The organism is Entomobacter blattae (assembly GCF_014672835.1).
GTDB lineage: Bacteria > Pseudomonadota > Alphaproteobacteria > Acetobacterales > Acetobacteraceae > Entomobacter > Entomobacter blattae.
Genome location: NZ_CP060244.1, coordinates 2452039 through 2506572, shown reverse-complemented (window position 1 = coordinate 2506572; position 54534 = coordinate 2452039). Strand labels below are relative to the sequence as shown.

Annotated in this window: 72 protein-coding genes (1 of these 72 only partly in view); 24 read left to right on the top strand and 48 right to left on the bottom strand. The window is 45.6% G+C overall.

Features of this window, described 5'->3' with window-relative positions; all coding sequences use genetic code 11:
• Positions 1-9 carry the 5' portion of a DMT family transporter gene (locus JGUZn3_RS11400; RefSeq protein ID WP_203413624.1) on the bottom strand. It extends 927 nt beyond the left edge of the window, so 9 of the gene's 936 nt are visible here — the first part of the coding sequence; its start codon is at positions 7-9; its stop codon lies beyond the left edge, outside the window.
• Between the two features lie 290 nt (positions 10-299).
• Between JGUZn3_RS11400 and mfd the strand changes: the two genes are divergently transcribed.
• The 3 genes from mfd (at position 300) to JGUZn3_RS11385 (ending at position 6420) form a co-directional block, all read left to right on the top strand.
• Positions 300-3794 carry a transcription-repair coupling factor gene (mfd, locus tag JGUZn3_RS11395; protein ID WP_203413623.1) on the top strand — a complete coding sequence of 1165 codons (3495 nt, stop codon included), beginning with the start codon at positions 300-302 and terminating at the stop codon, positions 3792-3794.
• Between the two features lie 1445 nt (positions 3795-5239).
• Complete coding sequence (locus tag JGUZn3_RS11390; protein ID WP_203413622.1) at positions 5240-5443, top strand: hypothetical protein; 204 nt, start codon at positions 5240-5242, stop codon at positions 5441-5443.
• Between the two features lie 242 nt (positions 5444-5685).
• On the top strand, positions 5686-6420 hold the full coding sequence (locus JGUZn3_RS11385) for an HNH endonuclease (protein WP_238996820.1): 735 nt from the start codon (positions 5686-5688) through the stop codon (positions 6418-6420).
• 226 nt (positions 6421-6646) lie between these two features.
• On the opposite strand, the gene JGUZn3_RS11380 is transcribed toward JGUZn3_RS11385, so the two are convergent.
• The 14 genes from JGUZn3_RS11380 to JGUZn3_RS11315 all read right to left on the bottom strand — a co-directional run bounded on the left by JGUZn3_RS11380 (position 6647) and on the right by JGUZn3_RS11315 (position 16785).
• A complete protein-coding gene (locus tag JGUZn3_RS11380; RefSeq protein WP_203413621.1) occupies positions 6647-6907 on the bottom strand; it encodes a hypothetical protein in 261 nt (86 codons plus the stop codon).
• Between the two features lie 4 nt (positions 6908-6911).
• Complete coding sequence (locus JGUZn3_RS11375; protein WP_203413620.1) at positions 6912-7340, bottom strand: cell wall hydrolase; 429 nt, start codon at positions 7338-7340, stop codon at positions 6912-6914.
• Positions 7341-7485: 145 nt separating this feature from the next.
• On the bottom strand, positions 7486-7650 hold the full coding sequence (locus tag JGUZn3_RS11370; protein WP_203413354.1) for a hypothetical protein: 165 nt from the start codon (positions 7648-7650) through the stop codon (positions 7486-7488).
• Positions 7651-8070: a hypothetical protein gene (locus JGUZn3_RS11365; RefSeq protein WP_203413355.1), complete on the bottom strand. Its 420-nt coding sequence runs from the start codon at positions 8068-8070 to the stop codon at positions 7651-7653. It lies immediately after the preceding gene.
• Positions 8071-8206: 136 nt separating this feature from the next.
• Positions 8207-8449, bottom strand: coding sequence for a Blp family class II bacteriocin (locus JGUZn3_RS11360; protein ID WP_203413356.1), 243 nt, complete (start codon positions 8447-8449; stop codon positions 8207-8209).
• A gap of 55 nt (positions 8450-8504) precedes the next feature.
• Complete coding sequence (locus JGUZn3_RS11355; protein WP_203413357.1) at positions 8505-8726, bottom strand: hypothetical protein; 222 nt, start codon at positions 8724-8726, stop codon at positions 8505-8507.
• Positions 8727-8940: 214 nt separating this feature from the next.
• Positions 8941-10689 carry a hypothetical protein gene (locus JGUZn3_RS11350; RefSeq protein ID WP_203413358.1) on the bottom strand — a complete coding sequence of 583 codons (1749 nt, stop codon included), beginning with the start codon at positions 10687-10689 and terminating at the stop codon, positions 8941-8943.
• 16 nt (positions 10690-10705) lie between these two features.
• Positions 10706-11668, bottom strand: coding sequence for a phage fiber-tail adaptor protein (locus JGUZn3_RS11345; RefSeq protein ID WP_203413619.1), 963 nt, complete (start codon positions 11666-11668; stop codon positions 10706-10708).
• An 89-nt stretch (positions 11669-11757) separates the two neighbouring features.
• Positions 11758-12873 (bottom strand): hypothetical protein, encoded by a 1116-nt coding sequence (locus JGUZn3_RS11340; RefSeq protein ID WP_203413618.1) that lies wholly within the window; start codon positions 12871-12873, stop codon positions 11758-11760.
• 7 nt (positions 12874-12880) lie between these two features.
• On the bottom strand, positions 12881-13429 hold the full coding sequence (locus JGUZn3_RS11335) for a putative phage tail protein (RefSeq protein WP_203413617.1): 549 nt from the start codon (positions 13427-13429) through the stop codon (positions 12881-12883).
• Positions 13426-14541, bottom strand: a complete 1116-nt coding sequence (locus JGUZn3_RS11330) for a baseplate J/gp47 family protein (protein ID WP_203413616.1) — start codon at positions 14539-14541, stop codon at positions 13426-13428. Before JGUZn3_RS11330 ends, JGUZn3_RS11335 begins: the two co-directional genes overlap by 4 nt.
• Complete coding sequence (locus tag JGUZn3_RS11325; protein ID WP_238996819.1) at positions 14541-15032, bottom strand: phage GP46 family protein; 492 nt, start codon at positions 15030-15032, stop codon at positions 14541-14543. Before JGUZn3_RS11325 ends, JGUZn3_RS11330 begins: the two co-directional genes overlap by 1 nt.
• Positions 15029-15568 (bottom strand): phage baseplate assembly protein V, encoded by a 540-nt coding sequence (locus tag JGUZn3_RS11320; protein ID WP_203413615.1) that lies wholly within the window; start codon positions 15566-15568, stop codon positions 15029-15031. Before JGUZn3_RS11320 ends, JGUZn3_RS11325 begins: the two co-directional genes overlap by 4 nt.
• On the bottom strand, positions 15568-16785 hold the full coding sequence (locus tag JGUZn3_RS11315) for a phage baseplate assembly protein (RefSeq protein ID WP_203413614.1): 1218 nt from the start codon (positions 16783-16785) through the stop codon (positions 15568-15570). The genes JGUZn3_RS11320 and JGUZn3_RS11315 overlap by 1 nt, the downstream gene beginning before the upstream one ends.
• 52 nt (positions 16786-16837) lie before the next feature.
• Between JGUZn3_RS11315 and JGUZn3_RS11310 the strand changes: the two genes are divergently transcribed.
• On the top strand, positions 16838-17092 hold the full coding sequence (locus JGUZn3_RS11310; protein ID WP_203413613.1) for a type II toxin-antitoxin system RelE family toxin: 255 nt from the start codon (positions 16838-16840) through the stop codon (positions 17090-17092).
• Positions 17089-17505: a helix-turn-helix domain-containing protein gene (locus tag JGUZn3_RS11305; RefSeq protein WP_203413612.1), complete on the top strand. Its 417-nt coding sequence runs from the start codon at positions 17089-17091 to the stop codon at positions 17503-17505. The genes JGUZn3_RS11310 and JGUZn3_RS11305 overlap by 4 nt, the downstream gene beginning before the upstream one ends.
• A 2-nt stretch (positions 17506-17507) precedes the next feature.
• On the opposite strand, the gene JGUZn3_RS11300 is transcribed toward JGUZn3_RS11305, so the two are convergent.
• Positions 17508-18776: a DNA circularization protein gene (locus JGUZn3_RS11300; RefSeq protein ID WP_203413611.1), complete on the bottom strand. Its 1269-nt coding sequence runs from the start codon at positions 18774-18776 to the stop codon at positions 17508-17510.
• Between the two features lie 168 nt (positions 18777-18944).
• Between JGUZn3_RS11300 and JGUZn3_RS11295 the strand changes: the two genes are divergently transcribed.
• Positions 18945-20405 (top strand): pesticin C-terminus-like muramidase, encoded by a 1461-nt coding sequence (locus tag JGUZn3_RS11295; RefSeq protein WP_203413610.1) that lies wholly within the window; start codon positions 18945-18947, stop codon positions 20403-20405.
• A gap of 50 nt (positions 20406-20455) precedes the next feature.
• Positions 20456-21205: a hypothetical protein gene (locus tag JGUZn3_RS11290; protein ID WP_203413609.1), complete on the top strand. Its 750-nt coding sequence runs from the start codon at positions 20456-20458 to the stop codon at positions 21203-21205.
• 6 nt (positions 21206-21211) lie between these two features.
• Here JGUZn3_RS11290 and JGUZn3_RS11285 read toward each other — a convergent pair whose 3' ends face one another.
• The 19 genes from JGUZn3_RS11285 to JGUZn3_RS12530 form a co-directional block, all read right to left on the bottom strand.
• Positions 21212-23257, bottom strand: a complete 2046-nt coding sequence (locus JGUZn3_RS11285) for a phage tail tape measure protein (RefSeq protein WP_203413608.1) — start codon at positions 23255-23257, stop codon at positions 21212-21214.
• 123 nt (positions 23258-23380) lie between these two features.
• On the bottom strand, positions 23381-23752 hold the full coding sequence (locus JGUZn3_RS11280) for a phage tail assembly protein (RefSeq protein ID WP_203413607.1): 372 nt from the start codon (positions 23750-23752) through the stop codon (positions 23381-23383).
• 36 nt (positions 23753-23788) lie between these two features.
• Complete coding sequence (locus tag JGUZn3_RS11275; RefSeq protein ID WP_203413606.1) at positions 23789-23977, bottom strand: phage tail assembly protein; 189 nt, start codon at positions 23975-23977, stop codon at positions 23789-23791.
• Positions 23977-24366: a phage tail tube protein gene (locus JGUZn3_RS11270; RefSeq protein ID WP_203413605.1), complete on the bottom strand. Its 390-nt coding sequence runs from the start codon at positions 24364-24366 to the stop codon at positions 23977-23979. The genes JGUZn3_RS11275 and JGUZn3_RS11270 overlap by 1 nt, the downstream gene beginning before the upstream one ends.
• Before the next feature lie 12 nt (positions 24367-24378).
• Positions 24379-25851 carry a phage tail sheath subtilisin-like domain-containing protein gene (locus JGUZn3_RS11265; protein ID WP_203413604.1) on the bottom strand — a complete coding sequence of 491 codons (1473 nt, stop codon included), beginning with the start codon at positions 25849-25851 and terminating at the stop codon, positions 24379-24381.
• Between the two features lie 2 nt (positions 25852-25853).
• A complete protein-coding gene (locus JGUZn3_RS11260) occupies positions 25854-26099 on the bottom strand; it encodes a DUF2635 domain-containing protein (RefSeq protein WP_203413603.1) in 246 nt (81 codons plus the stop codon).
• 12 nt (positions 26100-26111) lie between these two features.
• Complete coding sequence (locus tag JGUZn3_RS11255) at positions 26112-26672, bottom strand: hypothetical protein (RefSeq protein WP_203413602.1); 561 nt, start codon at positions 26670-26672, stop codon at positions 26112-26114.
• Positions 26669-27049, bottom strand: a complete 381-nt coding sequence (locus JGUZn3_RS11250) for a head-tail joining protein (protein WP_203413601.1) — start codon at positions 27047-27049, stop codon at positions 26669-26671. Before JGUZn3_RS11250 ends, JGUZn3_RS11255 begins: the two co-directional genes overlap by 4 nt.
• Entirely contained in the window at positions 27009-27338 is a 330-nt protein-coding gene (locus tag JGUZn3_RS11245) for a hypothetical protein (protein ID WP_203413600.1), read from the bottom strand. Before JGUZn3_RS11245 ends, JGUZn3_RS11250 begins: the two co-directional genes overlap by 41 nt.
• A 5-nt stretch (positions 27339-27343) precedes the next feature.
• Positions 27344-28411: a major capsid protein gene (locus JGUZn3_RS11240; protein WP_203413599.1), complete on the bottom strand. Its 1068-nt coding sequence runs from the start codon at positions 28409-28411 to the stop codon at positions 27344-27346.
• Between the two features lie 70 nt (positions 28412-28481).
• A complete protein-coding gene (locus JGUZn3_RS11235; RefSeq protein WP_203413598.1) occupies positions 28482-28898 on the bottom strand; it encodes a head decoration protein in 417 nt (138 codons plus the stop codon).
• Positions 28899-28925: 27 nt separating this feature from the next.
• Entirely contained in the window at positions 28926-29612 is a 687-nt protein-coding gene (locus JGUZn3_RS11230) for a hypothetical protein (protein WP_203413597.1), read from the bottom strand.
• A 69-nt stretch (positions 29613-29681) separates the two neighbouring features.
• Positions 29682-30434 (bottom strand): S49 family peptidase, encoded by a 753-nt coding sequence (locus JGUZn3_RS11225; protein WP_203413596.1) that lies wholly within the window; start codon positions 30432-30434, stop codon positions 29682-29684.
• Positions 30431-32104: a phage portal protein gene (locus tag JGUZn3_RS11220; RefSeq protein WP_203413595.1), complete on the bottom strand. Its 1674-nt coding sequence runs from the start codon at positions 32102-32104 to the stop codon at positions 30431-30433. The genes JGUZn3_RS11225 and JGUZn3_RS11220 overlap by 4 nt, the downstream gene beginning before the upstream one ends.
• Positions 32101-32367 carry a gpW family head-tail joining protein gene (gene gpW / locus JGUZn3_RS11215; RefSeq protein ID WP_203413594.1) on the bottom strand — a complete coding sequence of 89 codons (267 nt, stop codon included), beginning with the start codon at positions 32365-32367 and terminating at the stop codon, positions 32101-32103. Before gpW ends, JGUZn3_RS11220 begins: the two co-directional genes overlap by 4 nt.
• Positions 32368-32373: 6 nt before the next feature.
• Positions 32374-33060: a hypothetical protein gene (locus JGUZn3_RS11210; RefSeq protein WP_203413593.1), complete on the bottom strand. Its 687-nt coding sequence runs from the start codon at positions 33058-33060 to the stop codon at positions 32374-32376.
• On the bottom strand, positions 33060-35039 hold the full coding sequence (locus JGUZn3_RS11205; RefSeq protein ID WP_238996818.1) for a phage terminase large subunit family protein: 1980 nt from the start codon (positions 35037-35039) through the stop codon (positions 33060-33062). Before JGUZn3_RS11205 ends, JGUZn3_RS11210 begins: the two co-directional genes overlap by 1 nt.
• A complete protein-coding gene (locus tag JGUZn3_RS11200; RefSeq protein WP_203413591.1) occupies positions 34984-35616 on the bottom strand; it encodes a MerR family transcriptional regulator in 633 nt (210 codons plus the stop codon). The genes JGUZn3_RS11205 and JGUZn3_RS11200 overlap by 56 nt, the downstream gene beginning before the upstream one ends.
• A 252-nt stretch (positions 35617-35868) precedes the next feature.
• Positions 35869-36057 carry an HNH endonuclease gene (locus JGUZn3_RS12530; RefSeq protein WP_238996817.1) on the bottom strand — a complete coding sequence of 63 codons (189 nt, stop codon included), beginning with the start codon at positions 36055-36057 and terminating at the stop codon, positions 35869-35871.
• A 165-nt stretch (positions 36058-36222) separates the two neighbouring features.
• On the opposite strand from JGUZn3_RS12530, the gene JGUZn3_RS11190 reads away from it, so the two are divergent.
• Positions 36223-36984 carry an Abi-alpha family protein gene (locus tag JGUZn3_RS11190; RefSeq protein ID WP_203413589.1) on the top strand — a complete coding sequence of 254 codons (762 nt, stop codon included), beginning with the start codon at positions 36223-36225 and terminating at the stop codon, positions 36982-36984.
• Here JGUZn3_RS11190 and JGUZn3_RS11185 read toward each other — a convergent pair.
• From JGUZn3_RS11185 to JGUZn3_RS11175, 3 genes are all read right to left on the bottom strand, one after another.
• Positions 36974-37594, bottom strand: a complete 621-nt coding sequence (locus JGUZn3_RS11185) for a DUF3164 family protein (RefSeq protein ID WP_203413588.1) — start codon at positions 37592-37594, stop codon at positions 36974-36976. The two genes, JGUZn3_RS11190 and JGUZn3_RS11185, sit on opposite strands and share 11 nt — an antisense overlap.
• A gap of 473 nt (positions 37595-38067) precedes the next feature.
• Entirely contained in the window at positions 38068-38259 is a 192-nt protein-coding gene (locus tag JGUZn3_RS11180) for a hypothetical protein (RefSeq protein WP_203413587.1), read from the bottom strand.
• Positions 38260-38266: 7 nt separating this feature from the next.
• Entirely contained in the window at positions 38267-39103 is an 837-nt protein-coding gene (locus JGUZn3_RS11175; RefSeq protein WP_238996816.1) for a tyrosine-type recombinase/integrase, read from the bottom strand.
• A 259-nt stretch (positions 39104-39362) separates the two neighbouring features.
• On the opposite strand from JGUZn3_RS11175, the gene JGUZn3_RS11170 reads away from it, so the two are divergent.
• Positions 39363-39641 (top strand): type II toxin-antitoxin system Phd/YefM family antitoxin, encoded by a 279-nt coding sequence (locus JGUZn3_RS11170; RefSeq protein WP_203413586.1) that lies wholly within the window; start codon positions 39363-39365, stop codon positions 39639-39641.
• Positions 39638-39904, top strand: coding sequence for a Txe/YoeB family addiction module toxin (locus tag JGUZn3_RS11165; protein WP_203413585.1), 267 nt, complete (start codon positions 39638-39640; stop codon positions 39902-39904). Before JGUZn3_RS11170 ends, JGUZn3_RS11165 begins: the two co-directional genes overlap by 4 nt.
• On the opposite strand, the gene JGUZn3_RS11160 is transcribed toward JGUZn3_RS11165, so the two are convergent.
• The 7 genes from JGUZn3_RS11160 to JGUZn3_RS11130 form a co-directional block, all read right to left on the bottom strand.
• A complete protein-coding gene (locus JGUZn3_RS11160; RefSeq protein WP_203413584.1) occupies positions 39905-40369 on the bottom strand; it encodes a hypothetical protein in 465 nt (154 codons plus the stop codon).
• A gap of 53 nt (positions 40370-40422) precedes the next feature.
• A complete protein-coding gene (locus JGUZn3_RS11155; protein WP_203413583.1) occupies positions 40423-40968 on the bottom strand; it encodes a hypothetical protein in 546 nt (181 codons plus the stop codon).
• A 221-nt stretch (positions 40969-41189) separates the two neighbouring features.
• On the bottom strand, positions 41190-41471 hold the full coding sequence (locus tag JGUZn3_RS11150) for a hypothetical protein (RefSeq protein WP_203413582.1): 282 nt from the start codon (positions 41469-41471) through the stop codon (positions 41190-41192).
• Positions 41472-41485: 14 nt separating this feature from the next.
• Complete coding sequence (locus tag JGUZn3_RS11145) at positions 41486-42202, bottom strand: phage antirepressor KilAC domain-containing protein (RefSeq protein ID WP_203413581.1); 717 nt, start codon at positions 42200-42202, stop codon at positions 41486-41488.
• A gap of 507 nt (positions 42203-42709) precedes the next feature.
• On the bottom strand, positions 42710-43744 hold the full coding sequence (locus JGUZn3_RS11140) for a hypothetical protein (RefSeq protein WP_203413580.1): 1035 nt from the start codon (positions 43742-43744) through the stop codon (positions 42710-42712).
• Positions 43741-44244, bottom strand: coding sequence for a hypothetical protein (locus JGUZn3_RS11135; protein WP_203413579.1), 504 nt, complete (start codon positions 44242-44244; stop codon positions 43741-43743). Before JGUZn3_RS11135 ends, JGUZn3_RS11140 begins: the two co-directional genes overlap by 4 nt.
• Positions 44241-44927: a hypothetical protein gene (locus tag JGUZn3_RS11130; RefSeq protein WP_203413578.1), complete on the bottom strand. Its 687-nt coding sequence runs from the start codon at positions 44925-44927 to the stop codon at positions 44241-44243. Before JGUZn3_RS11130 ends, JGUZn3_RS11135 begins: the two co-directional genes overlap by 4 nt.
• Before the next feature lie 156 nt (positions 44928-45083).
• On the opposite strand from JGUZn3_RS11130, the gene JGUZn3_RS11125 reads away from it, so the two are divergent.
• From JGUZn3_RS11125 to JGUZn3_RS11115, 3 genes are all read left to right on the top strand, one after another.
• Complete coding sequence (locus JGUZn3_RS11125; RefSeq protein WP_203413577.1) at positions 45084-45596, top strand: hypothetical protein; 513 nt, start codon at positions 45084-45086, stop codon at positions 45594-45596.
• Between the two features lie 237 nt (positions 45597-45833).
• On the top strand, positions 45834-46343 hold the full coding sequence (locus tag JGUZn3_RS11120; protein ID WP_203413576.1) for a hypothetical protein: 510 nt from the start codon (positions 45834-45836) through the stop codon (positions 46341-46343).
• A 324-nt stretch (positions 46344-46667) separates the two neighbouring features.
• The gene (locus tag JGUZn3_RS11115) at positions 46668-46979 is read left to right on the top strand and encodes a DUF3892 domain-containing protein (protein ID WP_203413575.1); all 312 of its coding nucleotides are present in this window, start codon (positions 46668-46670) and stop codon (positions 46977-46979) included.
• Here JGUZn3_RS11115 and JGUZn3_RS11110 read toward each other — a convergent pair.
• The gene (locus tag JGUZn3_RS11110) at positions 46976-47179 is read right to left on the bottom strand and encodes a hypothetical protein (RefSeq protein ID WP_203413574.1); all 204 of its coding nucleotides are present in this window, start codon (positions 47177-47179) and stop codon (positions 46976-46978) included. The two genes, JGUZn3_RS11115 and JGUZn3_RS11110, sit on opposite strands and share 4 nt — an antisense overlap.
• A gap of 131 nt (positions 47180-47310) precedes the next feature.
• Between JGUZn3_RS11110 and JGUZn3_RS11105 the strand changes: the two genes are divergently transcribed.
• Together JGUZn3_RS11105 and JGUZn3_RS11100 are read left to right on the top strand one after the other, a co-directional pair.
• The gene (locus JGUZn3_RS11105) at positions 47311-47850 is read left to right on the top strand and encodes a helix-turn-helix domain-containing protein (RefSeq protein ID WP_203413573.1); all 540 of its coding nucleotides are present in this window, start codon (positions 47311-47313) and stop codon (positions 47848-47850) included.
• A 256-nt stretch (positions 47851-48106) separates the two neighbouring features.
• Positions 48107-48382 carry a hypothetical protein gene (locus tag JGUZn3_RS11100; RefSeq protein WP_203413572.1) on the top strand — a complete coding sequence of 92 codons (276 nt, stop codon included), beginning with the start codon at positions 48107-48109 and terminating at the stop codon, positions 48380-48382.
• Positions 48383-48419: 37 nt separating this feature from the next.
• On the opposite strand, the gene JGUZn3_RS11095 is transcribed toward JGUZn3_RS11100, so the two are convergent.
• Positions 48420-48575, bottom strand: coding sequence for a hypothetical protein (locus tag JGUZn3_RS11095; RefSeq protein WP_203413571.1), 156 nt, complete (start codon positions 48573-48575; stop codon positions 48420-48422).
• Between the two features lie 111 nt (positions 48576-48686).
• Here JGUZn3_RS11095 and JGUZn3_RS11090 point away from each other — a divergent pair, with 111 nt between their 5' ends.
• The 9 genes from JGUZn3_RS11090 (at position 48687) to JGUZn3_RS11050 (ending at position 53272) form a co-directional block, all read left to right on the top strand.
• Positions 48687-48992, top strand: coding sequence for a DUF2312 domain-containing protein (locus JGUZn3_RS11090; protein WP_203413570.1), 306 nt, complete (start codon positions 48687-48689; stop codon positions 48990-48992).
• Between the two features lie 110 nt (positions 48993-49102).
• Complete coding sequence (locus tag JGUZn3_RS11085) at positions 49103-49348, top strand: hypothetical protein (RefSeq protein WP_203413569.1); 246 nt, start codon at positions 49103-49105, stop codon at positions 49346-49348.
• A 4-nt stretch (positions 49349-49352) separates the two neighbouring features.
• Positions 49353-49562: a hypothetical protein gene (locus JGUZn3_RS11080; protein ID WP_203413568.1), complete on the top strand. Its 210-nt coding sequence runs from the start codon at positions 49353-49355 to the stop codon at positions 49560-49562.
• A 173-nt stretch (positions 49563-49735) separates the two neighbouring features.
• Positions 49736-50236, top strand: a complete 501-nt coding sequence (locus tag JGUZn3_RS11075) for a hypothetical protein (protein ID WP_203413567.1) — start codon at positions 49736-49738, stop codon at positions 50234-50236.
• 11 nt (positions 50237-50247) lie between these two features.
• Positions 50248-50574: a hypothetical protein gene (locus JGUZn3_RS11070; RefSeq protein WP_203413566.1), complete on the top strand. Its 327-nt coding sequence runs from the start codon at positions 50248-50250 to the stop codon at positions 50572-50574.
• Entirely contained in the window at positions 50571-50867 is a 297-nt protein-coding gene (locus tag JGUZn3_RS11065) for a hypothetical protein (protein WP_203413565.1), read from the top strand. Before JGUZn3_RS11070 ends, JGUZn3_RS11065 begins: the two co-directional genes overlap by 4 nt.
• 318 nt (positions 50868-51185) lie before the next feature.
• A complete protein-coding gene (locus tag JGUZn3_RS11060) occupies positions 51186-51440 on the top strand; it encodes a helix-turn-helix transcriptional regulator (RefSeq protein WP_203413564.1) in 255 nt (84 codons plus the stop codon).
• Between the two features lie 74 nt (positions 51441-51514).
• Positions 51515-52171, top strand: coding sequence for a hypothetical protein (locus JGUZn3_RS11055; RefSeq protein WP_203413563.1), 657 nt, complete (start codon positions 51515-51517; stop codon positions 52169-52171).
• Positions 52172-52177: 6 nt separating this feature from the next.
• Positions 52178-53272, top strand: a complete 1095-nt coding sequence (locus JGUZn3_RS11050; protein ID WP_203413562.1) for an ImmA/IrrE family metallo-endopeptidase — start codon at positions 52178-52180, stop codon at positions 53270-53272.
• 1 nt (position 53273) lies between these two features.
• Here the strand turns inward: JGUZn3_RS11050 and JGUZn3_RS11045 are convergent, their stop codons facing one another.
• Positions 53274-54494: a tyrosine-type recombinase/integrase gene (locus tag JGUZn3_RS11045; RefSeq protein ID WP_338030752.1), complete on the bottom strand. Its 1221-nt coding sequence runs from the start codon at positions 54492-54494 to the stop codon at positions 53274-53276.
• Positions 54495-54534 lie beyond the last annotated feature (40 nt).

The window sequence follows — 54534 nt, the reverse complement described above, 5'->3', positions numbered from 1 at the left end:
AGTGGACATGATGAGCTTTAAAGAAGAGGGCGGAAAAGAGGGGCTGCTTGCAAAGGTGTAGAGAGGCTTTTGGGTTATGGTGTGTTTATGGTTAAAAATGCAAGTCTGAATTCATCAAGGGTGACCCGAAAGAGGTATAGGCAAAAAAGCAAGACAGGTATAAAGAGACATAAGACCTCTTTCACATTTTCCAAATAAATGTGTTGGGTTGAGACTGTTTTTAAAGTAGGCACAAAACAGAATCCGAAATTAATAGCGGGTTTTCTGAGGAAGAAAGAACGGCAAAAGAAGGAAAACGAATGGCTACAGGCACTTACGCAACAGTATGGGGGGTACCAGATGGATATGATGCCCTGCTTTTGATACAGCGCCTGGAGGAATTCAAGCATCAGGCCGGTCATTTAGGCCCCCATGGCCTGATTATGCATGTTTTGCGTGATGAAACCCGTATGATGCAACTGGCCAACCGGCTGGAATATTTTGCTCCAGAAGTAGAAATATTGCTTTTCCCCCCTTGGGATTGCCTCCCCTATGATCGTATTTCGCCCAATGCTTCGGTTATGGCAGAACGTGCAGCGACATTATGCCGACTCCTTGAAGGGGCAACACAACCAAGGATAGTGCTAACCACCGTGAATGCCTTGGTGCAAAGGGTGCCTCACCGTTCTTTTTACGAAGGGCAAGGCATTACCCTTACGAAGGGGGAGAGCCTGGATCAGGCTTTTCTGACCGAGTTATTAATTGCTAATGGGTATCGGCGGGTTGATACGGTGATGGAGCCAGGAGAATTTGCCGCTAGAGGAAATATATTCGATCTTTTCCCCGCTTCAGCAGGTGATCCCGTAAGGATAGACCTTTTTGGCGATGAGATTGAAAGTTTAAGAAGTTTCGACCCTGTTAGCCAGCGTTCTGTAGCACAGGTGGAGAGTTTTGCCCTTCATCCGGTTTCTGAGCTTTCCTTAGATAAAGAGTCTATTTCACGGTTTCGGAGCCGTTGGCGAGATCAATTTGGCCCACTGGCCACAGAAGACCCTCTCTATAAACATATTTCAGAAGGATATACCCATTTGGGAATGGAGCATTATCTGCCTTTATTTCATGAGCAGATGGGCACTCTTTTTGACTATGTTGCGCATTCAGCAATTAGTTTTGATCATCAGGTGGAAGAGGTTTTGAACCTTCGCCTTGAAATGATAGAGGACCATTACCAGGCAAGGCGTATGCCCCCAGCTTTGGGAGAGTTGCCTTATAGGGCCTTACCCTCTCATCTTCTCTATCTTGATCGGGAAGGATGGGAAGCTAATCTGGCACGTCATGCTGTTGTGATGTTTAGCCCCTTTGCCCAGCCTGAGGGGGTTATAGGGGTTGAAGCAGGAGGCCGGCAGGGAATGGTTTTTGCCCAGCCTTCAGCGGCACGATCTTCTGAAAAAACGGCTGGTCCGTTTGGGGTGTTTGCCCAGCAGGTAGAGCAATGGCAAAAGGCTGGCAAGCGGGTTTTTGTAACAGCCTGGAGCCGGGGCTCCAGAGAGCGTATTGCAGCCCTTCTTCGTGAGCACAAAATTTCCAGAGCGCAATATGAAAATTGGCAGGAAGCCAAACAAGGCCCAGATGACGCCGTGGGCCTCATCACAGTGGGGCTTGAGCGTGGTTTTATAGGGGATAAAAAAGGGTGTCCCTACGTTTTTGTCTCCGAGCAGGATTTGCTGGGTGAGCGCGTGATTCGCCCACGTCAACGCCAGAGAAAAAACAGTGATTTTATTGCCCAGGCTTCTGAAATCTCTGAAGGAGACCTTGTTGTCCATCAGGATTACGGAATAGGCCGTTATGAAGGCTTGCGCACCATAGAGGTAGGGAGCGCACCTCATGATTGCTTATGCCTTATGTATGAAGGGGAAGAAAAGCTGTTTCTGCCAGTGGAAAATATTGAGCTCCTAAGCCGGTTTGGCTCTGAACAATCCGGTGTGGCACTGGACCGATTGGGAAGTTCATCCTGGCAAGGCCGCAAGGCTAAAATGAAACAGCGTATCCGCGATATGGCGGCAGAACTTATCCAGACTGCAGCCTTAAGGGCTACGCATGAAGCGCCAGTTGTCCAACCACCTGAAGGGATGTGGGATGAGTTTTGTGCTCGTTTTCCCTTTGTCGAAACTGATGATCAGCAAAGGGCTATTGCCGATGTCATTCTGGATTTATCGCAAGGCCGCCCTATGGACCGGCTTATCTGTGGAGATGTTGGTTTTGGAAAGACCGAGGTTGCCTTAAGGGCTGCTTTTGTCGTCGCCATGACAGGGGCTCAGGTTGCCGTTGTGGTTCCCACAACCTTGCTTTCTCGCCAGCATTACCGTACATTTCAGGCGCGTTTTGCGGGTTTCCCTATAAAAATTGCCCAGCTTTCTCGCTTGGTTACGGCTAAGGAAGCTAGCCAGGTTCGTAAGGAGCTGGCAGAGGGTAATATTAATATTGTTATTGGTACCCATGCGCTTTTGGCTAAGTCAGTAAAATTTTCAGCCCTGGAGCTGTTGATTATTGATGAAGAGCAGCATTTCGGGGTTACTCATAAGGAAAAACTCAAGGCTTTATGTGAAAACGTGCATGTGTTAACGCTTTCTGCCACCCCATTGCCCCGTACCTTACAGCTTGCTCTTACCGGGGTGCGGGAAATGAGCCTTATTGCTACCCCACCCACCGATAGGCTTGCTGTAAGAACCTTTATTATGCCCTTTGATAGTATGATTATTAGTGAGGCCCTTCAGCGTGAAAGGTTACGGGGTGGGCAGGTTTTTTGCGTGGTACCTCGCATTGATGATATGGAGCCTATCGCTAAAAAATTGCACACTATTCAACCTGATGCCCGAATTGTCCAGGCTCATGGTCGTCTATCTCCAGTGGATTTAGAGCAAGTGATGACGGAGTTTAGCGATGGCAAATACGACATATTGCTTTCTACCAATATTGTTGAAAGTGGGTTGGATATGCCTTCTGTTAATACTTTGGTGGTCTATCGGGCAGACCTTTTTGGATTAGGGCAGCTTTATCAGCTTCGTGGCCGGGTCGGACGGGGCAAGCTGCGGGGTTATGCCTATTTAACCTGGCCTGCGGGCCAGCGGCTTTCAGCAGCATCTGAAAAACGCCTTGAAATTATGCAAACACTTGATTCCCTTGGAGCAGGCTTTACGCTCGCCTCTCATGATCTAGACATGCGAGGGGCTGGAAACCTTTTAGGTGATGAACAGTCTGGCCATATCCGTGAAGTAGGGATAGAGCTTTATCAGCAAATGCTGGAAGATGCGGTCTCTGAGTTGAAGTCATCTTCTGAGTCTCGGCAAGATCAGCGAGAGTGGACTCCTAATATTAATTTAGGACTACCTGTCTTAATTCCTGAAACCTATGTAAAAGATTTACCCGTAAGGCTTGGCCTTTATCGACGGATTGGGGCATTACATGAAGATGCTGATATTGAGGCTATGCGGGCAGAATTGCTGGATCGCTTTGGCGATATCCCTTCAGAAACTGAAAACCTACTTCAGATTGTTGAGCTAAAGCGTTTATGCCGCCTTTCGGGCGTTGAAAAACTTGAGGCTGGTCCTAAGGGCATTGTGGTGCAGTTTCACCAGAACGATTTTTCCAACCTGGAAGGATTACTGGCTTGGATTGCCAAAAATAAAAGCGGGGTTATTCGGCTACGCCCTGATCAAAAACTGGCCTACTCGCGTGAAATTGTCTTCGCCGAGCGTATAGAGCAGGCCAGAAAACTGTTAAAAATATTAGAAAAAATTGGAGCGCAGAAAAATTAATTTCTTCTTAAAAAATTGTTACGAAATCTTTGTTTTTTATCCTCGTTTTGGGGAATAATGAGTGACTATTTAGTAATAAATGGGATCGTATCCAATTGAAACTTTATTCATAAACTGAGGGATTCATAGAGGAAGTTAAAAGAATTAAACGAAACTGAGTTATTGATCGTATCGGGTGGGGCTGGCGTATGGCAGCCCTTGGCATTCTTACCTCAGAGTGTTGGGAATACGCTTATTACAACATCTAATTTATTCAATAGGGTGCAAGATGTTGCAGATGGCCTGGGAGATTCAGCAGCGGCCATTACATTATTGGTACAGCGTATAATGGCTTAAACACAGGTGTGGATTTTGTGTTGTATAAAGGGTACCAGCTTATCAATGGGGTCTGGCGGTTATTGGGGGGTACAACTCAATCGGTGTATCATTTTATTGATCAAGTCAACGCCCGATAGGGCAACAAATCATTGATAAAGCATCCCATAATAACGAAATAATGGTTCACATCAGTGGATATTTTTAAAAGTACTTCATTTTAATATTTGTACCGGTTAATATTTGTACCGGCGGGTATCTTGCAGCTTTAACGGTAAAAGCGCACCAATGGTAGAGATTTTTTGCAGCCCTTCCCAGTAGTGATGCTGCCTTTACCCATTACGAGGGTGATTCCCCTGTTTTGGGCGCATCAGAGAAAATCTTTCACAGCAGCTAGACAAAATAACAAGTGAAAGGTCTTCTCAATCTAGAGATATTGTCTAGAGATATTATTTCTGCGTGGTCAGAGTTAATTTTTTCGTTGTTATACAAGGGCTAGGTTGAGCAAGGGCTTGCCCCATTTTCTCCATCTGGGTAACACTTTCCCTCCATTTTTCCTGTCATTATCGGTTATTGACCACAAGGCATAAAACAGAATCTTGGGTAAGATGCCCGCATGTTGGGGATTGATCATTGTTTCTAATAACATGAAACACAAACTTATAAACCAATAGAAGGGTAACGACTAATAGCACAAATATTTTGCTTGCCGCTAATTTTATAGCGCCAATATCATGTTTAGGTCTGTGGGAAAAGCTTGTAAAAACAGGTCTACAGCCTCTCTAAGCCTATAGGTCTTATTCTTTGCTTTAGCAGATATGGTTTTTCAATCGTTTAACAAGAGCTAGCACTCGTTTTACCCATCTGAGTAAAAATTTTACCCGCTTTTCCGTGCTATTATTTTCAATAACTTGAAACAGGACATTCGGTAAAACTGGCGTATTTTAGGGGGTTTATTATTGTTTGAAACGATCTGCATCAGTGATTTGGCGGATGGGGTGTCTGTCATATTTAATATATAACTCATTGAAATATAATAAATCGATAGTAATACTCTCTATATTTACCCCATTTTTTACCCCCTTATTTTTTTGATTGATAAAAACAAAAAAGCTGCCACGGGAGGTTTCGTGGCAGCTGTACAGTTAGTTGCTATTGATTATTTATTTACTGCTGGTTGTAATACTTTCCACCCTGTTCTGGGCCCAGCCAAAATTGCCGGCCAGCCAGTTGATGATCTGGTATGGCCATACGAGCCAGGAGCCTTCTTTGGGTGGTTTGGTATAGCTTGCTATGAAGTTACACACCATGACAACCAGAGCTGCATAGAGTGAAGAATGAGGTTCATATCACCACTCACCAAAGCGGGTATGATAGCAACTAAATACGTGGTGGCGGTTTTAGATGGTTTCATTTGAGTTATCCTTTCAGGCCGCAATAGCTGCGGCAAAGTGGGGAATATTCGTTTGTGGGTTGCCTTGCCAAAATTTGTAAAATATATAGTTAATTTTAAAATCAATTTGAAAAAACAATATAAACTATCGTAATTATTATTATAAATATTTGGAGAATTTAATTGCCCCTTAAACTACAAATGATCTTGGATGCTTTAAATAAATTAAAGCGGCCAGCTAGAGTTTCAGAGATATACGATGAAATTAAAATTACCTTTCCAGAAGAGAGTCTTGGTAAAACACCTATACGTACCATTGAAGCCCGACTACAAGAATTCTGTCCAGAATCCAAAGCATTTCTTGAACGTAATAAATATTTATTTCGCCGCACCAAGCCCATTGAAGGAAAGGATGATACGTTTTGGGAGCTATTAGAATGGAACCTGTCTGCATCAGAACAGAACCAGCTTAAGAATGATCTATTTGTTGATCTGCAAAATATCAACGATAACCAAACAATAAAAGACACTGAGAGAAAAGCTCAAATTCAAGCTCGTATTGGTCAAGGTGAATTTCGCAATCAGCTTCTTGAACATTGGAATAATGCATGTGCTGTCACAGAAATAAAAATTCCACAATTACTTCGGGCTTCTCACATCAAGCCATGGAAAGATTCTAATAATGAAGAAAGGTTAGATCCTAATAATGGATTACTATTAATTGCTAACCTTGATGCTGCTTTTGACAAATACCTTATGTCATTCGAAGACGATGGAACAATGATCTTTTCCCAAACTCTGGGAAAAGACCCTTACTTAACACTGGGTCTCTCACAAGGTAAAGTAACTAAACCCAACTTTACTCAACAGCAAAAAAACTATCTTGTTCTACATCGTAACATTTTCTATAGAGCATAGATTGACATAGATTACTAACTTATAAAACAGCTAAAACTGAGCAAAATATTTCTACCTAGGGGGTTCCATCATATATAATAAATGACTCATTGAAATATAATAAATCGATAGTAATACTCCCTATATTTACCCCATTTTTTACCCTCTTATTTTTTTGATTGATAAAAACAAAAAAGCCGCCACGGGAGGTTTCGTGGCAGCTGTACAGTTAGTTACTATTGATTATTTATTTACTGCTGGTTGTACTACTTTCCACCCTGTTCTGGGCCCAGCCAAAATTGCCGGCCAGCCAGTTGATGATCTGGTATGGCCACACGAGCCATGAGCCTTCTTTGGGTGGTTTGGTATGGCTTGCTATGAAGTTACATACCATGACAACCAGAGCTGCATAGAGTGAAATATCCGCAGGAATGAGGTTCATATCACCACTTACCAGAGCAGCCATGATGGCAACCAGATAGGTCGTTGCAGTTTTAGAGGGTTTCACGAGATTACTTTCCTTCCAGTTTATAGAATATGTGATTGCCAATGGTTATGGTTTTTTTTGCAGGATCAGCCCATTTGGGTGGAGCGATGTGTTTTTCAAAATAATGGGTAGCCCCTTTGGTGAGGTCCGGCAGGTTGTTTTTCACTAGAAGGGCAGCCAGTGTTAATGCACGGGTAAAAGCTGTGTCTTCGGCTGTAACTTTAAGCAGTTTATCCCTGTTGGGGTCGTCTGCGTTCCAGCAGGAGAACTGGCTTTTCTTGAGGCAGACGCTGGTATAGTCATTCCCCCACCAGCCTGGGGTTTTTACCCTGTTACCAATGACGTTGGCTACGGCCTGCATCCCTTTAATGCCTTCCCCCCTGGCTTCACCCCAAAGGGTGCGGGCAACAATATCAATCACCTGATCAAGGGCTGTTTTCTGCGGTGTTTTCATGGAAAATCTCCAATAAAAAAGCCCTCCGGAGAGGGCTGGTTGTTACTAAGTTTCTGGCTTATTTTATGAGGAAATTTTGTTGAACATTGTGTACAACAAATCTGCTTGTGGAACATTTTAAGGACAATACGATCGTCAAAACCCACTACTCCTTCTTCTCCCTCTCCCGCTCGTAATCCAGCTTCTGGCGCTTGTAGTCGAAATACAATCGGATAGCACCGTGAAGGGTGGCCATAACCACGGGGCCGAGGGCAATCAGCATGACGATGATGGGATGATGGGCTTCCAACCAAGACAATTCCAGTTCCATTCATCGTAACCCCGCAACACAACGAGAAACCGCAAACATATTAATCCCAACCCAACCCGTCCCTAATGCAATACCAGGATGTACACCAGCCCCATAGATATAGATGTTCAGCGTTGCCCAGCAGGCGAGCCAGCCGGCAATAAACGCACATGTTCCCCGAAATAACAGGCTTTTTGTGCCCAGGGAAATAATCTGCAACAAGCCAACAATGAGCATTAAGGTTTGCCACATATGGTCAGGCAGGACATGGGTAAAGCCCAAATCGGGCGGCCATTCAGCCTCTGGTTTCGAGGGGCCGTAATGGGCCAGGATAGGAAAGATCATCAAAACAGAACCACCCCATAATTCTGCAAACCAGTGGTCTTTACTAAACAGGTTATGACGGTAGCCAATTAGCCATGCCCTGCAACTATCAATCAAGGTGAATATTTTCTTTCCCCTAATAAAAAAGCCCCTGTGTAGGGGCTGTTTTTTGTGGTGTCTTCACGGAAAAATCTTCAATAAATAAGGCACCTGAATAGGTGCCTTACTAAACGTAAAAAATTTATACTCAAAACTAATGATAATATTTCCAAGCAGCGCCTGCAGCACCTAAAACGCCGCCAATAAGTGCACCACCAATAGCGCCGCCGGCAATGGTACCTGGACCACCAACCAAGCCAGAGTAAGCTCCCTTACCGGCCCCTGTAATGGCGCCCCCAACTGCACCACCTACGATGGTTTGCCAAGAAAAATTTTTCCTCCCTGAAACAAAAAAAAGCTCTTCAGTAGATAATTCTCTCATGGATGATAATGACATTATTTAATACTCCCTAGAGTTACGAATTATAAATAAAAACAAAGTAAGGCAAACCTCAGTCGCCCTTTATAATCCATTTGATGCTGGCGCCAATTGCGCCAAAATGCGCACCAACAAATGCACCACCAGCAGCCGCAGCTGGTCCACCAACTGCCCCAGCAAGCCCAAAGGTAGCTGCGGACCCAGCCACACCAATACCTAAATCTTTTAGATAACCGCCAACACTACGTTTTCCCCCAGAAACAAGAATAACTTCGGTTTGTAAAAGCTCTCTCATAATAATTCTCCTTGAAACGATGTTATATCATCTTTTCTGTATTTAGGTATATCTTATTGGATTATATTTTAATATAGAAAAGATTGAAATATATAATTTCATTTTTTATGTGTTATAGTAACACTTTATTAATATTCTCCCGTTTTTAATCTCAAACCTGTAAGCTTTCTCTCCACCCTCAATTCAGCTGCTGATTAAAGTGCGGTTGTATGCGTTACGGGTGCCCGGCCTCATTGCCGAGCGCATCTGTCCAGAGTGTTCCATTGGCCCAGACGGGGATACCTGGCGTGTGATCTGCGTTTAGGGTGGAATAGCAATCTGAGCAGTAACGTTGTGTGCCTGGACGATTTGCCGAGCCCAGATTGTTATAGGGCGTTGGTGACAAAACCAGATTGTTGCCAACGTTAATATCACCCGTTGTATCCAGCTGGGCCGTTTTGACGAGCACCCCAGCACCGGATGACGTAGCGAATTTAACCGTGTTCGCACTTTCTGCCTGGATATAGGGGTGGCCCTGGCTATCACCTGAGTCAGGCATAAACGAGAACGAGCCGTTAACAATGGCAGAGCCGAGGGTAACACTGCCATCATAGTGCTGGATCACACCGCATTGGCCAGACCCACCACAGAGGGCTAACCCGCCTGTATTACCCTGCCCATTCCAGACAATGTCTCCCTCAGGGCTTGATCCGGTAAACTGGCCCTGAACCCCATCAATCAATAGACCCAAATGCAGGCTCGTATCCTGCCAGGCAGTGGTGGTTCCATCCTTGGAGAGATAACTGGCCAGACGAAAATTATGCCCGCTATCGCTCCATGCTGAATATTCGAGGCCAATACGTTTTTGTATGGCCCCGTTCTGGGCCAGGCCAACCCCCTCGTTCCCGTGGACGTAAAAGGAATTGGCACGAATGACATTATTTTTGGCCGCCTCGTTGATAACGAGGTGATCCGCAATATCGCCCGCCAGCTGCAAGTCGTAGCTGTCTGTGGTGAGCACCTCCGGATTATGGTTTTCAAACAGGGGCGTAATAGTCAGACCGTGCAGGGACACACTATGGGGACGCACTTCATGCTTGATAAACATGTCCAGCTCTTCTCCCTCAAGCTGGTGAATGGTCGAGATCGCCAGTGATCCCGCCTTGGCCCCATCATAGGCGAGGAACAGGTTACGCCCAAAGGTCTTGTTGGGCGCACCAACAAAAACCACTGGCCTTTTATAATCAGAATACCAGCTGTCATAGCTGGTTGAGGGCACCTGCCCTGCAGCCGTTGAGCCAATACCGGGAACGGCCCATCCTGTAACGTAAATATGGGTAGCATCCCACGATTTGATAAACCCGAAATAACTGCGCAGGGTTGGCAACAGCCCCTGAGCTGTGCCTGTTTCAGGGAGGGACGAGTCAATGGAGTTGGTTTGAATATACATATTGGGGTGGAGTTGGGCCATTTGGGCGGTTGTCATAGGGGTTTTGAGGGTGACACCGTCTGCTGTATAGGCGCTCACATCCAGAACCATTCTGGCCGTGGTATTATCGGCAAACTCGTAAAACCCGACCTGGTCAAAGTTAATAGAGTTCACCACAGAGGCCGCCCCGTTGCGGTAATCCACCCCTGATATGGCAGGCCTGCCCCCGGCCTCGGTGATACCGTCTGCGGTCATAATCAGGCATAAGCCGCACCCTGCGCCAAACGCCCCATAGGGCTGAGATGAGACATAAAGCCCTCGCGAGAGTTTGTTGCCTGCACTGTCTTTAAACCCGCCAATAAATGAAAGGTCGAGGCCTGCCAGCTCATCAGGTGCACCATTGGTCATTTTAATAATGCTTTCCCCCGCCCCGTTCTGAACAGTCATCTCTCCAGAGACAAAACCGCCAGGGGGAACAAATGGGGCCGGCGACTTTCCATAGGCCGTAGACATAAAAAAAGCAGCCAAGGCTGCTATAATGTAATTCTGTTTCACGCCACTCTTCCTAACCTCAAAAATTTTCTTCCTTAGCCACGCTTATTGTTGGAATATTCCCGTTGTTCCACAGGGAAACACCATCTCCCGGGTCAGTAAGGGGTAGCTCTGCCATAAAATCCTCAAACATCTGCTTGAATAGAGCACTATTCAACGAATCGCCCTTCTCCCCCTTGAGAGAGGCTACAAACTCGTCCTCGCTCCCCGTATGGCCAGTATCAAGCCAGCTCTGATAGGCCGATTTACCAGGCTCACCACGTGGGCCGCCCAATACGATAATAAATTTCCATGCGTTACTACGGCTGCCTGGAGTAACGGGTTGATACTGCCACAACCCGTTCGTGGTCTCGTTAATCACCAGGTCGTAGACCAGGGGCGCAAACCCGTTAGGGGGAACGTAGGAAGCATCGGGGTCTTTGTCTGCTATCCAGATCTGCGTTCCCCGTATCCCACGCCCCAATGATACAGGCGGACAATTGGGCCCACTGATCAGCCCCTGATCCATCACCAGGCTTTGCAGCACGACCTCACGCACCTCACCGGTATCCAAAATGAGCCGGAAACGGATACCAGAGCGCATATTCAGCGTGCCGCCGGAAATAGTAACGTAAAATGCGCCCCTGTTTTCAGGATCAGCCACAAACTCCGAGAGCACCAATTTAGGATCACCAGCTTCTGCACTGATGGCTGTAAGCTCATCGTCTCTGGCAAGCTGGTTATGAAAGTCGATCCAATACCGCCTGCTCTCCCCCGGCCCCTTATTGCCTAATACCATGGAGTCAAAAGCAAGAGGGCCTGGTGGAACAACAAACCAATTGCCAGGTGCTACATCGTCTGGAACACAGGGCGGTGGAAAAGGGGGACGATTGGGAATGTTGCAATTATGGTCTGGTGGAAATGGACCAGGTGTATGTGGCGTACAGGCTTGCGATGATGGATTTTGGTACACATCAATAGGCAGATTGAATGGAGTGGGCATGATCCAACTTTCCAGAAAAATAGATATAAAAATCCTCTCCGGAGAGGATATGATAAAGGAGAAGACCACAGGGAATTTTTAAGGTTTTATTATTTGACCCCGGCTGCCATAACGTTAAACACAGCCTGAAAATCCCCATCATCAATAGGGTGAATGTTGCCGTGGCTTAAAAACTGGCCAGAAATATTAAACCCATCATTGGTGATATTATAAACACTGGACCAGATTTTACGCTCGTCACTGCCCTGCACAGGGGTAATAACGACAACCGGAGTGGTGCCAACAGCAAACGCCCTGGGAAATGTTATCCTTTCCCCTTCCTTGACGGCGTTGGTTTTAAAAAACATTATCTCATGCCCGTAGGCAAACGTGGCAACCCTGGTATCGCCACTATCAAAATCTTCTTTATATTGTTCCTGGGTAACATAATTACCTTTGGGTTGGTAATTTCCGGCGGGCTGGTAATCCCCTTTAGGCTGGGCATAGTCGGTAATTTGGCGAGCCACATTAGCATTGGTTGGAACAGATACAAGTTTACCAGTATCTGTTGAAACGTTGATATAGGCACTAGCTGTGTCATCACCCCCGTTAGTGGAACCCGCCAGTTCAATACGGGTAATACTCACATTGACCCCCGTATTCTGTCCGCTAACAAAATTCCTGTTCAGAAATGAGAGGTCTGCTTTTTTGTTGAGCAGGTCGTCAATTTGGTTTGTGGAATAATAGTAGTGGAAATTGTTGTTGGTATCAGCAACCACCAGCTGTTGGGCGGCTATATTAAAGGCAAGAGCGTTGATACCCAACTGGGTAGGGCTTGGCAGCGCACTTTGGGGAAACGCATAAGACTTTCCCCCGTCACGCGTTTTAAAAACGGCCCCACCGTAGCCTGTTTCCAGATCCACACTGGCAAAACCCGTTGAGGTGACGGCGTTTTTGTTCTGTTCGTTAATATATTCCAAAGTGGCATATTTTTTAGCCAGGGCCTGATCCAGCTGTGTCCAGTCGTTCCGGTCAGGTACAAGGCCGGCCTGCTTAATAACATAATACACTTCTGCGGTTAGCATGTTATAGTGCCAGGCGGGAATAACCGTTGGGGCAATATTCAAAATGGGATCCCCGGAAGTGGCGTATTGCGGTATCCCCCCAATAGGCGCCTTATCAGCCCTTTCCAGAGGAACAGAATTTGCAGAAATCAATAATTCCATGACAGGCCTATATGTAGTTGAATATGACGATGGTATGAGGCGGTGCAAGGGCTCGTAAAATCTGTTCTAATTGTGCTTTGCCGCCCGGAACAGAAGAGGAGGCTTCTGGCGCGTTCACCTGCCAGACATGGGCCCAAACCTCCCCCCTAAAAGCCAGGCCAAAAGTTTGGCCAAAGACAAGAGGTGAAAAAAATGTTATGGTAATGGGGTAACCATAGCTTTTGGCGATTGAGATGTAATAATCCTGGTCACTCTGGCCCGTATCCGTCAGGCGGTTTACAACACTTGTCCGTCTGCCTTCAAGGGATGGATCCAAAGCTGGCAAATTTGGATCAGGCAACCCAACCGTTTTCTCCCATTCAGGTAATGTTTCAGAAGAGGTGCCGGGGAAGACATCTGTCAACAAAACTTCAGCCCGTGCGGCATTCCTGGCAAAAGGCTGGGCCCATATTTTACACAGAAACGCCATTGGCCCATCGGGCAAGCGGTTCCATATCGGCCCTTTGGGGAACAAATCCAACAAGGCTTTGGTAAAATTCTCATTGTTAAATATCATGATTGGAGTGTTACCGTGCCGAGAACTGGCATTGTACCTGTTGAGGCGATGATGGAAGTTGAAGGGGCAGTGACCGTAAAATGAGGTAGTGCTGTGACTGTTGAGATGGCCTCGTTCCAGTCGCTAGGGTAAAGTGTGCCACCTGGTGAGGAAAGGCGTAAAAACATGGCCTGTAGAGCGTTATAAACAGCTTTACGGTTTTCCTCTGAATTGGCGGTCCCTGTATCAGATATAGTAAAATTTACTGTGAGCGGTTGGGGGGCGCAGACAATGACAAGGGCTGTAACGGGTTGTTCGTCCCATATTGCATTAGCGACTCTGAGCTGGTCGCCTGTGGCCTGTTGATAGCGTGTCTCCAGACTGGCAGAACCGTTGCGCCCTATAGGGAAACCGTTCAAATCTGCATTGGCATTATCGAGCATAATATAGAGCACGACAGTGCCGGGCCCAAAACCGTTTCTGGCAACCCAGGCGCGTGTTACCCCTGAGACAGCCAATGCCCAGTTAATATAGTCCTGCTCGCGCCCATTACTGCCGGTTGCGCGAAACACATCCAGCACACGGGTGCGGAATTGCTCCTGTGTTTCAGTATCAGACCCGCCAGTTATAGCTTGAGTGACACTACCCGTGCTTTCTATACCTATAACAGGGCTAGCCAGGCTAACAGAAGCACCCAAGGCATAATTGCCTGCTGCCCCCCCATTTACCGCCGTAACAGGGGCTTGAAGGGTATCACCGTTTCTTACGGCATCCTGTGTGGTGATATAAAGCAGGCCATCTGGACGACTAATGAGTGTGCCGGTAGGGAGCGTTGTATTGCCCCGAGCTATAAATATGACCTGCCCCCCGGCTTTATTGGCCTGTTTGAGGTAGACCCCTTTCATGGCACCCCAGGCGGCCAAATATTCATCACTGGCTGTCCAGGGGACGGCCTGTTTGGCAATCCAATCTAGGTAGGAGAAATGTAACCAACTCATCCCAGAGAGAACCGTGTTAATAACACCCAGAACGGAGTTGGTGAGGAGTGCTCCAACCCCTTCTATTCCTGCTGAGGTAATATCCTGCACACCTTGCTGAACGAGCTGTTTGAGTGTTGGTCGCAAAAATGGCATTAGACTAACCCTTCCCAGGCGTACTGGAATTGAAATAGATCGGGTGCATTACTGTTGGGCCGAGTTAAGGTAATTTTTATGAGCAGGGTTGTTGCACTTTTCCAGCTGGTTTCAACGGCAATTTTGCCCACGATACCTTCATTAACCAGCCAAGAAAGGGCATCAAAACAAAGATCTTTAGCCTCTAGTAAAACACTGGACTGATTGGCTTTTATACTCCGTTTAAGCTGCCACAGGCGTGAACCAATTGGGGTTTTCCGTAGAGCATCACCCCACCAGCCGCGCCTGTCCTGTGGGGTTATAAGCCCCACTTGTGCATCTAAAGCTGTGGGTTCCAATGGGGCCAGGCCATCAGAAAACAGTGAGACTAGTACAGCGGACAGTAGAGCATTATCCAAAGCCAGATCGCCATTATCTAAAACCCAATCCCCATGCAGGGTTTGGTCGTTCCAGACAATTTTAACATCCCTCATCATAGCAGTTGTCGTCATGAGAGGGGGCCTCCCGTGGGCTGGCCCTGATTGCCATTACTGTGGCGGTGAGAGGTTAGTTTTACCCCAGACGCTTCTACCTCTTTACCAGTGATTTCTTCACTGACAGAGAGTTTGCCTTTAAGGGTAACGTCACCGGTAATAGTAATATCCTTGGCATCAATAACAACCTTGCCATTAGAGGGTTTAATATAAATAGTACCATCTTTTTGGATAAGAACCATACTGCCATTATGATTATAAAGACAGCTTTCACCAGGTTTTAGAGCTTGTGGACGATAGCGTTGATCATTACTGGCAGTAACTACCCCGTGGGTTCTATCCCCACTCTGGAATGAAATATGCAGGTCTGTTCCAGCCAAAGGTAAGCTTGCAAACCCGTAATGTTGAAGGAATGGTATATCAGAACGCACCTCGCTTCCTCCTAAAACCATTTGTGCCGTAGGCGTTGATTTGGACTGGTTGATATCGGCACTTAAGCGACCGAGTGAGGTGGACATGCTCACCCGTCTAGCCAGGCGTTTTTCAAGGGACATCAGAAAAACCCTCCATCATCGTCATCATCAAAATTATTGGCAAAATCCGTGTCCATCTGTTGGGAATTTTGAGAGGTTTTAGCATTTTCATTCACAGCCTGGGCCACACCGGCGGCCAGTGGCGTAAGGTTGATGGGTTCGGGGAGAAAAGCTTTGGCATCCATAAGGGTAATGTCAGCATGCGTGCCTTCATCTACGCTTTTGCTAAAGACAATTTCTGAAATAAGCAGGGCGTTTTTTGGTGTGCATTTTAGTGTAGGGATGTTCACTGAAGCCAGGGTATTAATAGCCCATAATTTTCCAGAGCCATCACGCCAGGAGTCACAGCGAATTTGTACAGCACTTGATCGGGCAATACGGCGATTGATTTCCCACTGGGCGCGCTGCTGGGTGATTTTATATTGGTAATCGCCCTGTTCAGCCATGATCAGCAAAGGCCGGTAGCGAGGCACACCAGCATCAAAAACCTTGGCCCCAATAGAGACATGGTCAACCTGGGGCTTTATTTCCCCCTGCCCAGGAGCAGAAAAGAGCAGGTCATTACCGACAAGAATGGCCTGCACAAAGGAAAACCGCCCTGCAATGCCCTCGCCATACCCGGCAGTTTCAATATTGCTTCCTTCCCTAAAACCACCAGAGGCTTGCGTTTTACCGGTTCTGGAAAGAACAATATTCCCATTAGGGAGATCGTAAGCCAGAAGGCCAGCGTAACGGCAAACGCGCTCTATAATTTCGTAAGGCGTTTCGGTTAGCACAACTGAGAATTGCGGGATTTTGAGCGCACCGATTTCTCCTGCTGTTTCAACCTGAATGTTAAAGGGTTTACAGAGTTTTTGGGCTAATTGGAGTGGCGTTGTGTTATTGACCTGATAGGTATCAAAAATGGCGGAGCATTCTGTAAGGTCAACCGATTTGGATGCCCCAGTAACCCGAACAGAATGGTTGCTGGATGAAAGGCTTTTATCTACTGATACAACATACCCCGATATAACCTTGTCAGGCCCAATCAACACAGTGCAGGGATCCTCCCCTTTAATGGCAATTTGGGTGGTATTGGGAGTGAATTCTGTTGTTTCCAGTTCAAACGTGGCCGGCATCAGCTCAATACCTGTGCGGATACTCACGCCAGTCCAGCCTGAGAGGATTTGACCGTTAACGATGATGGAAACCTCATCCTCGTGCCCAGTTTTTTGCGGTATATCTGAAAACTCATTCATGGTTTGTTATTTTCTGCTTGTTTAAATTATCTCTATATGCGATAAATAGGCTATGGAACTGGAATATACAATTTCTGCGTTAAAAGACCTCAAGGCACTACCAGCCCATGATAGTAAGGCTCTTCGTAAAGCCTTGCTGTTGGTAGCAGAGAAGCACCCAGAAAACCCTGGCTTTGTAAAGGCTTTGACGGGAACTATGGCCGGCCATTACAGGGTTCGGAAAGGGAACTGGAGGGCTTTGTTTGAAGTTGTGGACAATAAAATGGTTGTTTATAGAGTAGCTCACCGCAAGGAGGTTTATGAATGAGTGCATCTCTTAATACTATTTCTCCAAAAATCCTTGCCCAAACGCAGGATACAGTCACCATCAGCAAGGACGACCTTCGTCTTATGCAGGGTCTGATAGAAGAGATGGAAGACGAACGGGCGACATTCCTTTATGAAATGGAAAAGAAGGCAGCCCTTCAAAGCCCCCATGGTGAGATGTTGACTTATACCGCAACTGAGGTTGACCAGATGTTGGATGAAGGGGTTCACCCTTTGGCCATATGGCGTAAGCGGCGCAAGTTGACCCAACAAAAACTGGCAGAACAGTCTGGCATTAGTCTTTCCTATATTGCCGAGATAGAAACCCACGTTAAAACAGGGTCTGTCAGGGTGTTGTTAAAACTGGCCAAGGCGTTGGATGTCCCTATAGAAGCACTCATTGAAGAAGAATAGGACTAGTTGGCCAAGGCTTCAAACGAGGTGGGCATAAAGGCTGGATGGATAGGATTGGCCCTGCGAATCAGTTCTGCAGCCCGTGCCCCATTCCCATAAAGTTCCTGGGCTAGAAGGAGTGCACTAACAGGGACTTGGCGGGAAACATTTTGCAGGTGAGCCAGGGTAACACTTTTAGAAGCGAGTTGTTCTAATACACTTTTCCGGCTGGCTTTCAGGGTTTGGTAAAGATCGCCCGCACCTTGGTCTGCAGCTTCAAAAATTTCCTGATCAAATAAGGTGTTAAACTGCGCCCGGAAAGCCTGGACTTCATCCCATGAGGTGGGTTGCCAATTGACTGTTGAACGGATAAGTGAGGCCAGGGCTGCCTGGCGGCACAGGGCTACTGTAAGCTTTTGGGCTGTTTGTGTATTGAGCAAGGTGGTATTGGCATCGGCTGGGGCAATTTGGGTTAAAGGCAGGATCTGACTGATTTGTACAGCAGGGTTAGAAAGGGCAGTTCTGATATGTTCTGGAATGGTCTGAACTGTTTTGGGCAGGTTGGTTATGGAGGCAGAAGAAAGGCTGGAAATAGTATTTTGAAGTGCCTCTCTATTGGCTGAAAAGGCGGCTAGAGAGTCCTGTATCGTGCCGGTGTTTTGGGCACCTGTAGAGACAAAACGCCCATAGTTTCCATTAAGCCCATAACTGAGTGAGAAAATGGCAACAGGAGAGTCAAACGATTTTATGGCCCCCTGCCCCCATTGGGTAGCCATAAGCCCTACCACACTGAGAACGGGGGCAGAGTAGGTGATGACATCAGAAAGGTTGGTGGTAAAAAAATCGGTTGAGGTTTCATTCAGTAAGTCTGAAACCCCCAATAAATCATCTGCATCGTCCAGTATCGTGGTAACCAGCTGGTTTTTATATTCCACAAATTCAAAGGAGATGTCGATAACGCCCATCTGGCCATCCCGTTCTTCCCAGGAGTAGCGAAGAACAGAAACATAGAGGGAACCAAGCGTTGGGTGCACAAGCAGGCCGTAGCCTTCCTGTTCGGCAGCGATGGTCAGTAGGTCTCTTTGGGCGTAACAGTTATCGCCACAGACAAACCCCCGAATACGGTAAACCCGTTCTTTTCGGCCTAAATCTTCTGGCCAGACCTCGTTGCGGTTGGGGTAGGTATGAAGCGCAATGCGCCGACCTTGTTCACCCCCACTGCCCATAACAGCAAAAGGGACACCCCTAAAGCTACCTTGTAGATATTGGCCTAAAAGAGTTGAAAATGCCATTTTATATCATTGCTTACTTAATAAGTTATGATCAGGAAAGATCTTATTTTTTTAACTGTTTTTTAATTAAATGTTTTCTTTAGTTAATAATTATTATTGTAAGTTCCAATAGTCTTTGCTTAACTTAGGTCTGCTGTTTTTTATTTTATGATTAAAGAAAGTCAGTTTATGGAAAGCACAGAATCTTTACAAAACCTTATTACCACCTTTGGACAAGATGATAAATACATTCAGGATAATCAGAAACTCTTTGGAGGTATAGTTACCGCTACAAATGATTACCTTTCACAAGGAACTTCCCTTAGCAGCAACACTACCCTGAAGACCTTGGCTGCTCAGCAGCTTGTCAGTATTGACAGAATACTCGATCAAGCCTTTTCCCATCTTATGGGAGACATTCTAAGCCATACCCTTGAAGACCAAACTGGCCAAACAACAGCTGACAGCCTAAAGGCCTTAAAACCTTTTGAGGAAGCTTACTCCAAAGTTAAAGTTGAACTCTTGAATACCAATATAGAACTTCGTATTGGGAGTAATGAAAACATAACCGTTACAGCACCTGGTCCTTCCAATAATACTTTATCAGACTTTCCCATACCACTCGGCGGAATCCCCTATTACTCATTCAGTGGGCCAGATGAAAGTTCTACTATCTATGCAAACGGCCGTGTTGGGCCCATACTTTATAGGGTCGACCCAACAGTAGACGAGGCAAAAAAAGATGTTGAATGGGCGATACAGGTATTCCAGGGGAGGTCTTCTGACGATGCAGGAACACAGCAATGGGTTAACACCGTAGCCAACATGATTGTTAATCACCAAACTACCGAACCCGAGGTAAGAGGATGGATTGCCAATAACGACCAGACACATAATGCCATTGTTCATGCTGTTGTTTATGATATATGGGCAGGTCATCGTCCCTATGGGATTGACGAATGGGCCAATCAACTTCAGATTGATTGGGCTAATGGCAGCACAGCTACCCTGCAGGATATAAAAAACTGGGCAGCCCATGGAAGCAATAACATTCTTTTTACATATGAAAAGGAAGGAGGAAATCCTAATGAGCGGTTAAACGGATATGTTCCAACCAATAGTTCCGGATTAACTATTTCCTATGGTGTTGATTTATCCCGACATACTGAAAGTGAACTGAGACAGATGATGGGAAATAATGACCTAGCCAATTCCATACTCAACAAGATCAACTCTGCCAACCCCGATCTTCTGGGCAAGGGAGGCGGTCATTATGGACTTACAGGCAATGCTGCAAGAGCCTATGCAGGAACCATAGGCCTGACAAGTGAGGAATCTGAATTCATAGGCCAGAAAATGTATGAACAGACGACAAATATTGTCAGGGACAATTATGACAAGTCGTCACAAAAATTCAATTTTGATGACCTTCCTGCCAAAACACGGACAGCCATTATTGACCTTGCCTACCCATGGGGCCCTTATTTTGGGAGTGCAGGAGATTCAGCAAGACAGAGAGTCTGGAATGATTTTACCAATGGAAACTGGAAAGCCGCCGTTAATGATATTACTAAAGCACAAGGCAACCCCAGAACCTTTGATGACGCATCCCTCATACAGTTGGATAGGGATCAAGGCTATCTGCGGTAAAATGGCATAGTTGTTTATATTCACAAAATATCAAAAGCAGGAGCAAGGGCATGATTGTGTTTTCAATGAAAATTTCCTCTTTCTACAGAAAATCTCTTGTCATGTTTTTGCTCCTGCAGGCTGTTTATATCCTATTACCTTCACAATCCCATGCAGAGGCAAGCAGGAAGGCTTCACCTTCAGTAAGGCATGAAACCCCTCACTGCCAATTCCCCTCTATTGCCAACGATATCTTCGCCAAGAAAATTCCAAACTATGATATGAACAGGCTAGTAGAAAATACATCAAAACCAGAAGTTAAACGCCTTTACTGGTGTGCCCGTAAACTTATCCAGCCATACTGGAATTATCCAGCTACAGCTCGTGTTGACACAATAAAGCAGGAAATAACAACCTTTCCTCTTAAAAAATATTGGGAAGCGGACTATCATTATCTAAGAGAAGCCTATCCCCCTTGGCCTACAAATACTGCTCAGATCAATATTACCGGAAAATACGCTATGATGTCATGGTGTCAGTACCATAATTGTTATGGATCTTCCCTTTATATTGATCAAAAAGGGAATGTTGTAGCCTCAACCATAACTGGCAATATCATGATACCGAAAAATAACTTTGATAGTTTTACGCTTTATTACAATCTGTTTGCTTTTCTTAACCCTGATCATGTGACAGATGAACTCAAGCAGTTTATCAAAGAGGCAGACCACGTGAAGTATACACCCTTTTATGAAAAATTTGTTGTTTCAGGGGAAAAGCTGGACAAGGATTTCTTTATCACACCAACATCAAATTATTAACCGATTTTAAAAGCCGTGGGGAGTAAGGGATGGATCCATGGAGCGGTGCTGGGTAACGGCAGCCACTTTAAGGCCTTTTCCCCCTTCAGCTTTGACTTTGGTGCCGGCAGGGGTATTGACGTGAATATTAAGGTTGGCGTTCATATTCTGCCCTTGGCCAAGGCCGGAGGCTACACGTTCAGCGGCGTAATTACCTTTAACAATTTGGATTTCCTTCTGGGCATCGGGGGAGAAATGGGAAACATCTCCCTGATGAGCTTGATACCATTTCAGCCCAGAGCTATTAAGGCCATCATGATAGGCACCCACAGCGCCATCATAATCGCCATTAGCGGCCTGAAGCGCCTTGCGGAAATGGCTACTGCCTCCCAGAACATTCTGCATGGGATCATAGGCATTAACCCCTTCATCCTGCGCAGTAGCCCTGGTCAGCTGCATATAGCCATAGGCAGAAGACTGGGAATTTCCTACCATATGGCCGCCACTTTCAGCACTGATCAGGGCTTTGATAATGTTGGGATCAAGCCCATTGGCCTGGGCAGCTCTGGCGACATAACTGTTCAGCTCATCACCCCCATTAAGGGCCTGCCCAGCCGGGTTTTTCCAGACCTGGGAGAGAGAATTCCAGCCGCCTTCAATCTTCTGGCCTGTCCAGCTTATCATCTGGCCAAGCGTGCTGTTGGTTACAAAATTGGCGGCATCCCTGATTTTATCAACAATGGGGGAGATGTATTCCCAACCTTTTTGGAACGATTCACGGATTTTTTTCCATAATCCAACGAAGTAGTCTTTAATCTCATCCCAGTGCTTATACATTTCGTAGCCAGCAAAGGTAATACCGGCAATGGCCAGGCCAATACCAGCTGCAGCCAGCCCCACAGGGGTAGCCAGCATGGGTAGGAACATAGCCCCCAGACGGATAACAGAACCACCCAGTGTAAAAAGAGCAGCTGAAGCTTGTAATACGGCACCGGCAAACCCAAAAAATGGGCTGATCATTCGCAAGGCCAGCAGGCCGCCCAGAATTTCCAACAATCTGGTTCCCCCGCCTATGGCCGAGCTAAAGGAAAGGATTTTGTTATAGGCATTTTCTACCCCTTGCCGTAGACCTGCCCAGTCAATATTTTTAAGCCAGATGCCAAAACTCCTGATATATTGGGCAATATTTTGGGCAATCCATGTTCTGTTAGCGGCTATCCAATCTGCCATTTGCCGAATAAGGGGGGAGAGAACAGGAGCAACCGCCTGGGAGACAGAGTTACCAAACCCCTCAACAGCCAGGGTTAGGCGGGTTTGATCCATCCTTAGCTGGTTGGCAGCTTTTGCCCCTGCCTCGTTCATTACCCCATATTGCCTGGCCATGTTGGTGTATTGGGCCATGCCTTGGGAGCCGAGGCGTAGGAAAGGCAGCATCTCTTGGCCTGCAGAGCCAAAAAACTCTGTTGCTACTGCGGCCTGGGCTATGGGGTTGCGGATGGATTTTATCCTGTCTGCCAGAATGGGCATGATTTCAGCAGCACTTCTAGCTGTGCCATTGGCTTTTTGAAAAGAAACGCCCAAGGTTTGAAAGGCTGCTACAAGCTGGGGGTTTCTACCCCCTACTGCATCCCATAGGCCTTTGCCCAGGGTTTGTATGCCGGAATTAAGGGATGATGAAGAAACACCAGCAAGCCGTGCTGCATTATCCAACCCATGAAGGCTGGAGACGGAAAGCCCCATACTCTGGGCTGTGGTTGAAAGATTAGAGCCAAACTCCCCCCAGGCAGAGACAAGATGGTAAATCCCTGCCAACGTGGCAGAGCCCGTAAGAACGCCGAGAACAGGAATGATCTGCCCGATAGACTGAAACGCACGCATCCCCTTTTGGGCAATGGCACTGAGGCTATTACCTAATTGTGGCAAGCCAGAAGCTGTTGACAAACGCAGGAGGGACTGGCGCGTATTATTAACCACAGCAGGCATACGGGTAATACGCATGCGCACCTGGTCAATAGTTGCACTGATCATGTCCTTGCCGATAATGGCAATGTTAATGGCGTTCGTGTTGGCCATATTGCTGCTTTTTTGCCTGCTGTTTTTCGTCTGTTACAATGCGGTTGGCCTGATTGGCCGCTTCCATTACTTGTTGGCCCGTAAGGGTGTTGAGGTCGTTAAACGACCAGCCAAAAAACCTAATTACATCATAGGAGAGCGCATACCAGTTTTTTGGCCAGACATAAAAAAACCCTGTAGATAATCAGAAGCCTTTACAAACTGGCTAATGGGCATGGCCAGTACGGCTGCTAATGGCCATTCGCTGACATCTTTAACCAACTGCACCTCAGCATCATAATAGGAACGCAGGTTTTTGTTGCGTTTTTTGACACCAGAAATTTTGCGCTCCATAACAGTAGGCTCACGCAGATGCATGGTGTCAAACTCTGTTTTATTGGTTTTAACAGGGGAGTCCAGAACAAGGGTAAGAGAGGGATCTAGCGAGGGTTCTTCCTCAAGGTTACGGCGGTTATCATTCTCAAAAGCGGCAACAAAGCGCACGGCTTCGTCCATCACCCTTACAGGAAGCTGATTGATAATTTTTAATGGCTAACCACTGATACGCCGCACCAGATCGGTTTGGGATTCAAGAATAGTGGTTTCCAGATCATCCAACCGCACGAAATTAGCAGCCTCCTGAACCTCGTAAACTGTGGGCTCACGCAATTTCAGTTCCTGATAGGTATTCTCCTTATCTTCAATGGGGGTATCAAGAACAAGGATTTTTTCATTTTCCATCAGGCCGCTCCTACTACATCTTCGCTGACATCGTCGCTTACAAATTTGATGCTGAATGTGCCTTCCTGGGTTTTCAGCTCTTCAAAATCGGTCACCCAGCCATTATTACAGGTAACAATTTTACCATTGGCCAGCCTTGCAATAACCGTAAGGCCAGATGCGCCTTTATAGTCAGACAGTTTTCTATCATTCCTGTCTCGTAAAGTTGCTGAAACATAGCCTTCACCAGGCATGGCGGAATAGCCCTCAACCCTGGTTTGGCCCTTAAGGGTTTCATTAACGAGGCCAGAGGGCATATAAGAGAGATCACTAACAACGGACCAGTCCTCACCGTTAATGGTAAGGGTGGCAAGACCTGCTAGTGGGCCCTGATTAACGTAGGATGCCATGAAATAATATCCTTATGGTTTGGTAAACTGGAGTGTGCCGGCAATGATGCGCAGCTGGTTGGCAAACTGGTAAGGCAGGAATAATTTCACTGTTCCGGAACCCGCATTTTCAACCCGAATATTGGCTGCAAAACGATCGGTATTTTGCACCCAGAGATTTTGGGCCTGGGTGCGATAGCGTGAAACGACAGCAGCTTTTATAAGTTGTGCGGTTGTTGCCGGCACCCCTGCTGGAATTTTGGCAGCATCATCGACCAGGATAAACCTTCCATATTGGGAGGCTAGAAACGTGTGCAGGTCCTGCATACAGACGACAGAGGTCATCAATGTTTCAATATCCCTATAGGAATTATCAGGTAGACCTGCTGGATTATCGGTGTAGGTGGTAACCAGACGCTCTAGAATAACTGAACCACTATCACTGACCGTGAAGGTGGAAATGCCGTCATAAAGCAGGCTGTTGCGTTGGCTGACGGGGAATTGCTGGGTTGGCGGCCGAACAGTAAGCTCCAGCTGTGTAATGGGAAGAGCTGGGTTTTGGCGGATGGAAAGGGCGATTTGTGCACCAGCTTGCGCTGCCCATTTCCAGGGCTCACTGGGGCTGTCAGAGGTGGCAAGAATGGTTTCGTGCTGGTTGTTACGACTATTACCCAATGTTGTAGCCTGCCCATAAGTGCCACTAAAGGCCGTAAGCACATGACCATAAAGCTCCGCCATGGGGGACCAACGCCCGGATGTGTCATTGAGGAACTGCTCTAACGCATCCAGTGATTCGGTATCCGTATAGGGGATAATGAACAGGTCAAAGAATTTATCCCCCAGCTGGCTTAAAGCTACTTCAAGGGCAGAAACAGGGTTAACCGCACCGCCGGTAAAGGGTGTTAGGGTCAGTTTAAGCCCTGGTGGTGTGGTTTGACCATTGCTGGCCCCAAGAAGGTTGAGGGTAAGAGAGAGGGCATTCAGGCTTTCGCCCTTATTTTTAGCTGTCAGCATAACGCTATTATTGCTGGCTATTGCACTAACGGGTAGGGTGGGATTGGCAGTTACAGCAGTAGTAATAGCCTGGGCTATAGTTTGGGTGGTATCCATCCGACTGATGCGAATAGAGAGCAGGTTATCACCAATATAAAGGCTGATAACCCCCTCTTGAGAAGCAGGGTTTTCGATAGTGATAGTCGCTGTGGCCGAAGTTGCCTGAGCATCGTCTGCTAAGGGGAGTGCCCAGACCTCACCAAACGTATCAATGTTACGATAGGCTAGTACCATTTGGGCTAATTGTGAACCTGCCCCGTAACGGGTATTGGCTTCACTGCCGGCAAGTGCCTGTTCAACAATCCCTGCAGTAGCTTGGGCTGTAGAGGTGATTTGCCCAATGAGCAGGACACGCCTGGTAATGGTGGCCGTATTGGCATTTCGGTTATCAAGCGAGAAGTAAAAACCTGGGACAATATTGCTGTCCGAATAGTTGGGAATGGAGATGGCCATGTTTAGACCTCATTTTTTTTGGTTTGCTCTGAGGGAATAAGTTTCTCAGGAGATTTAGGGGGCTTTTCAGGTGGAGTTACTGAGTGCAGTAAAGGTTTAGCTGATGGTTTTTCAGCTTCCTCAACATCCCCCACTTTTAGACACGAGAGCCAAAACGAGGTGCGTAGGACCTCTTCGCCCTGTTCATTGAGTAGCCGCATCGTTTCAGGGTGGCGGACTGTGCGGCCTTTAACCGGTTTTACAAACATGGATGAACTCCGTTAGCAGTATGACGGGCAATGGTTTTTAATAAAATTCTGGTAATAATCGCTCTCTCTAATTGAGGTCATAATACGCTCAACCGGTTCACCCCCAGAGCTGTAGGTTTGGCTGAACAGGAGATCCATCCGCATTCTGGCCTCTGCCACAGGTTGGGCCGAGCTGCTATCAAACAGCACTTCAGTAGAGAGAGAAGACACTTCTTCCACCATGGCCATAAGAGGGATATGGGTGAGCAAAACGGCTTCAATCTGTTCTGTAAGGATATGCAAAGCCATTTCTGATTTGGCTGCCAGGGGAATGTCTGGCGTAGGTGTGCCATCCCCTTGGAGCTGAAAACAGACCTGGGCCCGGATGGCCAGACTTACTGTGCGGGAAAAGCTTACGGCCGTTTTCCCCGTGCTCTGGGCATGATCCAGGGGCGCCTGTAAAATAATAGCAGGATAGAGAATGGGTGTGGTTGGCCAGCTACGAGCGGTATAAACGCGGTTTTCTGCCAGGGTGCCAGCTTCTTTTAGAGCATTGGCAGCACAGTCCAGAAGCTGGATACGGTATAAAGTCATAGAGTTTGAGAAACCTCGTTAAGGATAAGGTGGGCACCGCCTTGGCCGTCCAGGCGCACATCATTGACAACATAGGTTATATTTTTATGAATGATCCTGTCATTTTGCTGGGGGGCAAAGGGCAGGTCAGCAAGCCTGATGCCAATAACCGCACGGAGCGCTGAAATATATTGAGGGTTACCTATGGGGAGTGCTGTATCGGCCAGGACTTCCTGCTCATAAAAAGCCTTGTCAAATATACCTTTTATGGTGTGTTTTTGCAGCTTTTGAGAGGAAATAAACATGATATCATCCCCAAAGGCATCCAGGCAGGGCAGTAAGACCAGTGTTGAAAAATTAACCTTCATCACTGCCTGCTTTGGTGACATGACCGGCATTACCAAGCCATTGGGCTGTAGAACGGTCTGTGCTAAAAGATGACCCTTCATTATAGAAGATATCATCATGGCATATCCTTCGCCCCTTATTGACAACAACTGTAACCATATTGCTTTTTTTGGTGGCTGGCTGTTTAGTGTTTCCACTACCATCTAATGGAGTGGAAGGCTGGGAGTGAAGAGAAGGGGCTGCACCCTTCTCTTCGGTAGAAAGGTCATCTGGGCTTGGTTGCTCCGGGGGTTCTAGAGAATTTTTGGGCGTTTGTTTGGTTTTTTCCTCACCAGCCATTATCACTACCCTCCTATAGGTTTGGCAACTGTTGCTGCCAGGCAGGCATTAACCCTGCTTGGAATAACGAGAGGGGCAGACTGCATCATGAGCAAGGTTTGAGCAGGATCTTCCTGAAACCACATTTTAGGAGCATAAGCCAAAGCGCCGTAGCTAAACTGGGGATCCTTAATAGCGCCGTAAGCGCGTGTTCCCATCATGTCCCTTGAAATGGCCAACACCATTCCATCGGGAATCATAGGCTGTTCGACGTCGTTTTCATCAACAAACCAGTCGTTATAAAGCCATATATTCAATCCACCCCAAATGCCTTGAAGGACTGCTCCACGAGCTGCGTTTGGCCCCATGGTGATATTGGCATCACTATTTTGACGGATAGATGAATTGAATATGGCCTGTTTAATACCTTCATCCTTAAGCATAGCATTATAGGCAGAATTTGTGCAGACAAGATCTGTTATAGCTGCACCGCTTTTTTTAAGTACAAGGGAAATCCAGCTTCTAACATCTTCTGTTGCCCGTGAGGTTTTCCCTGAGGGATCAGCATCCCATAGAGAAGAGCCAGAGGCAACATAAGTAAGGGCAGCATCACGGTTAAAATCAATAGTGCTAGTAGGGACACCATCGCCAGAGACAGTCAGTTTGCCAGTCATAAGGGCTTGGGCTGCCATCCATTCCTGGCGGCGTTTGAGCATGTCAATCTGGTCTTCCATCTCAAAAGTGATGTTGGCCATCATCCGCTCACCCGCTGAAAGGCTACCACCAATGCGCTCTCCAATCTGTCTGCGTACTGGGCGCATAACATCTGGTGCACGTTTATCTTTAATGTAAGGAGGTTCAAATACATTCGTTTGCACATGGCGTGCTTCAACAAGTTTTCCTTCTTGGCGGGGAGAGACAAAGGGTGACATACGCCGCTTACCCACATCGACATCGATGGAGACGTATTGTGTGTCACTTTCCACAATATTAGGGAAAAAGTTGTCTAGTAGAAAGGTTTGGGCGGTTTTAAGGTTTGTTACTACCTGAACAAGCAGATTGGTATCATAAAGCTCTTGGGGAATGATGGTCATTGATCATATGGCCTTTATAAAAAAACCTTCCCAAGGGGGAAGGCTAAAAGAAGGGAGCTGTTGTAGAGAACTAGCTTGGATCTGCTGCTGAAACAGAGTCTTTAATATGAATGTTAACAGGGCGGAAAGCCCGTTTTAGGGTATCAAATGTCCAGCCTTCGCCATAAGACAGTGCTCTAAAGTTAAATTCTCCTGTTGCGTAGATCCCTGCATTGATAACATCACCCTGGGTAGTGTCATACGTGCTGGCCAGAACATAGATAGGGGTTTGAGAGCCGTCTGTAGCACTTTGTGTGCATAACACAGCACCACCACCGGCAGTAGGCACACCTAAAACAGCACCACGATGTAAGATGCCCTGGCCAGCTTTTAGGGTGATACTATCTGTTACACGGGTTTGTACACCGGCAATAAGCTGATCGGGGACAAAGGTTGCATCAAATATACCTGGAGCAGGTGAATAATCACTATTGTTAATATTTTGCATAAGTATAAACCTTGTTGAAGGAAGTTTTTAATGACCACGAGCTTTTTTAGCAGCAGCCAGCATTTGGTTTGCTAGCGGATGTGCTGTAACAGACTTTACTTTTTGGTCCTGCCCGATAGGGTTGAGCCTATGGCTTTGCATTTTCTGCCTTAATGTCTGTTGATGATGTGCTAAGGCTTGCCCAGCTGTTGCATCGTTCAAAATAACAATGGCCTGCTTACTGGGTAAAGAAGTGTTAAAGGCTAGGTGCGCTGCCAAAGAGGGGTTAATGCCTGCTGCTTTGGAAAGGAATATATTTTTGCATCGCCTACGTTCCATAGCCCGTGCCTCTTTACGCTCATCATCACTTTCTGCTGTGTTGTCTTCATCCTCGTCTTCGGCATCGGTATCTTCATCGTCGTCATCAGCTTTGCGGGCTTTGGCACGTTTGGCCTTTTTAGAACGCCTGGATTTGGTATCTTCTTCCTCATCTTCAGCCTCTGCATCGTCATCATCTTCAGCACTTGTATCGTCGTCGTTATCAGCACTGTGGGTTTTGGCGTGTTTGGCTTTTTTTGAGCGTCTGGATTTGGTATCTTCTTGCTCATCTTCAGCGTCTGTATCATCCTCATCTTCGGCATTATTATCTTGTTTGTCTTCGTCATTCTCTGAGGACGATTTGAGAAAAGAATGACCAAAGAGATGTTGAAAATTTTTTCTTTTCAGAAAAGACATGGGCTTACTCCAATAAAAAGCCCCTATAAAGGGGCTGGTATAGATGATTAAAAAAGCAAATGGCTTTGTTTATTCTCTCTCTTGCAAAAGAGCTAACATGGCAGAGATGGCCTCACGGGGTGAAGCAATTTGGTCTGCTAAGCCAAGTCTGATACCCTCTTCAGCAAAATAGGTTAACGCTTGTGTATTGCGTATCTTCTGAGGGCTTACGTTACGGTTTCTGGAAACGAGAGCAACGAACATTTCCCCTAGAAAATCGACCTCTTCCTGCATTCTCGCTTTTGCCTCTTTAGAAAGAGGGGAAGTTGGGTAACGTTCTGTTTTTCTATCGCCATAAGAAACAGTTGTAAGTTTTATGCCAGAGTTTTCTAGCTGCTGTGTTATATCAATATGAGCGGTTACTGTGCCAATACTGCCAACACCACCAGCTTTGGGAACAGTAATAAAATCACTTGAGGAAGCTAAGGCATAAGCCGCTGAATAAGCGCCGTCATCTAGAATAGACCAGATAGGCTTTTGGCTTCTGGCGCTATATATTTCCTCAGCCAGGTCAAACATACCGTTAACAACACCGCCAGGGCTATTAATAAGCAAGGCAATGGCTTTTACAGCCGTATCAGATAAGGCCGCCTGCAAGGCAGCACTGATAATACTATAGTGAAACTGCTCTAATGGCCCTTGAATGGGGATGATGGCAATGTTTTGTATAATTTCTGGTGCAAAAAAATTGCTTTTGGCAAGAGGGATATCTTTATCCAGATTTACTAGCCAAAGAGCAATATGATCTGGCCGTAAGGCAAGAGGGAAGGATGGTAAATTCATTTTGCGCTCGGTTTTTGGGGAGGGGTTGAGGCTTGGGTTGCTGTTTGCTCCTTTCCGGCCCAATCTGGGCGTTGTAAGCCCAATTGATCAAAGCGCCGGACTTCTACGGCCCTTTGATCCACGACCTCCTCCCAGTCCTCACCAGCATTTTCTGCAACTTCATTCTCAAGGGTGGAAAGGCCGGCATCCATACCTAATACTGCTCCTTGGCGCTCAGACACGGGATCTATCCAGCCACGGCCTGGACCAAGCCAGCGGCATCGGCAAAGTGGCGTTTTAAGTTGAGCAAAATTTTCCTTTAACCAATCTGCATTAACACCTTGTGGAAGGGGGAGCTTTTCGGTATGGCAACACTCTTCAAGCCATGCTGTGCGGATAGGAGAGGCAAAGCCCTGGGCAAAGCTAAGCCTTCGACGTTGCATGGTTTTCCACGCTTCTAGCATGGCAGCACGGGCTGAAGAGTAGTTAACGTCTGACCAGTCATTGCTGACCTGTTGGGCAGAAACTCCAGCACCAGAGGCAACATTTCTTAAAACGGCATTTTCAAAATCCTTGAAATTACTGGCAGGACGTACAGCTGTTATGGTGTTAATTTTTTCACCAGGAAAAAGGGTTGGGATACGCACACCACCCATGGTAAGTTTTTTTTCACCATGAAACTCTCTACGGTTTTCCTGATATTGTGCGATGTTACCGTCAACGTCATCAAGGCCAAGGGCATCGGCTGTACTTACGGGATCAAACGGGCTTTCCAGGAAAGCAGCAAAGATGGCATTGACGATAGCTGAGTCCAGCTCTGTACTATCGTATTTGATCAACATCTTTAATCGTTGCAAGACAGGAGTAAAAATACCAATGGCCCCTTTATGCTCACTTGCGCGCATTGGCTGGAAGTGGTGAACTACTTTGGGCCTGCCCCAGTCTGTCTCTCTTTCATAATAGTCCCAGATGACTGTTTCATCAGCGGAAAACCAGTCTCCTTGATGAGCTTTTCTGATATAATAACCAAGGGGAGCACCCCATTCATCAATATGAACACCCCCTCTAATGTATTTTTGATCAAAGGTATTGTTGGGATCTGAAAGACGATCGGGATCAACCAGCTGAATAGTTGTTGCATATTGGGCTTTACCTGCTCCAACTCGTTCTGGAAGCCAGGGTAAAATAGCTAGGGCATCACCATCTATCAGCTCATGACGCATGGCAACCCACATTATTTGCGAGAAGGTAAGCCTTCTTTCCGAATCACAATAACGGCCATCATCTTCTGCCCATGAACGCCAATGGCTATCAATGGCCCTGCCAAATTCATCGGCCCATTCTGCATCAAAAGAAAATCCTGTTTTGTGTTTCAAAGCCCGGTAGTCTGGTTTACTGATGGGGCGGAATGTGCCACCAATGGCATTATCCAGAATACGGGTAACAACACCTGAAGCCCAGCCATCATTGCGGACAAGGTCTCTAACTCTGGCAACGATACGGTCCCTAAAAGGGTTTTTTTCAACATCAGGTGACCATAAAAGAGGGTTCCACCCATGCATATGTGTTCCGCCATAATCAGCGGCATCGTAAGCAGAACCATTCCAATGAGAGTTGAGAGCCGATGTTCTCTGCTTTGCTGATAAAGGAAGGGGGTTGCCATCAGGGCCTAAGAGCTGGCTTTTTTTCATCTGAAGCGTATTCCTATTGCTCTGCGCCTGTTAATGCCCAATGTGCGTTGGAGATCCATGATAAGACCTAGTAGACCATTACGATCAGCCTGGGAGTAGGTAACTGATTTTGCCCCTGTTTCCTGTGAGTAGGATACAGAAACCACTTTTGCCCCGCACAGGAGCTCTGCATAGGCCTTCTGGGCCTGGGTCAACATGGCCATAAGTTCAGGCCGTGGCAGGTTAGACCATATGGTGTGGGAAGATATTGGAGAATGGATCATAATAAATTACTTATTCAAGTCACGCAGGACATCATTAAAGGCCTCTTCTATATTCTTTGAAAGTTCTTGTTGGATATTGTCGCTAACCTTATTCAGAAAGCCGAATTTTGGCTTATAGGTTGCCTCATCAAAGAATTCGACTAGGCGTTTGATTGTGCCATATTTTCTGTCTCGTTTAAAAAACCCACCAGCTCCCATACCATTAGGGGCTTTACCGGATATTTTAACGATGGAAAAACGCAGTTTTTTCCCTTTTGTCCCTTTGGGCCGGGCCTTATCAGCCTTGGCACGGGCGGCGAGGTTTTTAATATAATTTCTGGGTAGGGTTCCGCCTGCTTTTTTCCGGGCATCCTTTCCCCCTAAAGGAATGGCCTTGGCATTGGAGTTTTTAGCGCCTTCCCCTGGTGATCTGGATCCACCAAACTCTTCGAACCCTAGATATTCGGCTTGTTGATCTTTTACAAAAACACGGGCAATAAGATCCAGCTTATTGGCGGGGCTTATGCCCACGGCATTACGAGTAAAAGCATTGTTGTTATCAAATATGTTGGGAATATCCTGCTTCATCATGTCACGAGCACCTGCTGCGGTAATGGTAAGACCTTTAGCAACAGCAAATGGAACCTGATTTTTGGCAAGTTTCCGAAGCATTTTTTCAGTCTGTTTTGTGTCTATAAAAATGGAATAAGCCATTAGACAAACCTTTTGATGAAACGCTTTTTCTTTTCTTCCGGGCTTAACTCTTCGACTGTTCTGTCTGGTCTTTGTTCCTCTTTGGGTAGCCCACTAACATCCACAGCCTGTTCAATAGTGGGTGGTGCGTCCTGGCCTTGCTCCATACGGTCTGCCCGTTTATTGAGTTGCAGGCCTCTCTGGGTTAAGCCACACAGGGCCGCATAGGAATAAACGGCCAGATCGAGGGCTTCGTTAGCACGTCCAGGGGTTTGTTCCCAGATGCGGAGTTCACGGCCACTGACATATTTACGAACCAGACGCTCTGAAACTAATTGGGCAAAAAAATTAAGGTCCCTATCTGCTGGGTAATGCATGTAGCCTGGGCAGGAAGTGCCTTCTGGGGGTATGGGGATGTGAAGCCGGGCCCGGATGACATCCTTGGCAGCATTAACCCCAATAATGAATGGTTTAAAGCCTTTGGTTTTCTGGCTGGGACGTTTGGAAGGCCAGACGGGAGAGCGTTGCCCATTACGGGCAGACTCCCCCTTTATCGCCCATATTTTACGCCCCAGACGGGCTTTACAGAACTCATAGACCTTTTGCGTATGATGCCCCCCTGAATCAATACAAGCAGCTTCTACTACGAAGGGCCTGCCATCGGCTCTAAACCATTTACGTTTCAGGACTTCATCAACTTCTTTCCAAAGAGCGGGACTTTCCGGGTCGCCATCAACAACGACATGGGCAATAGACCAGCGTTCCTCGTTGCGGCCCCAACCTACGATTTCCAGTTCGACACGGTCATCCTGCGTATCCCCACCAGCGGTAACAAGCACAACACCATCAGGCACTTCGGCAGGCCATAATTCTGCCCGTTTGGCCAGGGTGAGTTCTGAAAGGGCTCCTACTCCCCGATCTTCAAACGCTTCGCCCAACGTAGTGTTAACAAATGTTTGCAGGGCCTTGATATCATGCTGAACCCTCAACCACTCCTCAACCAGTTTCCCCCATGTGGCATTGGGGGAAAGGGAGTAGCCTGTCCAGATATGAAAGGAAGCATGGCCATTAAAGGGTTTTTCAGCCCGCCATTCCCCCTTGGCAACCATCTCGGATTTATGCTCTTCTCCGATAATACAGCCATTATGCTCGCAGGCATACCAGGCTGTTTCAGGTAGGGACTTGCCATCATCGTCCTTATCCCATTTGATGCCATAGGGCGTATCCTTACCACCCCATTTAAGAACCTGGTATTCCCCACATTGTGGGCAGGGCACATAAAACCTGCGTTGATCTCCTTCCAGGAAGCGACTTTCAATACGGCTGATCCCTTTAATGGTAGGGGTTGAGCCGGCCACAATCTTGCGGTTCCAGAAGGTTTCAGACCGCTTAGTGCCCAAGGCAATTTGGTCGCCTTCAGAGCCAGCACCGCCAACAGGGTAGCCGTCCACTTCATCAAACAGGACAATACGCACGGTAATGCGCCTGAACCCCCCAGGGGAGTTTGCTCCTACCAGTGTAAGGGAAGAACCGTTTTTCAGGGTCTTTTTGAGGAGGGTATTATCGCCGTTTCTGGTTTTGGGGTCTGGTGCAATACCCTGTAATACAGGAGTATCCCGCAGCATGGGGGCTATTTCTGATTTGCTGTAGTCTTCGGCATCTTCAACTCTGGGCTGGACAATTAGAATGGGGCTTGGGTCCTGATGCAGATAATAGCCAATAATGTGATCCAGAATTTTGGTATAACCCACACGGGCTGATTTCATGACCGTAACACGTTCAACAGCAGGATCTGTTATGGCATCCATCATCCCAACCTGGTAAGCGTAAGCCTCAAAGCGGCCCGTTTGGGCACTCGTCTCAGCAGAGAGCACAGCATAACGGGCGGCCCATTCGCTGAGGGAAAGCTTGGGTGGCGGGGCAAGATTGAGTTTTCTGGTTTTATCAAGGGCCTTTCGGAGAGTCTTCCTGCTTTCTTTGTAAAGATTTCCATTGTTCATGCTGGTGTTCATCTTGGGACAGCTCTTCTAAAACCCGCGTAACCAGTGTATGAAGCCTATCTTGAAGGTCGTTGACGGTTTTGCATTGAAATAATGTGGGGGCCTGCTCTGCGGGTAATGCCAGAAGGCGAGTGCGGATACGGGCATAATCCTGGCCAACCGCTTTGGCAACATTCTCTATGGGGACAAGTTCGCCTAAGCGCGTGTGATATTCCAGCTCTTTTAGGCGGGCAACAAAACTGTCCCTATAAAGCTCCGCCTCACGTCTGCTAAGGAAAACATGCCTTTCTTCCAGTAGGGTTTCAAATTTGGTTTTTTCGTTAACCTTGCACGTGTTAACTTCCGTGTTAACCTTGCTGTTAACTTTGCGTTTTTTTGCGTTAACTTTGGCGTTAACCTTGCTGGGCTTACCCCCGCGTGGTGTGCGCCGATTTTCAAACCAATCCCGGACCTCTTCCTTACCAAGGCTGCCATCAGAAAGTGTTGGTATCCTGCCGTTTTTACGGGCTTTATAAATAGCAACATGGCTGACACCAACCAGCTCTGCTGCCTCACGGTCTGATAATCCTAGAGACATCTGTTAACCAAAGTGTTAACCTCAAAAAAATTCCTGTAGCTGGGCCCAAAACGCAGGGCGAATTACTCCCGATACACCACCCCCACAGGAAGGACCCAAAGATATAGTTATATTAATTGAGTTTCTGTTAATAAATAAAATAATAAAAACAATAGAAAGCTTAATATTATTATTTTTAAAGGATATGATTAATTGGAAGAAAGAGAATTAAAAAATCAGAGTGAAAATTCAAGCAAAGAACTTTCTGAATATTTAGATAGCCTTCCTATGGGGTAGGGAATGACCATGCACCTGATCCCTCATGGTTCTGGCACTGTGACAGGACTTGCATAGAGCGCGTAAATTACGGGGATCAAGGCGAAGATCAGGACGGTTACGAACCGTCTGGATATGATCCACTTCTGTTGCTTCCTTAATCCGTCCCTCTTTTTGACAGAACACACAAAGAGGATTACCCTTTAGAAATGTCTGCCTACATCTTTGCCAGGTTCTATCATATCCACGAGATGATGCAGAACCACGGCAATCATCATATAACCTCTTACGTGATGATGATCCTAATACAGGTGGTTTGCGGGGCATAGTAAATAAATTCAGGATATAACAATGGATCCGATTTCAACGGCTGTTACTATTTTTAAAGGCTATAAAAATATTAAGATTGCCTCGGAGATTACACAAAAGGCATACAAAGTCTTACAGCCTATATTTGCTCATTTTATAAAAGAAAATGCAGAGAAAGCTCTTCGTGATCCATACTTCAAGCATACCATCGATGTAGTTCAACGAGCGATGGACGATCTTGAAAAAGAGGGCATTGATATCAACCGTATTACAGATACCAATCCAGAAATTATTATTGAAATTTTGGAACAGGCTAAAAACGAAAGTAACGATGAGCTGCAAGATTTATGGGCAAAGCTTCTAATAACAGCAATTGTTGATAAAGGAAAAAATTTTAGAAAACAATTTATAGAAATTGTAAAAAAGCTTAATCCACTTGATGCTCTTTATTTAAATATTTTATATAATATGTATTTATTAGCAAGTAATAATAGTTTTGAAAACAAATATACAACTAAGACTAATTCAGATTTTTTGGTTTTACAATTAAATAAATACTTTGAAGACTCTTTAAATAATTACTCGATTGATAATGAATCATCTGTTGTTATTGTACAAAATTTAAAAAATGAAAATTTAATAGAATTTTATTCTGATAATTCAAGCCAAAGTAATAACAGCTATTTCAATAATATTTTAAAAGATAAAATTCTAAAAACACACTCACGTGTACAATATAATTATTATATACTTTCCCCATTAGCATTCTTACTAATGAAAACTTTATCACCGCCTACACCCTAGCGATATCGAGTGGGGTTTGCACGAAATGAGCATCTGGGTTAGCTTTTTTGTGGAAGCGGACGTAGGATTTGGAGCTTTCTACCCGTATGGCATCGGCAATGGCTTCCATGGCCTTAAGCCATTTAGGTTCGGTAATGTTCAGGCGGCGTAGGCCAAGCACATTATCCACCCGTAACTTGCCTTCCTTTTTCACATCAAAGGTATCCGCCACAATCGCCCGGATATTGGAATTGCCTTCTTCTGTCCATTCATCAAGGCATTCATCAATCAGCTTTTTAGCCACTTGCAGTTCGGGCCCAAAGGTAATCCTGTCACCAATCGCCACGGTAATGCGTAACAGGCCATCATAACTATGCAGGGTCAGGTTGCCCTTCTGACCACCAAGCTTTGTATCGTATTTTTCTGCCAGCAAGGACTGTAACGTCCTGATATCAGCAAAAGACTCTTCCTTGAGCACCAGCAGGGCTTCATGGCGGGCATCTGCCTTCTCGTGAAGAGAACGCACCAGCTCATCCTCCAGCAGATGTTCAGGCTTTACCTTGTCGCGTGGAACCAGCCGTCCGGAGGCGTCTTTCATATAACCATCTAGCGTCTCTGTATGCTCATTCATAAGGTATCACTTTCTCAAAAAATAGGCTCTCAACACATAGGCTATTGCCCAGATAACAGTAATCAGGCAAAGAACTATAAACCGCCAGGCTTCCATGTTTTTCATTGAACCTTATCCAAAACTGAAATTAAATGGGTTATTCCCTCTAAAATCCCAGGTAGGGAAAACAGAAAAACACTCATAACAACCATGAGTGCCATGACTATAAACCGCCAGGCTTCCATACTTTCCATTAATGAAAAGCCCGTATCACGGCAGCCAACCCGAAAAGAAACGGGCCACCACCTACAATAGCCGCAACAAAATAAGCAAAATGACGAAGCTTTTTTGACTGATCCAATTTATCCATAGCTTGAATTGCTCCTTCATTTATATTAACTTTACACTCAAGTTTCATACCTTCCTCAACCTGCCAAGGTAGAAATTAGAAACCTCGCTTGTGTATCAGCACAGCGGGGTTTCGTTTATTCAGGTTATAGCTGTTCGACAGGTGCCTTAAACCTCTCCATCATTTCCTGGCAGAACTTCATGCGCGTTTTAGCCCATAACCGCTTGCCAGGCAGTTCCTTACGCTGGAAAGCCAGGCGGCGGTAATAGTGGAAGGTGCGCTTCCATACAGCATGGTTAGCCAGCCTGTCCTGTTCGGTTAGTACGTCATTCGTCATCGTGGTATTATCCTTTCAGGTAAGAGCTGGCACTGTCGCCTGCGCGAGCATGGGTGTATCGTGTGGTGGTAGCAAGGCTTGCATGGCCAAGCTGGTGCTGCACAACGTGGGGTGGTGCCCCGTTGTCCTGCGCGTGAGAGGCACAGGCATGGCGCAGCCAGTGGGCCGAAAATTCGTCTGGCAGGCCAACACGCTTGGCCGCCCGTTTAACAATCCGGTGTGCGGCTTTGAGCTGAATAGTCTTGCCATCACGGCCAGGAATAACCGGTGCTGTGGGGGAACTGTCATCACGTAACTGTTCCAGCTCTCCCCATAAATCCTTAGGCACACCAATCTGGCGCATCTTGCCGCCCTTGCCATAGATATTCATGGTTCCACCCTGCCGGTTTTTCACCATGTCTTTCCAGGTGAGGCTACACGCTTCAGAGATGCGTAGCCCCATCACATAGAGCAGCCTTAACAGCGCATGCTTGCGTGGCTCTTTCTCTTCACGAATGAGCTTTAGCGCTTCTTCCTGGGTAATAATGCGTTCATGCAGGGCATCAGGGGACTTCTTGAGGCGAAACCCGTAGCCTGGATCGCTGGCTAACACGCCTTGCTCATGAGCAAAGTGTAATAGAGACTTCACTGAAGCCACTTTACGCCTGCGTGTCGCTTCACTCCCTTGCAGGATATCAAACCAGCCCTGCAGGTCAGAAAGAACTATCTCACCTAAAGGCTTTTGCACCCATTGAAGGAAGTCCCTCACATCATGCGTATAGGCTCGTCTGGTATGTTCTGCCCTATTGTGTAACCACATTTTGAGCAGGAATTTTTCAGCCCCTAAAAAAGAGTTATCTGACACTGCTCATTTTCTCTATTTTTACACAAATGCCATTTATGGCAGAAAACCAAGGGCTCAAGGCCTGTTTCCACCAGACAAAAAGCGACAGATAATAACTGTTATCTCCCGCCTTTTGGGCCTGTTTTAGAGTTATCTGTCACTTTCACTCCAAACAGGCGGCAGATAACTCTTCATTATCAGGACAGTTTTTTTAAGCTGTTCTTTCTTCCTTGAAGTACAGAAACAAGTACTTTATATTAACAACAAGGAGATGATGATCATGACTCACGTATCTTATACTGACTTGCGAAAAAACCTTGCTCATTACCTGGATGAAGCAGCCAATAGCCGTGCCCCTATTGTGGTAACACGCACATCTGCCCACCAGAATGTGGTCATCCTCTCAGAAGAAGAGTTCTCCGGCCTGCAGGAAACAGTTCATCTGCTCAATAGTCCTAAAAACACACAACGGCTACTCAAAGGGATTGAGCAGGCCAGCCAGGGCAAGCTTGAAGAGCACACACTCATCACCCCAGACGATACAGCTTCCAACTCATGAAAGTTGTGTTCACTGAAACAGGCTGGGAAGACTATCTCTATTGGGCTTCTCATGACCATGCCATGCTGGCAAAAGTGAACACGCTGGTAGAAGATACCCGCCGCCATCCTTTTATAGGCCTTGGCAAGCCTGAAGCGCTAAAAGGTCAGCTTTCTGGTTGGTGGTCTCGTCGCATTACCAAGGAGCACCGCCTGGTGTATCGTGTAACCGGCACCAGGGAAACGCAACAGGTCGAAATTATCCAGTGCCGGTATCATTACTGATCATCCCGTTACATCCTTGAGATGCTTTAAAAAATAGGGGAGTGACTTTTTGTGGTTTCCTTCAAAGGCCTTTTCAAAGACCTGAATATCGGCTTCCCGTTTAAGAGCCAGATCACACAGTTTCATGAAACTGTCTGGTAAGCACAGATCTGTAGATGTAAAATTCTCTTGGCTACGCGCCAGTATCTCACGGCAACGCACTACGGCATCTATAAACAGAATATGCACCATGGCGTTTTTCCGCATGGGGACATCGGCTCGGTGCCTGTAAGGTGGTAACAGGATAATGGGAAGCAGGTAGGTCTTTTGGCCAACGATTTTCCACACCACGGCAAAATGGTTTTTGCCATAGGTCACCACATCGCCGCGCGCCATAAAAACTCTAAATTGTTTTGGAGGAAAAAGGGCAATAAAAAACCGGACTGTCACCAGCCCGGCTTTCGGAAACCCATAAAAGTGCATCACCAAATACACTTATTCATCATGGTTATATCTATAGCATCCAGAGCCACTGGAATTCAAGCACTTTTTTTATCATCCTCAATAAACCCCCAATATTCAGCCATTCGGGTAAGTGCGCTATCTAACCAACCGAGAATTCTTTTTGGGTCATATTTACTATTTTTAGCCAGCTCTTTTATAGTTTTATTATAAAGAATGATTTGTGTAGCAATGTAAGTTAGGTTTTTTCCTAACAGCTCCTCTAATTCCCGTAACTCCTGTAGTGCATCAAGCGTGTAAATTGTAGCCCCGCCATCTGTGGGCGGGGAGCCATCAACACGACAACCAATAACCTCGCCATCTCCCTGGTCTGCGCCTTGGGCGGCCTCGTGGAGCAAGGCATAGCGTTCAGCAGCCAGATACTGCTCATAGGTAATAGAGCCTCTATCACGCAGGCGCTCTATAGCCCCTACACGGCAAATACGGGCCACAGGTTTGCCCTTATCGTCTAGCCTGGTAGTCAGTTTAATATGCCCGTTCTGGTAACGGGTTGTAAGGTTAAGTTTTGTAATAATCAGCGGTTCGGCCTGAATAGCAGCGGCACTAGCACCCGCCCTAGCCAATAGCAAAGCCCTTGTTATGTATGGTCATTGTTTTGTTCCAGAAAAAATGATAGGTTTTATGTGTTGCCTGATACATAAAACCACTGCCTATTTCTCTGGGTAGGTAAGGGGTCTGTAAAACGCAGACCCCTTTTTAGCAGAAAACCTTAAACCCGTTGAATCCACGGGTTTAAGATGAGACACTGTTTTGCTTATAAGGTTAACAGTAATCCCCTAAGAATTTATCTTGAAAAACTACGGAGCCAACCACCTTCACCGGCTTCTAGCATTTCTTCTCTAAGTTGGGCATGTTCTTCCCTGCATTTAAATATCATCAGGGTAGCCCGTTCGCATTTCTCAAGGATCTTATCAGTATCAACCTTGTCTTTGCGGATCATTTTACGGATATCATCTATCGTCTTTTCAACTACATCCATATAAATCGGTGTACTTTCTACAAGCACTCCTGTTGTTGTTTTAATTTTATAGTCGTTCATATCAGGAGAAAGTTTTATGCTACTCATGTGTTTTCTCCCTATTAATTGATGGCAAATGGAGAAAATTTTTCGCTGATCTTGGTCAGGCCCTTGGCGGTAATACGCACCTGCTCCCTGATCCGGTCAAACCCTTCACTATCGGTGCCCAAATCAGCTATTTTATGGATAAGGCAGCCGCTGGCCAGCTTGTCCTGATAAGCCAACCAGTTCTTATTGCCCACACGGCGGTAAATCCAGTGCTCTTTTTGCAGCCAGTTAATCAGATCAATGCGTTTAACCTGTAGAGTTTTGGCGGCATCTGTTAAGCAAAAGCTACCCTCTGCATCAGCTATGCGCATGTAGGCTGTAGCTTTGGGGGAAAGTTGCTGAATTAAGTCTTCCTGTTCAGCAGCAAGACGAAGCGCAGAAGAGTAATCTTTTGGAATGTAATAAGAGGAGCGCTCATTACGTTCATAGGCATCAAACCGTTCAATAATTTCAATAGTAATGTCTGTAGCTTCTGGTGTTTCAGATTTGGCCGTTATGAAAATGGCCTGCTTGCGGTTAAGGTAAAATTCTCTAGCTTTGCCGCCGTTTATAACCCTCCCCACCGTGGGGAGGGGTCCCATCTTCTCCAAATTATTTGTATGTCTTTTGATTAGCTCTCTAATTTTAGTAGCTTTTTCAAACCCCAACCTTTTAGCAAGATCAACATCTAAAATTCGGACTTCGCCATTATGCATTACGGGTGTAATAGCAACAGGATTAAATTGTGCCATGATTATTTCCTTTGTAACTTTTAGTTTACAGCGTCAGTTAGTAGCTGGCGCCGGGTGTCAACTAGAGCGTACAAAGAGGCTCCGAACGGTATTCCCTTTTCAGGTCTTTTATTTCCGCTTCTCCACCCGGCATGAAAAATCATACAGGCATAAAAAAGCCGCAATGCTCTCGGGTGCGGAAACCGCTCTATACTTCTAGTGCCTATTACGCTAGAAAACCCGTTCCATTTTGTCAAGCTTTTCATGTTTGCCTCCTGTATGAACCCGTTCCACCGTGGAACAGGTAAATGCTTTAATTTGTGGGGGTGGAAAGTTTTGCCACCCCTTTAAGGGGCATGGCCCCCTCCCCACGGTGGGGCGGGTGTACGTTTTGCGTACCCCCATTTTACCGATGCTCCACCGTGGAGCGATCTATGCCACGTGTGTTTCTTCCTGTTTCAGGTATGGGTTATCTTCCGGGCCTTTTATATGGGCATTTTGTTTGAGGAATTCTTCCTTATCAGGAATTTATGGTCTGTAGCTACGGTTGGCCTCAAACTTCTGAATTTCCCTGTCCCTGATCTGCTCATACATCACCTCGCAGTAGCTTTTTGGGGGTGATGCTGCGCTCTTGGCAGTCCCCAGCAAACCTTGCCCAACCTTCAATGTGTGAAGCGCGTAAATCTCTCTTTCACACCCACCCATATGGTGCGGCCTTTTACCTTGCCTGGCCATTTTTTCAGCGGTAATTTTTGCACCCTCAATAATAGTTTCAGCGTCTATTCCCTTTTTCATGAGCTTGCAGACCATGCCAATCTGGTCTTGAACGAATTTTTCGCTTCTGTCTTCAAAATTGGCCGCCTCAACTGTTTTTAGAGTTGTGGCCATCAAAACGTCCTGGGGTATGTTTAGGTTTTGAGTTAGGTTTTCGTGGGTTTCAGTCTGAGTCTTAGAGTTATTTATAATAATATTATTATTCTTAGGCTTAGTCTTAGAGGGGAAACCTAAATAACCTAATTCTGAATTTAGGTTTTGGTTTAGGTTATTTAGGTTTTTTGCATTCTCTTCCTGGGTATTTTCTTTTTGGCCAGCCTGTTTATTCCCCTGTATAGGCATCATCATATAACCTTGGCCCTTGATCTGCTTTTTAGGGCGGCCACCTTTTTTACCGTTAGCGCGGCTGGTAATGGTGCGTAAATCATCACCCGCTTGCAGTTGGCCAGTTTCAATCAGTTGGGTTAGGCGGGCCTGCTTTTCCTGCTTCCTGGCTTTCCGTAAGTTTCGTTTTTCTGCCTGCTCAACCAGATAAGGGCATATCAGGCATCCGTTTTCCCCGCGGGTTAACAGGTCATAAGTGATCAGCTCATCCACCAGGGGGGTCAGTGTTCGTCTGCGCTCAAACAATGTATCTATTTGGCTGGCATAGGCAGACGGCAGAGTAGTAAGGTTTTTACTGTTTAAAAAACAGGCTATATCACTCCATAACCGCCGCGCACTGTCTGAGACCAGGTTAAAAACCAGATCGCTCTGGGCAAAGCGTAAAAGGGCTGCATCTCCCCTCATGGGCATTCCCCCTTATCATGAACAGCAATCCTGGTCAGGCCACGTTCGCGCATATCCAGGCGTTTTCGGTTTAAAATCCCGATACCGCGCTCCAGCACAGTTAAAAGCCTGTGAAAATGCTGTTCCATATCTTCAATTTCTTTAATCTCGTACACACCATCAGCCATAGCTTCCACGCTGGTTGAAATAGCTTCAGAGGACAGGCGAGAGATCTCACCAATTGTTTTACCCAAAATGCCCTTCTGGGGAACAATGGGGATAATTCCCATATTCAGTTCACGGGCCATCAACTGTAAAAAATAGGGGTGCTCTGTCTGTTGGTCTAACAATATGGCCGTATCAACAGGTACCACCTTGCTCGTATGAGGTAGTCGGTATTCGCTTAAGGTAGATTGCCCAACTCCTAATAGGCAGCGTGTAGCATCCAGCCCACCGCATTCGTCAATTGCTACAGTGGTTAATGTTTTGCACGCACGCCTTAGCTGCTCACGCTCACTCATGGCTGCACCTGGAGCGCTCTGTTACGCGCTTCCCTTTCCGAGAAATGACAGGCCACATACCGCCTGTATTCCACTAATTGCTGACCTTGCAGGCCCGTGGTGTAGTTGACTCTTAATGTGTTAAGGGCACTTTCGTATTCTATTTTGGAGCAGTTTGTACATGTCTGATTTAAGCTGCTAATGGGAGCCGTGCGGGTGATGCCACATTTCTGGCAGGTGGCTGTCCATGTAAAGCCACCCAGGTAAGACTCTCCCATAGCAGAAACCAGGTAAGAGCCAACAGTTTTTCCCGTATAATCAATCAGGTCTCTACCATTGTTACTGTCTTTACTGATACGTCGTTGTGAACAGGGGCAGCTACTGGCCCTGAGAGAACTAAGGTGGCGTTCTGTCTCTCTGCCGCATGCTTCACACCGGTTCCGCCATTTATTATTACTCAGGCGTTCAATGAGGACACGCCCGTTAAGGGCATCCCCAGGGCCATAAAATCTCCGAGGACTTCCACGTCTGTCTTCTGTCGGGTGACAGTTCAGGCAAATCTTCCTGTCAAGCCTGCCTGCTGCCCAATCATGGCTATACCCACATTCTGTGCATTCAACAGTCCACCGTCCACAGGAAACATTGCCCTTCAGGCGGAACCCGTTAATGACTTCACCAACAAAATGTTTGGAACGCCCTGCCATATCTGCTCTCTCTCACCATCCAGAGCACGCGAAGTTATTTCGCGTGCCATAGAGGCCGTATTGTGTTCCAATACCTGTAGTTAACAACTGGGTAAGAGATGCCCGCAAAACCTCTCTTACCCTTTCCTTCAAACTACTCAGTAAAAGGAAACTCTTATGTCTGATATTAATGATAGGAGAGAGCACCAACTTCAGATTTTGCAGATTCTTTTGGAAGCTTATCCAAATGGCGTGTTCTTTTTCTCTGGCTTGGATATTTTTAAAGATCAGGAAAAAATTGATCACTTGGTTGCAGACTTGCTCTATCTTGAAGAGTCCGGTTTGTGCAAAAGTGGAGTTTTTCCAAAGGGCAGAGGCTTCGAACCAGTCTACGAAAGTGTCATTACCAAAGATGGTATTGACCTTATTGCTCCTGATGGGGGCATTGCCGCAGCACTTAAAATTATAACTGTAAAACTTCATGAAGAAACAATCCGAAAAATTCTTTTAGAAAAGGTTTTACAAAGCAACCTTACTGAAAATGAAAAATCTACTCTCTTGACTTGCTTGAAAAAAGCTTCGGATCAGGTCCTGACGAACCTGTTAACTGAATTGGTAAAGAGAGGAATTGATCAATTCCCATCCCTTTCGGATTTATCTCAGTGGCTTCAAATATTTTTTCACCCCTAACCCAAGCAATAGAAGAAAATTTTATGAAAAAACTTTGCTCACCAACAAGTAAATGCGTCCAGAAAAAATCAGGTATTATTTTAAGGTCTCCAAAAGAGGAGCTAACACGCCATTTAGATATTTTTTCATCGCCGCCATAATAATCAAACCACATATCAGTAATTATCATCCTTATATCTCTTTTTGAGTTGGCTGTTGGAATATGTCCGGGCAAACAATTAATCGTAAGAATAAAAAATGGTAGACATTGAAAATAAAACTGAATTTCCGGACGAAGAAATTGTTTTGAAAATGATGAACTTGATGAAGGAAAACCGAAGCGACTACCAATACAGTCTTTTCGAAAAAGATATGGAACCAACAGAAGAAAATTTTCAGCATTTGGCATATATTATCAACCATGATTTGGCCAATAATGTTCTCAGGAGAACCATAGACAATAGATGGCTTCATGGTACACCCATGCATCTTACTGTTGCTGGCCTGGATTATCTTTCTCATTGGGGTGGTATAACTGCTACCAACAAAACATTTACCATTACCATAGCTGGCGAAACTATTCGTGCACTGATTGAAGCACAGATTGAGGCTTCTAATGCTACGGAAAGAGAGAAAAACTCGTTTAAAGCCCATTTGAAGCACCTCCCCCAAAAGGTCCTAGAAGCGCAATTGCCGTCTTTAATATCTCAGGGCTTAAGTCAGATTCCTGACATATTCTCGTGGATTGGAAAACTCTCCGATTTTTAATTTTTCCCAAATAAGTAAAGAAGACATAATGCCCGTTTTTCATCACACACCAAAAACTCTCTTCCGGAAACGACAAAGCGGCAAAAGCAGCATAAATACAGCTTTCAAAAGTCTTGTTGGTGTCAAACCATACCTCCAAAGGGAAAGCATGCTGTCGGCCTTCGTTCATTCTCTCAACTCTCCTTCTGCTGGGGTTGACTAAATATGTCTGGGCGAAGCTGCCCCCACCACGGATTGATGCTATAAGTTAACAATTGGGTAAGAGATGCCCGTAAAACTTCTCTTACCCTTTCCCTTAAACTGCTCAGTAAAAAGGAAACCTGTATGTCCGAAAAATGGGCTAAATACATCATTGTTGCAGTTCGGTATAATTCTTCTGATAAACATATTCATTCTGTTAAGCGCTGTGAGGATCTTGGAGATAAGCTAGGTGATTCAGAAGTAAGAACAAAAAATGCTATAGTAAACGCAATAGAAAACAAAAATCTTACTTATGCTACGGCTTATCAGGACGAGAGCGGAGAATGGGTAGAAGGGGCTAAGGTTTCCGTTGTTGTCGTCAATGGTAAGAAATATCTTCGAACAGACAGCAATAAAAAAGAAGAAGACAATTTAGGAAACCTACCAGAGTTTTAATCTGGCCAGTTATTTAACGGGCGATCTTCATCATCTGACACCAATTCTGGTGGAAGGAAAAAGGTTTTGTTTCTTTCTCCCCATTCAATAAATTTAAGCATGGCAGCATCAAAACTGCTATCAGAGGCTACTAAAACATGGCTAAAAGCACGTATAACAACATTACGGTAATTAGTGGCTTTTTTCATTCTTTCACTCATCTCTGTAGTTCCTCGTGGGTTGGTGTGGTCTGAAATATGTCCGGGCGAATAGTTTCAGGAGGTATTTTAGATAGCTCTGAAACTATTCTTACAAATTTCCCTGGAACAAAATCCCACTTACAGACTGTGGAATGATGCCGGTCAACAGCTCTTGCTACCTTGCTAGGGCCACCCGCTGCTCGAATAATTTCTTTTGTATTCATCATAATATATATGTGGACTTATTCCACATTGATTGTCAAGAAAAAATGTGGGATGGAATAACTCAAAGAAAAGAAAAATTGTTCAACATTGCTAGTATGATGGACAATGTATCTCTACAAAATTCTGGTAATAATACAGGCGAGAGAATTCGGTCTCTGAGAAAAGAATCAGGGATGACTCAAGTTGAACTTGCAACAGAAATTGGAATCTCCAGATCGCACCTCACAAAAATAGAAACAGGTGCTGATCTTCCTAGTAGGGAGATTCTTATGGCTGTGTCTACATATTTTAATGTTTCGTTAGATTGGATAACAAAAGGTATTTCAGCCGACAATGGATTAAATACAAAGGAAAAATTACTTTTAGCCGCTTTTAGAAAAATACCCGAAGATGAGGCTGATGCTTATCTTCATTTGCTTTTAAAACGTAGTGAAATAGCCGAAAATTCCAAAATAGAAAAAAAATAGTGGAATTTACCCACATTTCTTATTGACAATATATGTGGATTTATCCCACAATGCCCCTACCACCTGATAGCCGACTCTCACGAGGAGCGTTATCCGGGGGTCCGGTAGGGGTTTTCTAGACATTCCCCCTAACGGTGTTAGACGGATCATCATTTTATACCTTAACCTTACACAGGGGGAACCATGCACACCGTGCCATCCGGAAGCGCCAGCACACCTGTCCATCTCCCTCTGTGTCTTTTCACAGTAAAAAGTAATGACAGAAACAACACAGAACACAGCAGAAATTTACAATCAGCTTGTCGAAGAAATTTCTTCAGCAATGTGCAAAATAAGCTTGGCAGCAGACAAGGAATTTCAGCAGGAGCAGGCGGAAAAAATAGTGAAGATCATTATGGAGCAAAGAGCTTCACCAGCTACAAAAAAACAAGATGCATTAGTCCAGTTTGTGCAGGAGGTTGCAACGGAAATGAGGGCTACAACAAAACTTCTACAGGAAGTTGCAACCATATTAAAAGAAAACCAGAAATAGGAAGCCAATGGCCAATTAACAGGAATTTTAAAAACTGTTATTTGTTTTCTTCATTTTTGGGTGGAACTAGCTGTTTTAAAAGCTCAAGAATTTCCTGCAAAATTACTCTTTGCTTTTCAAGCTCATTTTTAATGAGATCGGTATCTTTTTTAATTCTAGAGATGCTGTCATCTCTCATGAATGCCTTATTCATCAGTTTTCACCCTTTTATAATGGTTGTTGACACTTCCCATTATAAAACATCCGGAAGGGCTGGGCAACGTGCTCCCCTTCCGGGCTGTATCACCGTAGAAAGGGCATAGCCATGCCACTTGATTCCACAGTCACATTCTCCAGTGGTAATACGACTGTAGAACTCAACACTGCAAAGGAGAGCACCAGTAATATAGCGGCCGATAGGCTACGGTCTATCATAGAGCGTATTGAACGCCTCGAAGAAGAACGTAAAGCCCTAAGTGGGGATATTAAGGACATTTATATTGAAGCCAAGTCCGCAGGCTTTGATGTGAAGGTTATCCGCGAGTTGCTTAAAATCCGTAAGCAGGAACCCGCCGAAGTGGAAGAGCAGGAAACATTGCTAGATATTTATCGTAGGGCCCTGGGCATGTAAGCCAACACTCAACCCGCTCTGCGTGGCTCTCTTGCCTCCTTTTCTTACACACAGGGGGCCACACATAGCCGGTTGCCGGCACCCATTTTCTCATAACACGGAGAATCATTATGACACTTAACAGGAGAGTTACGCCTGAAATTCTACTTAAACAGCGCAAGGTTTTGGCGGCACAGCAACAATTCATGGCCCAGCTACGCTGCTATGGGGCTACAGACATGGCCAATAGCATGCAAAAGCAGATCCAGGCCAGCAATACATTGCTTGAGCAAAGCTACAACCAAAGGGCTATTGCTCCACAAAGAAGCCCCATTACCCTTAATGGTAAACCCATACCTCAATTAAGAATGGGATAGTGCCATGCCAGAAAACAATGCACACCAAACCCCCACGGTCAAACCACTGCAGGAGCCTCATCCCCGTATAAGGGATAGCCGGCAGAAAGATCTGGAAGTGGCCATTGGCCAAACCCAATGCACCACCTTGCGCGAGGGAAGAAAACGATGTTCAGAAATCAGTTCCCAGCCGATCAGCTTAAACCCAAAGACCACATCCTTTGCTTTGGCATGAACTGGGAAGTGATGAAGGTAGAGCCACTCTATATCCGTTCTTCTATCTACCTCAAAGTTTTCATCAAAGCCCCCAAAATAAACCCACTGCTTGAGCCCGACAAAGCCATGCTCATTCGCCCACTAGACTTTACCTTTAATGGCTACAGGCCCAACCCATAGAAGTTATTCATCATGTCCCAATCATTACTAACTACACAACGAGCCGCCCTGCATCTCTATGCAAATCTGGTCATTAAAAACCATGAAGCTAAAAAAGAGGGCTCCTCACATTATACCTCATCGCTAAGGGAGGTTGAGGAAGACCTTGCTGAAAAGCTCTCCCTTTCATACCGCTTTAAGGGCATAGAAAACGTCATTATTAAAAATGAGTATAGCTATGCAGGTAATATTCCTCTGGCCTTTATGCGGCACAATGGTTCCATGCGCTATGAACACGCTAACGAACTCATTGAGCATTCAAAAGAGGGCGAAGTTGTCACCTACTACCCCTACATTGTCCTTTCTGCCAATTACGGCATGAAACTGGCCTACACACCCCAACACCGACATGCCAACAATACCGAGCCGCACTATTATCTGTGTGACGAAAAAACGCGCGAGAGCCTGCACGAAACCGTTATGAAACTGGTGGAAGAGGGCATTGTCAACCTGCCAGACCAGTACAAGAATTGAGGGGAAGAACAATGAAACATTCAGAACTTAACAATCTCGACAACTATAAAAACCTGGACCATGAAACACTTCTGGCCAAATACGCTTTCCACACCCAGTGGGGCACACCGGATAATGCCCAAATGCTGAAGGAAGAAGCCTTACGCCGCATGCCACAACAAAACCAGAAGATTACCCATGCCGGCCTTCTAGAGCTCCTGCTTCAATACCGTTACGCCATTCTTGCCGGTAATGAAAGCAAGGCTCTCTCCATTGGCAGCGCCATTGTTGATTACGCAGCCCTGTCATCCACCCGCAAGGCAGATGGCTCCATCATGAGCCAGGAGGAACACTCATGACTGAACCAGTCACCAAAAATACCATGCTGTTTGAAGATGCGGTTGATATTGCCAATACTGAACTTGCTGCCGAAATCCGTGGAACATTTCTTAGGCTTATCAGGCATGGCGAGCTTAATTTTGATAAAATCCGTGCCACTTTATTACCTTATCACGCCATGATTGCCATAGCTTTCCTTAGGGGCAGAACAAACTATATCACCACACCAATCCTCTGTAGTCTTATGATCATGGCTGGCATGAGAATCACCGCAGTCAAAACAACAGGTCTGCAAACAGCAATCTCATACTAGTGACAGGAGAGAATAAGTGGTTTTACAGCTATCCCGCTATTGCCGGTATCATCAACTTATAAGTTATCCCCCCGTTCTTTACTGGAATATCCAGAAACCATATTCCGTATCAAGAAGCTGGAAAGATATTGTTTATGGCACGACAGGGCCCGGAACCATTATTGCCATTCATAACAGTCTGAACCAATTGTTTTATGCAGCATACCTGGCTTGTAGCACAGGACGGTTACACAAACCTCACATTCCATCAAGGTTCTTCACCTGATGAAGTCCTGGCCAGAATGAATACCAGGAACAAGAAAAAGATCAATGCCCAGAATGACAACGCGCCCTAAAGCACATAAATCTGAATCTGATAAAGAAAAACCGGGTCCTTTGAAAATATCGAAGGAACTGTCAAGCACGCGTCTACTCTCTATTAAAGAGTTGCAAGAGGACATGGCGATCAGTCGGTTTACAATCTGGCGGATGATTAGAGAAGGAAAGTTTCCACCACCTGTTCATTTGAGTGGAAAAACCAGACGTTGGCCAGCCCATGTTTATGAGGAATGGAAAAACAGTCTAAAGGTATAGTTTCCTCTTGCTTCACATTTTGTAACATCATATGATGTTACAAAATGTGAAGTCGTAGATTACAGAAAGTCAAAATGATGCGGGTATGTAAGGTATTTGCTAAGCCGAATTCTGTTAAACAGCAGCTTGAGGCTATGGGGTTACTTTTAGAATATTTTCAAACAGCGATTCAACAAGGTTATTCGAGCAGGGTAACACGTACCCAAAATGATTCTCCAACAGCACCAGGCTTCTACCAATGGAACGAAACCGTAAGATTTTTACGAGATCAGTTAGTAACTGAAGGGTGGAAGAGAAGAAATATTTCTAACATTCCTCTAATAACACATCCTAAAAATATTATGTCTATTGATGTTTGTTCTGGTAATAAATTTACAGGTGTTGAAGATAAAGCTCCTTCGACACGTAATAGTAAAGGTCAGGCAACAGCTTCATTAATAGAATATAATCAATATAGTCTAGATTTGAAAGAATTAAACACCTCTGATACTGAACGTAATAAGGAAAATATTTGGATATTACTTTTTTATTTGGACCAAGAAAAACAAGAGTTAAGATCAGAGCTTTCTCTGCCTAGTAAATACAGCTTAATTGGATCTGAAGATAGAAAAGTTACAGATTGGATTATGCGCCTTATTCTTCCTACACTTCCATTAAATCCAGTACCAGCAGAACCACTTCCGAATTTTGGTCCTGATATTGATTTTACAATAGCAAAAAAAGCTGGGTAGTTAACTATGTTTTCTTCTAATCGACTTGAAATAGCTAGAAAAAGAAGAAAGCTCACGCAAAATGATCTTGCTAAGAAAATTGGTATAGAAGCTCGTACAATTCGAGGTTACGAGCGCTGTGAATATGAACCAGCCAATGAAATACTTGTAAAAATAGCCTCTGTTTTGGATTTTCCTGTAGAATGGTTCCAGGAAGAGGATTTGTTCTTGCCAATGGAAAATATAGTTAGTTTTCGGTCTTTGGCACGTATGAGTGCTGGTAATAGAAACGCAGCATTAGCTGCGGGCTCTATAGGCTTTATTTTTAATAAATGGGTAGAAAAACGTTACACCCTTCCCAAGTTGGATGTGCCTTTCATTGATTCACAGGAACCAGAGGCTGTTGCTGAAAGTTTAAGGCGTAAATGGGGTATTGGAGAATTACCTATAAAGAATATGATCCATCTTTTAGAATCTAAAGGAATACGTGTTTTTTCGATGTCCGAAGATACACTAGAAGTGGACGCGTATTCTTTTTGGAAAGATGGTGTTCCTTTCATCTTTCTTAATACCAAAAAAACCACAGAACGCAGTAGATTTGATGCAGCTCATGAACTTGGGCATCTAGTGATGCACAGACATAATGACTCGTCTGGAAAAAATGCAGAAAGAGAAGCCAATTCTTTTGCTTCAGCCTTTTTAATGCCTAAGGGTGGAATGTTAGCTAATTCTTCTTTTTTTGCTGCTGTAGAATTGGAAAGATTAATTGAATTAAAAAAACACTGGCTGGTTTCAATATCAGCATTAATATATCGATTGCATTCCTTAAAGATACTTAAAGAAGCAAGGTATCGCTCTTTATATATTCAGCTGAGTCAACGTGGATATAGAACAAATGAACCTAATACATATCCTCGAGAAATGTCATTAACTTTGACTCAAATATTTCGCTTCTTGCAAAAAGAGGGTATTTCAAAAGAAAAAATAGCGGCTGAGTTAAGGATTCCCGTAGAAGAAATTAATAATCTTATTTTTGGTATGACAATAACATCTATAAGTGAAGCTTCTTTTGTATCTCAATCTAAAGAACGCCCTGCTTCATATTTAAGAGTCATAAAATAGTTTATGACTTACGTTTCCCCATAATCAATTCTGCTGGCGTTTTAAGTTCTTCAGTAACTATATCAGCCCAGGCCTGTGCCAGCTCCCTTCGTTTTTCATGATGGTGGGCTCTATTATAAGCACTTTCCACTTTGTTGCTTGGGGCATGAGCCAGCATAAGGTCAATAATCTGCCTGTCCTGTGGAAACTTTTCATTCATAATAGATGAAAAAGAAGCCCTGAACCCATGCGGCACATGCCGATGGTGATAGCCGGCCCGGTTGAGAACATAACCCAGGGCATTTTCACTCATGGCTTTCATTGGCCGACGGATGTTGGGAAAGAGATGCTCCCATCGCCCAGACAGGGGCTTAAGGGTGAGTACGGTCTCAACAGCTTGCCGGGGTAGTGGAACAAGATGCTCCCGCTTCATTTTCATACGCTCGGCTGGAACACGCCATATAGGGTTATTCCCTTCTAAATCCTCAAACTCATTCCATTGAGCGAATCGGAGCTCACCAGGCCTTACAACCGTAAGCGCCAAGAGGCGCATGGCGAGCAAAGTAACGGGGTGAGCCTCTTCCTCTTCTACCCGTTTCAGCATTGCTTTTAGTTCTTCTAGGTTTGTTATAGCAGGTTGTCGCCCTTTTATAACAGGGCGCAAGGCAGGGGCTATAATAGCAGCAGGGTCCATTTGGGCTCGCCCTGTCGCAATGGCATGTACAAAAATGTCACTTAAACGCTGTCTTACCCTGTGTGCTGTTTCAATAGCACCCCGATTCTCTATAGCCTGCAAAACAGAGAGAATAATAGGAGCTGTCAAATCAGCTATTGGTATGGGCCCAATAAGAGGAAAAACATCACGCTCAAGACTTCTGATAACGTCCTGGGTGTGGCGTGCTGTCCATAATGGCAGCCTAGAGGCATGCCATTCCCTGGCTACTGTTTCAAATGTATCAAAATTCCGGTTTAAAGTATTCAGCCGGTTAAGTTTTTTCTCAATGGAAGGGTCTTTTCCCTGTTTAAGAGTATCCCTGGCCAGGTCTCTTTCCTTGCGGGCATCAGCTAAGCTAATTGTAGGATAACGTCCTATAGTGTAGGTTTTTTCCTTGCCGCCAATTTTATAGCGCCAGTACCATGTTTTCAGACCTGTGGGAGAAATCTGTAAAAACAGGCCTGCTGTATCCCTAAGCCTGTAGGTTTTAACCTCAGATTTGGCAGATCTGATCTTTAAATCGTTCAACAATTCCCGATTCCCATTTTACCCACCTGGGCAAAATCTT

Bases quoted from the DNA above. Each gene is read 5' to 3' on its own strand.
- mfd (WP_203413623.1), top strand. From the start codon at position 300: ATGGCTACAGGCACTTACGCAACAGTATGGGGGGTACCAGATGGATAT.
- JGUZn3_RS11375 (WP_203413620.1), bottom strand. From the start codon at position 7,340: ATGAAAACACCGCAGAAAACAGCCCTTGATCAGGTGATTGATATTGTT.
- JGUZn3_RS11370 (WP_203413354.1), bottom strand. From the start codon at position 7,650: ATGGAACTGGAATTGTCTTGGTTGGAAGCCCATCATCCCATCATCGTC.
- JGUZn3_RS11360 (WP_203413356.1), bottom strand. From the start codon at position 8,449: ATGTCATTATCATCCATGAGAGAATTATCTACTGAAGAGCTTTTTTTT.
- JGUZn3_RS11355 (WP_203413357.1), bottom strand. From the start codon at position 8,726: ATGAGAGAGCTTTTACAAACCGAAGTTATTCTTGTTTCTGGGGGAAAA.
- JGUZn3_RS11345 (WP_203413619.1), bottom strand. From the start codon at position 11,668: ATGCCCACTCCATTCAATCTGCCTATTGATGTGTACCAAAATCCATCA.
- JGUZn3_RS11340 (WP_203413618.1), bottom strand. From the start codon at position 12,873: ATGGAATTATTGATTTCTGCAAATTCTGTTCCTCTGGAAAGGGCTGAT.
- JGUZn3_RS11335 (WP_203413617.1), bottom strand. From the start codon at position 13,429: ATGATATTTAACAATGAGAATTTTACCAAAGCCTTGTTGGATTTGTTC.
- JGUZn3_RS11330 (WP_203413616.1), bottom strand. From the start codon at position 14,541: ATGCCATTTTTGCGACCAACACTCAAACAGCTCGTTCAGCAAGGTGTG.
- JGUZn3_RS11325 (WP_238996819.1), bottom strand. From the start codon at position 15,032: ATGACGACAACTGCTATGATGAGGGATGTTAAAATTGTCTGGAACGAC.
- JGUZn3_RS11320 (WP_203413615.1), bottom strand. From the start codon at position 15,568: ATGTCCCTTGAAAAACGCCTGGCTAGACGGGTGAGCATGTCCACCTCA.
- JGUZn3_RS11315 (WP_203413614.1), bottom strand. From the start codon at position 16,785: ATGAATGAGTTTTCAGATATACCGCAAAAAACTGGGCACGAGGATGAG.
- JGUZn3_RS11310 (WP_203413613.1), top strand. From the start codon at position 16,838: ATGGAACTGGAATATACAATTTCTGCGTTAAAAGACCTCAAGGCACTA.
- JGUZn3_RS11305 (WP_203413612.1), top strand. From the start codon at position 17,089: ATGAGTGCATCTCTTAATACTATTTCTCCAAAAATCCTTGCCCAAACG.
- JGUZn3_RS11300 (WP_203413611.1), bottom strand. From the start codon at position 18,776: ATGGCATTTTCAACTCTTTTAGGCCAATATCTACAAGGTAGCTTTAGG.
- JGUZn3_RS11295 (WP_203413610.1), top strand. From the start codon at position 18,945: ATGGAAAGCACAGAATCTTTACAAAACCTTATTACCACCTTTGGACAA.
- JGUZn3_RS11290 (WP_203413609.1), top strand. From the start codon at position 20,456: ATGATTGTGTTTTCAATGAAAATTTCCTCTTTCTACAGAAAATCTCTT.
- JGUZn3_RS11285 (WP_203413608.1), bottom strand. From the start codon at position 23,257: ATGGCCAACACGAACGCCATTAACATTGCCATTATCGGCAAGGACATG.
- JGUZn3_RS11280 (WP_203413607.1), bottom strand. From the start codon at position 23,752: ATGGACGAAGCCGTGCGCTTTGTTGCCGCTTTTGAGAATGATAACCGC.
- JGUZn3_RS11275 (WP_203413606.1), bottom strand. From the start codon at position 23,977: ATGGAAAATGAAAAAATCCTTGTTCTTGATACCCCCATTGAAGATAAG.
- JGUZn3_RS11270 (WP_203413605.1), bottom strand. From the start codon at position 24,366: ATGGCATCCTACGTTAATCAGGGCCCACTAGCAGGTCTTGCCACCCTT.
- JGUZn3_RS11265 (WP_203413604.1), bottom strand. From the start codon at position 25,851: ATGGCCATCTCCATTCCCAACTATTCGGACAGCAATATTGTCCCAGGT.
- JGUZn3_RS11260 (WP_203413603.1), bottom strand. From the start codon at position 26,099: ATGTTTGTAAAACCGGTTAAAGGCCGCACAGTCCGCCACCCTGAAACG.
- JGUZn3_RS11255 (WP_203413602.1), bottom strand. From the start codon at position 26,672: ATGACTTTATACCGTATCCAGCTTCTGGACTGTGCTGCCAATGCTCTA.
- JGUZn3_RS11250 (WP_203413601.1), bottom strand. From the start codon at position 27,049: ATGCCGGTCATGTCACCAAAGCAGGCAGTGATGAAGGTTAATTTTTCA.
- JGUZn3_RS11245 (WP_203413600.1), bottom strand. From the start codon at position 27,338: ATGGCTGGTGAGGAAAAAACCAAACAAACGCCCAAAAATTCTCTAGAA.
- JGUZn3_RS11240 (WP_203413599.1), bottom strand. From the start codon at position 28,411: ATGACCATCATTCCCCAAGAGCTTTATGATACCAATCTGCTTGTTCAG.
- JGUZn3_RS11235 (WP_203413598.1), bottom strand. From the start codon at position 28,898: ATGCAAAATATTAACAATAGTGATTATTCACCTGCTCCAGGTATATTT.
- JGUZn3_RS11230 (WP_203413597.1), bottom strand. From the start codon at position 29,612: ATGTCTTTTCTGAAAAGAAAAAATTTTCAACATCTCTTTGGTCATTCT.
- JGUZn3_RS11225 (WP_203413596.1), bottom strand. From the start codon at position 30,434: ATGAATTTACCATCCTTCCCTCTTGCCTTACGGCCAGATCATATTGCT.
- JGUZn3_RS11220 (WP_203413595.1), bottom strand. From the start codon at position 32,104: ATGAAAAAAAGCCAGCTCTTAGGCCCTGATGGCAACCCCCTTCCTTTA.
- gpW (WP_203413594.1), bottom strand. From the start codon at position 32,367: ATGATCCATTCTCCAATATCTTCCCACACCATATGGTCTAACCTGCCA.
- JGUZn3_RS11210 (WP_203413593.1), bottom strand. From the start codon at position 33,060: ATGGCTTATTCCATTTTTATAGACACAAAACAGACTGAAAAAATGCTT.
- JGUZn3_RS11205 (WP_238996818.1), bottom strand. From the start codon at position 35,039: ATGAACAATGGAAATCTTTACAAAGAAAGCAGGAAGACTCTCCGAAAG.
- JGUZn3_RS11200 (WP_203413591.1), bottom strand. From the start codon at position 35,616: ATGTCTCTAGGATTATCAGACCGTGAGGCAGCAGAGCTGGTTGGTGTC.
- JGUZn3_RS11190 (WP_203413589.1), top strand. From the start codon at position 36,223: ATGGATCCGATTTCAACGGCTGTTACTATTTTTAAAGGCTATAAAAAT.
- JGUZn3_RS11185 (WP_203413588.1), bottom strand. From the start codon at position 37,594: ATGAATGAGCATACAGAGACGCTAGATGGTTATATGAAAGACGCCTCC.
- JGUZn3_RS11180 (WP_203413587.1), bottom strand. From the start codon at position 38,259: ATGACGAATGACGTACTAACCGAACAGGACAGGCTGGCTAACCATGCT.
- JGUZn3_RS11170 (WP_203413586.1), top strand. From the start codon at position 39,363: ATGACTCACGTATCTTATACTGACTTGCGAAAAAACCTTGCTCATTAC.
- JGUZn3_RS11165 (WP_203413585.1), top strand. From the start codon at position 39,638: ATGAAAGTTGTGTTCACTGAAACAGGCTGGGAAGACTATCTCTATTGG.
- JGUZn3_RS11150 (WP_203413582.1), bottom strand. From the start codon at position 41,471: ATGAGTAGCATAAAACTTTCTCCTGATATGAACGACTATAAAATTAAA.
- JGUZn3_RS11145 (WP_203413581.1), bottom strand. From the start codon at position 42,202: ATGGCACAATTTAATCCTGTTGCTATTACACCCGTAATGCATAATGGC.
- JGUZn3_RS11140 (WP_203413580.1), bottom strand. From the start codon at position 43,744: ATGAGGGGAGATGCAGCCCTTTTACGCTTTGCCCAGAGCGATCTGGTT.
- JGUZn3_RS11135 (WP_203413579.1), bottom strand. From the start codon at position 44,244: ATGAGTGAGCGTGAGCAGCTAAGGCGTGCGTGCAAAACATTAACCACT.
- JGUZn3_RS11130 (WP_203413578.1), bottom strand. From the start codon at position 44,927: ATGGCAGGGCGTTCCAAACATTTTGTTGGTGAAGTCATTAACGGGTTC.
- JGUZn3_RS11125 (WP_203413577.1), top strand. From the start codon at position 45,084: ATGTCTGATATTAATGATAGGAGAGAGCACCAACTTCAGATTTTGCAG.
- JGUZn3_RS11120 (WP_203413576.1), top strand. From the start codon at position 45,834: ATGGTAGACATTGAAAATAAAACTGAATTTCCGGACGAAGAAATTGTT.
- JGUZn3_RS11115 (WP_203413575.1), top strand. From the start codon at position 46,668: ATGTCCGAAAAATGGGCTAAATACATCATTGTTGCAGTTCGGTATAAT.
- JGUZn3_RS11110 (WP_203413574.1), bottom strand. From the start codon at position 47,179: ATGAGTGAAAGAATGAAAAAAGCCACTAATTACCGTAATGTTGTTATA.
- JGUZn3_RS11105 (WP_203413573.1), top strand. From the start codon at position 47,311: ATGATGCCGGTCAACAGCTCTTGCTACCTTGCTAGGGCCACCCGCTGC.
- JGUZn3_RS11100 (WP_203413572.1), top strand. From the start codon at position 48,107: ATGACAGAAACAACACAGAACACAGCAGAAATTTACAATCAGCTTGTC.
- JGUZn3_RS11095 (WP_203413571.1), bottom strand. From the start codon at position 48,575: ATGAATAAGGCATTCATGAGAGATGACAGCATCTCTAGAATTAAAAAA.
- JGUZn3_RS11090 (WP_203413570.1), top strand. From the start codon at position 48,687: ATGCCACTTGATTCCACAGTCACATTCTCCAGTGGTAATACGACTGTA.
- JGUZn3_RS11085 (WP_203413569.1), top strand. From the start codon at position 49,103: ATGACACTTAACAGGAGAGTTACGCCTGAAATTCTACTTAAACAGCGC.
- JGUZn3_RS11080 (WP_203413568.1), top strand. From the start codon at position 49,353: ATGCCAGAAAACAATGCACACCAAACCCCCACGGTCAAACCACTGCAG.
- JGUZn3_RS11075 (WP_203413567.1), top strand. From the start codon at position 49,736: ATGTCCCAATCATTACTAACTACACAACGAGCCGCCCTGCATCTCTAT.
- JGUZn3_RS11070 (WP_203413566.1), top strand. From the start codon at position 50,248: ATGAAACATTCAGAACTTAACAATCTCGACAACTATAAAAACCTGGAC.
- JGUZn3_RS11065 (WP_203413565.1), top strand. From the start codon at position 50,571: ATGACTGAACCAGTCACCAAAAATACCATGCTGTTTGAAGATGCGGTT.
- JGUZn3_RS11060 (WP_203413564.1), top strand. From the start codon at position 51,186: ATGACAACGCGCCCTAAAGCACATAAATCTGAATCTGATAAAGAAAAA.
- JGUZn3_RS11055 (WP_203413563.1), top strand. From the start codon at position 51,515: ATGATGCGGGTATGTAAGGTATTTGCTAAGCCGAATTCTGTTAAACAG.
- JGUZn3_RS11050 (WP_203413562.1), top strand. From the start codon at position 52,178: ATGTTTTCTTCTAATCGACTTGAAATAGCTAGAAAAAGAAGAAAGCTC.